The organism is Pseudomonas sp. 7P_10.2_Bac1, assembly GCF_025465935.1.
Classification (GTDB): domain Bacteria; phylum Pseudomonadota; class Gammaproteobacteria; order Pseudomonadales; family Pseudomonadaceae; genus Aquipseudomonas.
On sequence record NZ_JANLNV010000090.1, the window covers coordinates 230,685 to 288,355 of the forward strand.

At 58.2% G+C, this 57,671-nt stretch carries 47 protein-coding genes and 1 pseudogene (2 of these 48 cut by a window edge); 22 read left to right on the forward strand and 26 right to left on the reverse strand.

From position 1 onward, the window contains the following. Both NTD86_RS22280 and NTD86_RS22285 read left to right on the forward strand, forming a co-directional pair. Positions 1–36, forward strand: the 3' portion of a protein-coding gene (locus NTD86_RS22280) for a LysR family transcriptional regulator (protein WP_262205495.1). The gene continues 828 nt to the left of window position 1, outside the view; only the last 36 of its 864 coding nucleotides appear in the window; the start codon falls outside the window, past its left edge; the stop codon is at positions 34–36. Between the two features lie 109 nt (positions 37–145). Then, a complete protein-coding gene (locus tag NTD86_RS22285; protein ID WP_262205497.1) occupies positions 146–1,390 on the forward strand; it encodes an AGE family epimerase/isomerase in 1,245 nt (414 codons plus the stop codon). A 13-nt stretch (positions 1,391–1,403) separates the two neighbouring features. Here NTD86_RS22285 and NTD86_RS22290 read toward each other — a convergent pair whose 3' ends face one another. The 6 genes from NTD86_RS22290 to NTD86_RS22315 all read right to left on the reverse strand — a co-directional run bounded on the left by NTD86_RS22290 (position 1,404) and on the right by NTD86_RS22315 (position 9,594). Continuing rightward, a complete protein-coding gene (locus NTD86_RS22290; protein ID WP_262205498.1) occupies positions 1,404–3,836 on the reverse strand; it encodes a TonB-dependent siderophore receptor in 2,433 nt (810 codons plus the stop codon). Positions 3,837–3,936: 100 nt separating this feature from the next. Then, positions 3,937–4,914 (reverse strand): FecR family protein, encoded by a 978-nt coding sequence (locus NTD86_RS22295; RefSeq protein WP_262205500.1) that lies wholly within the window; start codon positions 4,912–4,914, stop codon positions 3,937–3,939. Positions 4,915–4,916: 2 nt separating this feature from the next. Beyond that, positions 4,917–5,423, reverse strand: coding sequence for a sigma-70 family RNA polymerase sigma factor (locus NTD86_RS22300; protein WP_262205501.1), 507 nt, complete (start codon positions 5,421–5,423; stop codon positions 4,917–4,919). A 145-nt stretch (positions 5,424–5,568) separates the two neighbouring features. Continuing rightward, positions 5,569–6,315, reverse strand: a complete 747-nt coding sequence (locus NTD86_RS22305; protein WP_262205502.1) for an SDR family oxidoreductase — start codon at positions 6,313–6,315, stop codon at positions 5,569–5,571. Positions 6,316–6,378: 63 nt separating this feature from the next. Then, entirely contained in the window at positions 6,379–8,475 is a 2,097-nt protein-coding gene (locus tag NTD86_RS22310) for a putative bifunctional diguanylate cyclase/phosphodiesterase (RefSeq protein WP_262205503.1), read from the reverse strand. 234 nt (positions 8,476–8,709) lie between these two features. Next, positions 8,710–9,594 (reverse strand): LysR family transcriptional regulator, encoded by an 885-nt coding sequence (locus NTD86_RS22315; RefSeq protein WP_262205505.1) that lies wholly within the window; start codon positions 9,592–9,594, stop codon positions 8,710–8,712. Between the two features lie 162 nt (positions 9,595–9,756). Between NTD86_RS22315 and NTD86_RS22320 the strand changes: the two genes are divergently transcribed. Continuing rightward, positions 9,757–11,283 carry an MFS transporter gene (locus NTD86_RS22320; protein WP_262205506.1) on the forward strand — a complete coding sequence of 509 codons (1,527 nt, stop codon included), beginning with the start codon at positions 9,757–9,759 and terminating at the stop codon, positions 11,281–11,283. Positions 11,284–11,352: 69 nt separating this feature from the next. Here NTD86_RS22320 and NTD86_RS22325 read toward each other — a convergent pair. From NTD86_RS22325 to NTD86_RS22335, 3 genes and pseudogenes are all read right to left on the reverse strand, one after another. Beyond that, positions 11,353–11,535 (reverse strand): annotated as a pseudogene (locus NTD86_RS22325) (PadR family transcriptional regulator); the annotation flags it as partial. A gap of 260 nt (positions 11,536–11,795) precedes the next feature. Next, the gene (locus NTD86_RS22330; protein ID WP_262205507.1) at positions 11,796–11,996 is read right to left on the reverse strand and encodes a hypothetical protein; all 201 of its coding nucleotides are present in this window, start codon (positions 11,994–11,996) and stop codon (positions 11,796–11,798) included. After that, entirely contained in the window at positions 11,993–12,463 is a 471-nt protein-coding gene (locus tag NTD86_RS22335; protein WP_262205508.1) for a hypothetical protein, read from the reverse strand. Before NTD86_RS22335 ends, NTD86_RS22330 begins: the two co-directional genes overlap by 4 nt. A gap of 464 nt (positions 12,464–12,927) precedes the next feature. Between NTD86_RS22335 and NTD86_RS22340 the strand changes: the two genes are divergently transcribed. Together NTD86_RS22340 and NTD86_RS22345 are read left to right on the forward strand one after the other, a co-directional pair. Then, on the forward strand, positions 12,928–13,158 hold the full coding sequence (locus tag NTD86_RS22340; RefSeq protein WP_262205509.1) for a hypothetical protein: 231 nt from the start codon (positions 12,928–12,930) through the stop codon (positions 13,156–13,158). A 224-nt stretch (positions 13,159–13,382) separates the two neighbouring features. Then, a complete protein-coding gene (locus NTD86_RS22345; RefSeq protein WP_262205511.1) occupies positions 13,383–13,622 on the forward strand; it encodes a DUF2789 domain-containing protein in 240 nt (79 codons plus the stop codon). Here NTD86_RS22345 and NTD86_RS22350 read toward each other — a convergent pair. The 3 genes from NTD86_RS22350 to NTD86_RS22360 all read right to left on the reverse strand — a co-directional run bounded on the left by NTD86_RS22350 (position 13,610) and on the right by NTD86_RS22360 (position 15,890). Continuing rightward, complete coding sequence (locus tag NTD86_RS22350; RefSeq protein ID WP_262205513.1) at positions 13,610–13,828, reverse strand: hypothetical protein; 219 nt, start codon at positions 13,826–13,828, stop codon at positions 13,610–13,612. The two genes, NTD86_RS22345 and NTD86_RS22350, sit on opposite strands and share 13 nt — an antisense overlap. Before the next feature lie 125 nt (positions 13,829–13,953). Next, positions 13,954–15,297 carry a DUF2235 domain-containing protein gene (locus NTD86_RS22355; protein WP_262205514.1) on the reverse strand — a complete coding sequence of 448 codons (1,344 nt, stop codon included), beginning with the start codon at positions 15,295–15,297 and terminating at the stop codon, positions 13,954–13,956. A 188-nt stretch (positions 15,298–15,485) separates the two neighbouring features. Then, positions 15,486–15,890, reverse strand: a complete 405-nt coding sequence (locus tag NTD86_RS22360) for a TraR/DksA family transcriptional regulator (RefSeq protein ID WP_262205515.1) — start codon at positions 15,888–15,890, stop codon at positions 15,486–15,488. Between the two features lie 663 nt (positions 15,891–16,553). On the opposite strand from NTD86_RS22360, the gene NTD86_RS22365 reads away from it, so the two are divergent. The 3 genes from NTD86_RS22365 (at position 16,554) to NTD86_RS22375 (ending at position 18,969) form a co-directional block, all read left to right on the forward strand. Further along, complete coding sequence (locus NTD86_RS22365; protein ID WP_262205516.1) at positions 16,554–16,820, forward strand: hypothetical protein; 267 nt, start codon at positions 16,554–16,556, stop codon at positions 16,818–16,820. Positions 16,821–17,030: 210 nt separating this feature from the next. Continuing rightward, the gene (locus NTD86_RS22370; protein ID WP_262205518.1) at positions 17,031–17,747 is read left to right on the forward strand and encodes an HPP family protein; all 717 of its coding nucleotides are present in this window, start codon (positions 17,031–17,033) and stop codon (positions 17,745–17,747) included. Positions 17,748–17,889: 142 nt separating this feature from the next. Then, a complete protein-coding gene (locus NTD86_RS22375) occupies positions 17,890–18,969 on the forward strand; it encodes a GGDEF domain-containing protein (protein WP_262205520.1) in 1,080 nt (359 codons plus the stop codon). A gap of 124 nt (positions 18,970–19,093) precedes the next feature. On the opposite strand, the gene NTD86_RS22380 is transcribed toward NTD86_RS22375, so the two are convergent. From NTD86_RS22380 to NTD86_RS22405, 6 genes are all read right to left on the reverse strand, one after another. Next, positions 19,094–20,584: an efflux transporter outer membrane subunit gene (locus NTD86_RS22380; RefSeq protein ID WP_262205522.1), complete on the reverse strand. Its 1,491-nt coding sequence runs from the start codon at positions 20,582–20,584 to the stop codon at positions 19,094–19,096. Beyond that, entirely contained in the window at positions 20,581–23,688 is a 3,108-nt protein-coding gene (locus tag NTD86_RS22385; protein ID WP_262205523.1) for an efflux RND transporter permease subunit, read from the reverse strand. The genes NTD86_RS22380 and NTD86_RS22385 overlap by 4 nt, the downstream gene beginning before the upstream one ends. Before the next feature lie 115 nt (positions 23,689–23,803). Then, entirely contained in the window at positions 23,804–26,899 is a 3,096-nt protein-coding gene (locus NTD86_RS22390) for an MdtB/MuxB family multidrug efflux RND transporter permease subunit (protein WP_262205524.1), read from the reverse strand. Then, positions 26,896–28,197, reverse strand: a complete 1,302-nt coding sequence (locus tag NTD86_RS22395) for an MdtA/MuxA family multidrug efflux RND transporter periplasmic adaptor subunit (RefSeq protein WP_262205525.1) — start codon at positions 28,195–28,197, stop codon at positions 26,896–26,898. The genes NTD86_RS22390 and NTD86_RS22395 overlap by 4 nt, the downstream gene beginning before the upstream one ends. A gap of 349 nt (positions 28,198–28,546) precedes the next feature. Beyond that, a complete protein-coding gene (gene tpx, locus NTD86_RS22400; protein ID WP_153327417.1) occupies positions 28,547–29,047 on the reverse strand; it encodes a thiol peroxidase in 501 nt (166 codons plus the stop codon). A gap of 152 nt (positions 29,048–29,199) precedes the next feature. After that, on the reverse strand, positions 29,200–29,868 hold the full coding sequence (locus NTD86_RS22405) for a DUF3313 domain-containing protein (protein WP_262205526.1): 669 nt from the start codon (positions 29,866–29,868) through the stop codon (positions 29,200–29,202). A 211-nt stretch (positions 29,869–30,079) separates the two neighbouring features. Between NTD86_RS22405 and tal the strand changes: the two genes are divergently transcribed. Continuing rightward, the gene (tal, locus tag NTD86_RS22410; protein ID WP_262205527.1) at positions 30,080–31,003 is read left to right on the forward strand and encodes a transaldolase; all 924 of its coding nucleotides are present in this window, start codon (positions 30,080–30,082) and stop codon (positions 31,001–31,003) included. A gap of 117 nt (positions 31,004–31,120) precedes the next feature. Here the strand turns inward: tal and NTD86_RS22415 are convergent, their stop codons facing one another. The 5 genes from NTD86_RS22415 to NTD86_RS22435 form a co-directional block, all read right to left on the reverse strand. Further along, entirely contained in the window at positions 31,121–31,897 is a 777-nt protein-coding gene (locus tag NTD86_RS22415) for a class I SAM-dependent methyltransferase (RefSeq protein WP_315974766.1), read from the reverse strand. Between the two features lie 69 nt (positions 31,898–31,966). Further along, the gene (locus NTD86_RS22420) at positions 31,967–34,420 is read right to left on the reverse strand and encodes a TonB-dependent siderophore receptor (RefSeq protein WP_262205531.1); all 2,454 of its coding nucleotides are present in this window, start codon (positions 34,418–34,420) and stop codon (positions 31,967–31,969) included. 105 nt (positions 34,421–34,525) lie between these two features. Further along, positions 34,526–35,518, reverse strand: a complete 993-nt coding sequence (locus NTD86_RS22425; RefSeq protein ID WP_262205532.1) for a FecR domain-containing protein — start codon at positions 35,516–35,518, stop codon at positions 34,526–34,528. Then, positions 35,515–36,039, reverse strand: coding sequence for a sigma-70 family RNA polymerase sigma factor (locus NTD86_RS22430; RefSeq protein WP_262205534.1), 525 nt, complete (start codon positions 36,037–36,039; stop codon positions 35,515–35,517). Before NTD86_RS22430 ends, NTD86_RS22425 begins: the two co-directional genes overlap by 4 nt. Positions 36,040–36,169: 130 nt before the next feature. Further along, positions 36,170–37,450 carry a serine/threonine transporter gene (locus NTD86_RS22435; protein WP_262205535.1) on the reverse strand — a complete coding sequence of 427 codons (1,281 nt, stop codon included), beginning with the start codon at positions 37,448–37,450 and terminating at the stop codon, positions 36,170–36,172. A gap of 227 nt (positions 37,451–37,677) precedes the next feature. Between NTD86_RS22435 and NTD86_RS22440 the strand changes: the two genes are divergently transcribed. Then, a complete protein-coding gene (locus tag NTD86_RS22440) occupies positions 37,678–38,217 on the forward strand; it encodes a DUF4946 domain-containing protein (RefSeq protein WP_262205537.1) in 540 nt (179 codons plus the stop codon). Positions 38,218–38,296: 79 nt separating this feature from the next. Here NTD86_RS22440 and NTD86_RS22445 read toward each other — a convergent pair whose 3' ends face one another. Continuing rightward, positions 38,297–39,256 (reverse strand): zinc-binding alcohol dehydrogenase family protein, encoded by a 960-nt coding sequence (locus NTD86_RS22445; protein ID WP_262205538.1) that lies wholly within the window; start codon positions 39,254–39,256, stop codon positions 38,297–38,299. Between the two features lie 84 nt (positions 39,257–39,340). Continuing rightward, positions 39,341–40,126 carry an AraC family transcriptional regulator gene (locus tag NTD86_RS22450; protein WP_262205540.1) on the reverse strand — a complete coding sequence of 262 codons (786 nt, stop codon included), beginning with the start codon at positions 40,124–40,126 and terminating at the stop codon, positions 39,341–39,343. A 148-nt stretch (positions 40,127–40,274) separates the two neighbouring features. On the opposite strand from NTD86_RS22450, the gene NTD86_RS22455 reads away from it, so the two are divergent. The 12 genes from NTD86_RS22455 (at position 40,275) to NTD86_RS22510 (ending at position 55,917) form a co-directional block, all read left to right on the forward strand. Next, positions 40,275–40,715, forward strand: a complete 441-nt coding sequence (locus NTD86_RS22455) for a DUF411 domain-containing protein (RefSeq protein ID WP_262205541.1) — start codon at positions 40,275–40,277, stop codon at positions 40,713–40,715. A gap of 443 nt (positions 40,716–41,158) precedes the next feature. Next, positions 41,159–42,724, forward strand: coding sequence for a glycogen synthase GlgA (gene glgA / locus NTD86_RS22460; RefSeq protein ID WP_262205542.1), 1,566 nt, complete (start codon positions 41,159–41,161; stop codon positions 42,722–42,724). 15 nt (positions 42,725–42,739) lie between these two features. Beyond that, on the forward strand, positions 42,740–44,524 hold the full coding sequence (gene treZ, locus NTD86_RS22465) for a malto-oligosyltrehalose trehalohydrolase (RefSeq protein WP_262205543.1): 1,785 nt from the start codon (positions 42,740–42,742) through the stop codon (positions 44,522–44,524). After that, positions 44,517–46,598, forward strand: coding sequence for a 4-alpha-glucanotransferase (malQ, locus tag NTD86_RS22470; protein ID WP_262205544.1), 2,082 nt, complete (start codon positions 44,517–44,519; stop codon positions 46,596–46,598). Before treZ ends, malQ begins: the two co-directional genes overlap by 8 nt. Then, positions 46,595–49,375: a malto-oligosyltrehalose synthase gene (locus tag NTD86_RS22475; protein WP_262205545.1), complete on the forward strand. Its 2,781-nt coding sequence runs from the start codon at positions 46,595–46,597 to the stop codon at positions 49,373–49,375. The genes malQ and NTD86_RS22475 overlap by 4 nt, the downstream gene beginning before the upstream one ends. Before the next feature lies 1 nt (position 49,376). Then, positions 49,377–49,616, forward strand: a complete 240-nt coding sequence (locus tag NTD86_RS22480; RefSeq protein ID WP_262205546.1) for a DUF2934 domain-containing protein — start codon at positions 49,377–49,379, stop codon at positions 49,614–49,616. A 199-nt stretch (positions 49,617–49,815) separates the two neighbouring features. After that, positions 49,816–51,978: a glycogen debranching protein GlgX gene (gene glgX / locus NTD86_RS22485; RefSeq protein WP_262205547.1), complete on the forward strand. Its 2,163-nt coding sequence runs from the start codon at positions 49,816–49,818 to the stop codon at positions 51,976–51,978. A gap of 2 nt (positions 51,979–51,980) precedes the next feature. After that, positions 51,981–52,982 (forward strand): acyl-CoA dehydrogenase family protein, encoded by a 1,002-nt coding sequence (locus tag NTD86_RS22490; protein ID WP_262205548.1) that lies wholly within the window; start codon positions 51,981–51,983, stop codon positions 52,980–52,982. Next, complete coding sequence (locus tag NTD86_RS22495; protein ID WP_262205549.1) at positions 52,979–53,743, forward strand: PIG-L deacetylase family protein; 765 nt, start codon at positions 52,979–52,981, stop codon at positions 53,741–53,743. Before NTD86_RS22490 ends, NTD86_RS22495 begins: the two co-directional genes overlap by 4 nt. A gap of 3 nt (positions 53,744–53,746) precedes the next feature. Beyond that, positions 53,747–54,346: a class I SAM-dependent DNA methyltransferase gene (locus NTD86_RS22500; RefSeq protein ID WP_262205550.1), complete on the forward strand. Its 600-nt coding sequence runs from the start codon at positions 53,747–53,749 to the stop codon at positions 54,344–54,346. Further along, positions 54,343–55,044: a glycosyltransferase gene (locus NTD86_RS22505; protein WP_262205552.1), complete on the forward strand. Its 702-nt coding sequence runs from the start codon at positions 54,343–54,345 to the stop codon at positions 55,042–55,044. The genes NTD86_RS22500 and NTD86_RS22505 overlap by 4 nt, the downstream gene beginning before the upstream one ends. A gap of 72 nt (positions 55,045–55,116) precedes the next feature. Beyond that, positions 55,117–55,917 (forward strand): endonuclease/exonuclease/phosphatase family protein, encoded by an 801-nt coding sequence (locus tag NTD86_RS22510; protein WP_262205554.1) that lies wholly within the window; start codon positions 55,117–55,119, stop codon positions 55,915–55,917. Positions 55,918–55,949: 32 nt separating this feature from the next. Here the strand turns inward: NTD86_RS22510 and glgB are convergent, their stop codons facing one another. Further along, a protein-coding gene (gene glgB / locus NTD86_RS22515; protein ID WP_262205555.1) for a 1,4-alpha-glucan branching protein GlgB crosses the window boundary here: on the reverse strand, positions 55,950–57,671 show its 3' portion. The gene runs 510 nt beyond the window's last position; the window shows 1,722 of its 2,232 coding nt (coding positions 511–2,232); its start codon lies beyond the right edge, outside the window; the stop codon is at positions 55,950–55,952.

Below are 57,671 nucleotides of genomic sequence, written 5' to 3' on the forward strand. Positions count from 1 at the left end.
GGTGACTGGTCACAGCGATGGGGCCCGGAGATTTAAAGCAGCCCACCAAACCCCGTTGCGCATCGTTAATAGATGAAAGCTTTCAGCTTTGCGCGCAATCCCTTAGTCTGCGAGCGCCGAATAACAAGAACCTCACAGGTGGCCCATGACCAATCTCACGCGGACCAACGAAAGCTGGCTGACTTCTGCCTCCCATCAACAATGGCTCCACGAGCAGGGCCAGGCGCTGGTGGATTTTGCCAAGGCGGCCCGTGTGCCCCAGGGTTTTGCCAGCCTCGACCGGTTTGGCAAACGCGCGGAGGATGCTCAGGTGGACACGGTGACCACTGCACGCATGGTTCACAGCTTTTCCCTCGCCCATATTCAGGGCCTGCCCGGATGCACACCGCTGATTGATCATGGCCTGTCAGCCTTGACGGGTGCACTGCGCGATACCAACCACGGCGGTTGGTTCTCCAGCCCGGATGCCCAGAATGGCAATCGACGCAAAGACGCTTATCTGCATGCGTTTGTCGCACTGGCCGCGAGCTCGGCTGTAGTCGCCGGGCGTTTGGGCGCTGCCGAATTGCTGGCCGAAGCCGTGGGGGTATTGGAGCGACACTTCTGGTCCGAAGACGAAGGCGCCTTGCTGGAAAGCTTTGCCGAGGACTGGAGTGATTGCGAGTCGTATCGCGGCGCCAACAGCAATATGCATGGCACCGAAACCTGCCTGGCGTTGGCCGACGTACTCGACGAAGACCTGTGGCTCGACCGCGCCTTGCGCATCGTCGAACGGGTCATTCATCAACACGCAGCCCAGTCCGGCTACCTGCCCATTGAACACTTCGATGCCCACTGGCAGCCGCTGCCCGACTACAACCGCGATAACCCGGCAGACCCTTTCCGGCCGTTTGGCAAGACACCCGGCCATGCGTTTGAATGGGCGCGCCTGTTGCTGCACCTTGAAGCAGCACGCAAACAGCGCGGTCTGCCAAACCCTGACTGGTTGCTGGACGATGCACGTCAACTGTTCCACAGCGCATGCCGGTACGGCTGGCAGGCCGATGGTCAGCCAGGCATTGTCTACACCCTGGACTTCGCGCATCAACCGGTCGTGCGCGAGCGCCTGCACTGGACACTCGCTGAGGCAGCCGCCGCTGCCACCGCGTTGATTCAGCGCACCGGCGAGCCTGTTTACGATGAGTGGTATCAGCGTTTCTGGGACTACATCGACCTGCACCTGATCGACCGTGAGCACGGCAGTTGGCACCACGAGCTGGGGCCCGACAACCTGCCTTCGGCCACCATCTGGCCGGGCAAAGGCGATCTGTATCACGCTTACCAGGCCACGTTGCTGCCCCGCTTGCCACTGGCAATCAGCCTGGCCAGTGCCCTCAAGCTACGACGTTGAGGGCAGGCGAGCATCACCAATCGTATTTGACTTCCAACGCTGCCGTGCGTTGTTGGCCGTAATAGCAACCAAAGCTGTAGTTACAGGATGACACGTACTCGCGGTCGAACAGGTTTTGCACGTTGAGGCTGGTGCTCACGCCTTTGAGACCAGGGTCCAGCGCAGCCAGGTCATAACTCACCGTGGCGTCATACACCACGAAAGAAGGGGTTTTGAAGGTGTTGGACGAATCCCCATTGTTTCTGCCGGTGTAGCGCGCACCGCCGCCCAGCGTCACGCCCTGCAGCGCTTTGCCCGTGAAGTGGTAATCGGCCCACACACTGGCCGCCCAGGGCGCCTGAGCTTCGTTGCGCTTGCCTTTGTTGTTGTAGTTGGTTTTTGTGTAGAAAGCATCCAGGTAGGACAACGAGCCAATCAGGTCGACATTGGCCAAACTGCTCTTGGCTTCCAGCTCTACACCACGCGAGCTTATCTCGGCGGCCTGCAACTGATACTCCTGATACTCCAGGTCGCCGGTCAGTACATTTTGCTGCTTGATATCAAACACCGAAGCCGTGAGCAGCGTGGTGTCATTGGGCTGGTATTTAACCCCCACTTCGTATTGCTTGCCGGTCACCGGCACAAACGCCTTGGCGCCCCGTTCCGGTGCCGTGGTGCCCACCGACGGCAGGAATGATTCGGTATAGCTGATGTACGGTGCCAGGCCGAACGAGGTGACGTAGGTCAGGCCCACGCGGCCGGTGAATTTGTTGTCGTTTTGCGGCTCTCGGATGTTGGCCAGCAGGTCGTTGTTTTCAACCTTGGCCCAGTCCTGACGACCACCAATGGTCAGGATGAAGTTGTCCAGCTTGATCTGGTCCTGCACATACAACCCCGTTTGCTTGATCCGGTTGTCCCATTTTGTGGTCAGGGTCGGCACACCCGTCGTGCGATAGTTTGTCGGGTTGTACAGGTCGATGACTTCGCTGCCATACAGGTTGTAGCCCTGATATTTACGGGTGAAAGAGCGGTAGTCGAGCCCCACCAGCAACGTGTGCTGCAATGCCCCGGTGGCAAAGTCGCTTTGCAGGTGGTTGTCGAACGTATACGAGCTGTTTTGCTGGCGCCAGTCCAGCTTGGTCCGCGTGGCGTGGGTGTCAGCCACCCCGTCTACCGTGACAAATCGGTTGAGGTAAAAGCCCTTGTAGCGATCATTGACGTCGACGTAGCTCAAACTTTGGCGATAGGTCATGACGTCATTGAAGGCATGGGAAAACTGATAGCCGAGCACGTATTGGTCGCGCTTGTAGTTGTTCCATTTCGAGTCGCCCAAAAAGGCATCACGATCAATCTTGTTGCCCTGGGAGTTGTGATACAGACTGCCCACTGCAGGCAGCGCCTGATAATCAGCCAAGCCGTCATCGCGCTGCACTTGCGCGTAAACGGTCAATTCGGTGCTGTCATTGGGCGTCCAGCGCACGCTCGGCGCCAGCAACTTGCGTGAATCCTTGGTGTGATCCACTTGCTCGCCGCCGGTGTTGCCGACACCGATCAGTCGGTAGCTCAGGGTCTGGTCTTCATCCAGCGGCCCGGTGAAATCAAAAGCCAGGTTATAGCGGTCAAAACTACCGGTGCCGACTTTGATCTGGTGCTTGGCTTCGGAGCTGGGACGCTTGGAGACAAGGTTGATCATGCCGCCCGGCTGGTTTTGCCCGTACAGCACCGAAGACGGGCCTTTGAGCACTTCGATGCGCTCCAGGGTGTAGGGGTCGATTTGCAGCGCCCCGCCCAGGCTGCCAGCCGCAGGCAAATAGGCGCCATCCAGATACAGAAATGTCGGAGCGAAGCCGCGACTGGTGATTTCGTCTGCGATGGTGTTGCGGTCGGTAAAACCATTGGTGCTCAGGCCCGGCGTATAACGCAAAGCCTGGGTCAGGTCGCGGGCACCCTGCACCTCCACTTGGTCAGCGGTGACCACGTTGATGGTTTGCGGGATCTCCAGAATCGGCGTATCGGTTTTGGTCGCGGTGGCTGAGCGAGTCGCCACAAAACCGTCCACCGGGCCACGAGCCTCTTCGACATGATGTGCAGAAACCGTCGTCGCGCCGAGGTTCAAGGCCCCCGTTTCCACCAGTGGATAAACGCTCAACGTGCCATTTTCAGTAACGTTCAAGCCCAATCCGGTGCCCGCCAAAGCCTGCTGAGCAGCTTGTTGCGAGGTGTATCTACCCTGCACCGGTGCCGACGTCTTGCCTTGCACCAAGCTCGCCGCAATGGACAGGGTCAGATTGTTGTCACGCGCAATCCGGCTCAAGGTCACGCCTAACGGCGCCGCTGGCAGATCATAAACCTGAAGGGCACTTTGCTCATTGGCCGGCGAGTCGGCCAGCGCACTCAACGGCTGGCCGATAGTGCTCAGGGTAATGGTCAGTGCCAACAGGCAAGGTCTTAGCGGGGCATGCGACATTGGGGATCCTTTCTCGTTGTGGTGTAGGCCGTTCTAACTTTGACCAACGAGCAGGATTTTCCCCTCACGCCATGTGTAAATAATTCGTATTCGGTTGTTTTTAGCGACGCACGTCAACCACCGTCAGCCAAGGCCCATAGCGCTTCACAGTGATCGGCAAGGTTTGCGCCACGGCATTCAGGGCGTGTGCCGGGTTATCCAACGGGAAAACGCCAAAGACTCGCACCCGCGCCGCTTCCGGGCTGATGCGTACAACGCCGGTCTGATAAGGGCGCAAGGCCTCGATCAAGGCCGACAACGGTTCATCCTGCAATTCGACCCGGCCTTGCAGCCAATCGGCCTGACTGCGTGACGACGGGGTTTGTGGATCAATCTGGAGGGTCGTGAACGACACCGCCTGACCCGTTTCAATCAGCCGTCGCAATCCGCCCGAGGTATCCAGTTGCACGCTGTGCTGCTGCACGCTGGCCAGGCTTTCATCGGTGCCTTGGCGCACCATGAAGCGTGTACCCAGGGCTTGGACCTGGCCTTGTCCGGTCGCCACGACAAACGGACGCCCGGGATCGGCGGCCACATCGACTTGCAGCTCACCTTCTCGCAACCGCACGCGGCGCTCCCCGGCACTGAATTCGATATCGACCGCGCTGCGCGCATTAAGGGTCAGGCGGCTGCCATCGGCCAACTCAATGGTTTTGCGTTCACCGGTCCCGGTGTGTTCATCGGCCATCAAGCCCGCCAGCGGTGTGACTCGATCAACAACACCAGCAGTCCCCAGACCCAGCAGCAACAGCAACAAACCGCCTTGCAGGGCTTTTTTACCTGAAGACGAGGTGGTGCCCAGAATGGCTTTGCTTGCGGCTTGCAATTGGCCAGGGCTACGACGATCAACTGATTGCAGGTCGCTCAGCGGCGACTTCAACAACCCGGCTACGCGCTGCCAGGCCGCCTTGTGTTCCGGGTTTTCAGCCAGCCAGGCTTTGAATACCTGCCGCTCCGAAGGGCACGCCTGGCCCGATTCCAGCCGCAGCACCCAGTCAATGGCTGCGCGGGTGATGGGGTCGACCTTGGTTTTGCTCATGTTCAGTCCGCCGTTTGTGACAAGCAATGAACAAAGGCACGACGCAAATCACGCTCTACGGTTGCCAGCGAAACACCCAACAGTTCAGCGATGGCCAGATGCGGCATGCCCTCGAGGCGGCTCAGCAAAAAGGCCCGTTTGACCCGCTGGGGCAGACCTTCCAACGCCCGATCGATGGCTTCGATGGCCTCGCGCACCAGGGCGATGTCTTCAGCCGATGGCGCATGGTCTTCCGGCAGTTCAGCCAGTTGTTCAAGATACGACTGCTCGAGTTTGCGGCGACGCCAGAGGGAGCACAGCAGCCGGCGGGCAACGGTACTGAGGTAGGCGCGAGGCTCCTGGATACGGTCCAGTTGTTGCGCGTCAAAAGCGCGCAAAAAAGTGTCTTGGGTCAAATCAGCCGCATCCTGCGGGCAACGCACCTGACGCCCCAGCCAGCCGCGCAACCACACATGATTGTCGTGATACAGGCTCGCCAGCAGGGCTTTGGGATCCAGATGAGTAGACACAATAGATAACCAGACTTAAATAGCAATAAGTCGCATTATCGGCAGATTGAACGCAATTGCAATCCGCTTGTTTAGAACAAATCGTGCGCCCCGCGATCTTTTGATTTTTTAAAAGATCGCGAGGCAAGCTCACTTCGACACTTTGCTAGCGCCCTCCGCCCAGGTCCAGGAAGGTGCCGGTGGTGTAGGAAGCCTTGTCCGAAAGCAGCCAGATGATAGCTTCGGCGACTTCTTCAGGGCGGCCACCGCGGCCCATGGGGATCAGCGGTTCAAGTTTACTGACCCGCCCGGGGTCGCCGCTCAGGGCGTGGAAGTCGGTGAAAATATAGCCTGGGCGCACGGCGTTTACCCGAATGCCCTCACCCGCCAGCTCTTTGGACAAGCCCAGGGTGAAGGTGTCGAGCGCGCCTTTGGAGGCGGCATAGTCGACGTACTCGCTGGGCGAGCCCAGCCGCGCGGCCACCGAGGAGACATTGACAATGTTGCCACCCTGCCCGCCATAACGCGGTGACATGCGCAACACCGCGTGCTTGGCGCACAGGATAGGGCCCAACACGTTGGTTTTAAGGGTGTGCAGGATACGCACCTCGGACATTTCGTCGACCCGGGACTTGTGCCCCACGGTGCCCGCATTGTTGACCAGCGCCGTGACCTGCCCCAGTTCAAGGTCAACCCGCGAGAACAGGCTGATGACTTCGTCCTCGTCGCTCACGTCTGCCCGAACGGCGATGGCCTGAGCTCCCAGCGCACGCACTTGGTCGAGCACTTCATGGGCCGCCGTGTCGTCAGACTGGTAGTTGATGCAAATCCGGTAACCCTGTTGCGCCGCCAGTACGGCAGTGGCTGCGCCAATGCCGCGACTACCACCGGTGATCACGATGACTCTATCCATAAATACGCGCTCCCCATTCAACCTGTGGATTTGCCACAGAGTAACCGCGAAGCAGCGGTTTTGTCAGGCTGGAGTCGGTTTGTCGGATACCGGGTGCTCGGCGCGATGAATGTCCATCATGAATTGCTCAGCCGGAAGCGGTTGCCCCAGCAGAAAACCTTGCAGGGAATCACACCCCAGGGTGGTCAGGAAGCTTTGCTGGGTGTCGGTCTCAACGCCTTCCGCGACGATCCGCAAACCCAACGCCTGGCCCAACGCAACAATCGCCGAGACAATTGCCGCATCGTCGCTGTCATGTTCCAGGTCACGCACAAACCCCCGGTCAATTTTCAGCTCGTTGGCGGGCAGGCGCTTGAGGTACATGAGGCTGGAATAGCCCGTGCCGAAGTCATCGATGGACAGGTCGACGCCCATGTGTGACAGCTTTTGCAGCACCGTCATGCTCGCATCGGCATCGCTCATGGCAGTGGTTTCGGTGATCTCCAGGGTCAGGCTGTTTGCCGGCAAGTGGTTGCGCTCCAGCGCAGCGACCACACTGTCGACCAGCCCCGAATAGCAAAACTGCAAGGCCGACAGATTGACCGCAATTCGCCAGTGGCTATAGCCCTCGTCGAACCAGATGCGCATTTGCCGACAGGCTTCGTTGAGCACCCACTCGCCAATGGGAATGATCAAGCCGGTTTTTTCAGCCAGCTCGATAAAGTCGTCTGGCTGCAGCAGGCCTTGTTGCGGATGCTCCCAGCGCAACAAGGCCTCGGCACCGACCGGCTTGCCGTTGCTGGCATCAAACTTGGGCTGGTAATGCAGGCGGAACTGATTGTCTTCCAGCGCGTGACGCAAGTCCTGCAGCAGTTGCAGCTGTTTACGCGCATTGGTGTTCATCGACACGTCAAAGAAACTGTAGCCGTTCTTGCCCCCGCCCTTGGCGTGGTACATCGCGGCGTCCGCGTTCATCAGCAATTCTTCGGCGGTCTGGCCATTGCCGGGGTATAGGGCAATACCGATACTCGCGGAAATCTGCAGATCATGCTCATCCACGCGAAAGCTCTTGGCTAACAGGCTGACTTGCCGGGTGGCCACTTGCGGTGCATCATCGGGCTCGCTCAAACGCACCAGCAAGACAAATTCATCGCCACCGATGCGCGCCAGGGTGTCCTGGCTACGCAACTGCTCGCGCAAACGCAAGGCCACTTCACGCAGCAAACGGTCGCCCACGTGATGGCCAAAAGCATCGTTGACCGGCTTGAAGCCGTCCAAGTCAATGAACATCAGCGAAAAGCACCCGCCCTGCTCCGTCACTTTGCCCATCGCCTGGCTGATCCGGTCAGCCAGCAGAATGCGATTGGGCAGCCCGGTCAAAGTGTCATGCAGGGCCAGTTGGGTGAGTTCCTCGTTGGCCAGGGTCAGCGAGTCGGCCAGGGCCCGTGTGCGGGCATCCAGGCGTGCGTCGAAGATCGAGGTCAGCAGCGCGATCACCAACACGGCCAGGCTGGACACCAGTACCAGATTGTCCAGGCCTTTGCCGCTCAAGCCGCCCACCAGCGCGCCGCAAAAACTGCCCACCGGGAAATTCGCCGCCGCCATGCCGGTGTAATGCATGCCGACAATTGCCAGCCCCATGATCACCGAGGCACCGGCGCGAATCAGGCGCACATAGGGGGTTTGCTTGCGCAGGCGAAAGGCAATGGACAGCGCCGCCGCCGAAGCGCCTACGGCGATCACCAGCGACAGGCCGAACAGGGCTGGGTCGTAATCAATGCCGGGCTGCATCTTCAGGGCGGCCATGCCGCTGTAGTGCATGGCGCTGATCCCCGCCCCCATGATCAAGGCGCCAAACAGCAATTGCAGGGCGGGCAGGCTCGGCTGGCTGACCAGCCACAAGGCAAAACCGCAGGACAGAATCGCCACCACCAGCGACCACAGGGTAAGCCCCACGTCGTAGCCCAGCTCCAATGGCAACTCCAGGGCCAGCATCCCTATAAAGTGCATGGACCAGACCCCGAAACCCATGGCCAGGGCGCCGCCGCCCATCCACAGATAGGCTGTGCGCCCACGTGCGGTGGCAATTCGTCCGGTCAGATCAAGCGCGGTATACGACGCAAGAATCGCGACGCAGACAGAAATAAAAACCAGGGCGGGTGAGTATGTTGCAGCGACCATGAGCCTTCTCTTGAACGATCCGGAACTGCATCCATGCCCGGTGGAAAATGCGCGATTGTACTGCTTCCTGAAACCAACGCACGTAAATGCTAGGGTCTGTTCCCGTTTCATTGCGGCCGCGAAGATAGCCCCCTTGCTACAGGGAAAGGCGCACGAAGCATGGTTGGGTTGTTCCCAATAAGCCTCAAGCAACTTCGCCCTGGAACGCGCCTTTCAGTGAAACGGTAACAGACCTCAAGGGATCTGGGCGCTCGCTTCACGCTTGACCTTGTTTATGTAACGCACGACCGCCGCTGACTTTTCAAATCGGCGATAGATCAACGACAACCACGAAGTCGCGTCACACCCCTCAATGGTGCGATACAGCACATTTGGCAAGCTGATGTGCCCTACCACGCAGGCCGGCACTACGGCTACGCCGCGGTTCAGCGACACCAGGGCGATTACCGCCACCAGGCCACCCGGCTGCGGCCCCAGCTTGGGGGCATAGCCCCCCTGGGCCGCCACCTGCAAAGTACCGCTGATCTGCTCCGGCAAAATGAACGTCTCATGCTGCAAGTGGCCAGCATTGATCTGTTTAAGCCGAGTGAGCCATGCATCGGCGGCGAACGCCAGCACAAAACCTTCACTGTTCAGACGAATGGCATCCAGTTCGGGAGGCAGTGCCATCGGTGAGCGCACATAACCCAGGTCAAAGCGCCCTTCAGCCACCATCGTTGGCAAACTGGCCATCGGCGCTTCGCGCACGCTCAGGCTGACCTCTGAAGAGGCCTCGGCGTATGCCTTCACCTGGCGCTGCAAGACACCCGAATACACCGCCGAGGCGACATAACCCAGTTCGATATGGCCGGTCTCACCACGACCGGCCCGCTGTGCATGGCGCTGGGCAAGTTCGAATTGGCGCACAGTGGCGTCGGCCTCAGGCAACAGCGCCTGCCCCGCTTCGGTCAGGCTGACATGGCGCTGTTCACGTACAAACAAACGCACTCCGAGGGCGTTTTCCAGGTCCTGGATCTGACGACTCAACGTCGGCGGCGCAATGCCCAGCACTTCGGCGGCACGGGTAAAGTTGCAGTGCTGGGCAACCGCCAGAAAGTAGCGGAAGTGACGTATTTCCATGGCAGCGTTAGCTCAAAGGTAATGAAGTTCAGGCGGCCAGCTAACGCAACTCGGCTGGCGCAGCGATACCCTGTTGGCACAGCCACACTAGAGAGACATGAACATGCTCGTCAACTTGATTACTCGCAAAGTAACGTCCTTGCTTGGCGCGAGGCAGCGCCCATGAAAACCGTCAGCCCACGACTGACCCTGCTCACCGCCAGCGGGGTGTGCTCATTGATCGTGCTCGACACCAACATCGTCGCGGTCACCCTGCCCACCATTGCCCGTGACTTGGGCGCCAACTTTGTCGACATCGAATGGGTGGTCAGCGCTTATATGCTGGCGTTTGCCGCTTTGCTGCTGCCGGCCGGAAGCATTGCCGACCGGATCGGTCGCAAGACCACCTTGATCTGGGGCTTGAGCATTTTCATCCTGGCATCCCTTGGATGCGCAGCGGCGCCCAACAGCCTGTTGCTGGAAATCGCCCGCGCGGTCAAAGGGGTCGGCGCCGCGCTGTTGCTGACCTCGGCACTGGCTTCCATCGGGCATGCCTTCCATGATGAGGTCGAACGAGCCAAAGCCTGGGCGTTCTGGGGTGCGTGCATGGGCGTGGCGATGACCGCCGCGCCGACATTGGGCGGCCTGATCACCGAGTACCTGGGTTGGCGCTGGATTTTCTACCTCAATCTGCCGGTTGGTTTGGTGCTGATGGCGCTGGTGCGTCATGCCATTGATGAATCTCGCGATCCGCAATCTTCACGGCTCGACCCTTGGGGTAGCCTGGCGTTCAGCGCCAGCTTGCTGTGCCTGATCTGGGGCTTGATCGAAGCCAACCGCATTGGCTGGGACAACTCGCTGACCTATATCCGGTTGTGTGGCGGCGGGCTGCTGTTGGCGCTGTTTGTGTGGATCGAGTCGGTGCAGCAGCGGCCGATGATCGACCTGCAACTGTTTCGTCACCCGCGGTTCATCGGTGCGCTGCTGGGCATGTTTGCCTATGCCGGGTGCGCTCAGGTGATGATGACCTTACTGCCGTTTTACCTGCAAAACGGCCTGGGCTTGAGCGCCATTCTCTCGGGGCTGGGCATGCTGCCTTTTGCCCTGACCATGTTGATCTGCCCGCGCATTGGCGCGCGTATGGCGTCACGTTTCAGCCCCGCGAACATGATGGCGCTGGGCTTGGCCCTGGTGGGCTGCGGCAATTTGCTCAGTGCCTGGGCAGTGGCTCATGGCGGGTACCTGAGTTTCGCGCTCACCACTGCCGTGACGGGCGCCGGAGCCGGACTGCTGAACGGCGATACACAAAAGAACATCATGGCGTGCGTACCGCGTGACCGGGTCGGGATGGGATCCGGCATGAGCACTACCATGCGTTTTAGCGCCATTGTCCTGGCCATCGGCGTATACGGCGCGTTGCTGGGCGGGCACACCGAACAGAATCTGCAAGCCAGCCTTGTGCACATCGCCTCGCCATGGCTGGAACACACTCACTTTATAGCTTCACGGGTAGTGGCCGGCGATCTGACAGGGGCTCTTGGCCAACTGCCGTTGGCGGCACAGGTACAGATACAGCCGCTAGCGACCCAGGCGTTTGTAGAAGGTTTCAGCACCGTGCTGTGGGTGGCCGGATTGCTGTCATTGCTGGGCGCACTGCTGGTGGGCACGTTGATGCGCAAGCCCATTCCTCGGTTTGCGGTTGCGGTTTAAAACACATCTTCAGCCTCTGCTATCAAGACTCACCAAAAGGGCCTGCAGCCGTAGCCACAGGCTACGGCTTTACTCTTTTACGGGGCCATCCACGATGGCCTTGGCGGTGTTGTTCAGCAGGGTGTGCACACGCGCAATCTCTGCCGGGCTCCAGTGGCCACGGTGCAGCTGCAACGCATGACGCAGGTTATGGACGGCCTCATGTATTTCTGCGGGCCGTTCCAGGCTGCGCAATGAGCGTCTGCTCACATCTTTTGCCTAATGGCAGAGACAACATCGGCCTGAAAGTGATGTTTAATCACTACACAATAGGGCTGCACAGTTCACAGGTGGTCAGTGAAAAAGATGCGTGGACTGGAGCACGCTTGCCACTGCATATAGAGGCAGTTGTACCAGTAGAAGGTTTTCGCCAGGGCGAGTATTACGCTAGCGTACACATCATTTTCGAAAGCCTGCTGCCAGGAGAACACTCCCCTGCGGACTTGTCTCTCTGAATGCACAGGTACTGCTTCTCAACAGCTCGCAGCCTGCAAACGCTGCAGCTCGCGGCGGACCATGCTGGCGTATTCGGCGGGGCGCAAGGTGTAAAGTTGCCCCGCCACCCAAGTCAACCATGCCCCCTTGAGTACCGGACGCTGGGCAAACAATTCAGCAGCCTTGGCCTTGGCCTGCTCAAGATGCTGCTGATGAAACTCACTGCGGGCAATCGTCACTCTTTACTGGCCTTGAAGGTCAACTCACCCTTGCGCCATTTGGCTGCCTTGGCCGTCACGGCCTTCAAGGTTTTGCTCAAGCCTGCTTCAAGTTGTTCGGTGGCCGCAAACACCAGCATGACGGTTTGACCTTCTTTGAACACAATCCCTTCACCCAGAGGTGAACTGACGTAGGCATAGTCACCAATGCCGTAGACCGTCATTTTGATTTCACGAAACTTGATATCTAGCTTGCCACCCTCACGACTGGGCATGACTGCGGCACTGAAATGGTCACCTACCTTGAGCTTCAGGCCTGGCTTGTCGTCTACAACCAACGCTGTTTCGGTATCGATTTCAGCGATGTAAATACCTTCTGCAGTTTGCTCGGTGACGTAAACAAAGCGCGAGTGAAACATTTTTACCAAACGGGCCCGCAAGTCACCCAACACAAATAAAGCATGCATCTCCAAATTGCTGACTGCCAACGAAAAGCCCTCAATACAAAAAAATGAAACCGCCCGCTGAAAACAGGCAGCAAAAAGGCCTCATCCACCCATGGAAAACCGAATACGAGAAGTTGACCTGACTGCTGGAGTCAGGGGTGGCATGTGACGTAAATAATAATGGATTACCGCCTGGATTACGCCGGCAAACAAGCACCAGAGCATGAAGGAAAATAGCCAGGTTATGTGCTCGCACACATCGGTTTGTACTCAGTTGGGACGCTATTCTACCGACTCATGAGCGAGAATGGGTATACACATACTGTTCACGATTAAGCCAGCACCTTATTTTCTGCCTGATTGGCCCTCTATTCAACAGGGCTTTCGTCGCACGCACGCGTTAACTGCGCCACAACCTGCCAACTGCTGCCATACTGGCTCAAAAATTGGCCTGGCCCATGCCGCCAGACTCTCTGCACACCCTTATTTGCAAGGAATCATGACACGTGACGGAATTTGATATTGGCGAGTATTTCATCCGGGGTGACGTTAAAGATGTCGATGGGGAGTTCCAGGCCGTCATCGTAATGCGACCCAAAACCTCCCCGAACAAAATCCTTTACCACCAGGTGGAAAAAGACCGCTGGTTCAAAACCGCCGAACTGGCAAAAATTGCTGGCATGGAGTCCGCCAGGCAATTGAAAGAAGCCGTCGATACGGGTGCTTTAAACGCTTAAACGCTTAAACGCATTTTAAACGCCCGTCAGCCTGTCTCGGATCCGTTCCCGTTTCTTAGCAGCCGCGACGAAAGTCCACATAGTGCAGGGCAAGGCGCCAGAAGCGTGGTTGGGTACTTCCCAGCAACGCGTCTTGCAATGAAACCGGAACAAACCCTAATGGCTTCGAACTCTTTGCGTTCACAGGCCTCAGATAAAGTGGCCATTCACTTAAGGAGATGACAATGGACGATACACCTATCACCCTGCAAGCCCTGTTTGAGCAACTGGGACTGGACGCCGACGAGCAATCGATCAATAACTTTTTTCGCGACACGCCCACACTCGCTGAAGACGTCAAACTGGCCGATGCACCCTTCTGGACACCTGCTCAATCCCAGTTTCTGAAAGAGAAGATTGGCGCTGACGATAATTGGGCGCTGGTGATCGACGAACTGAACGAGCGTCTGCATCAAGCACGCTGAGCGTGCCCTCGCTCTGTGCGAAGGTTGGCGCCCAGTTGCGCCAACCAGGCAGCGCGGCACTCTTGGGCTTCATCCCGACTGGAAAAGGCCGTACCTCGCTGCTCCCCATTCACCAACACGACCCAACAGACCTTTTGGCCCAAGGCACGCAAGCTTTGAGGCACACCGCTGCCGATCATCACGGCTACATCGACCTTATTGATCATGAGGTTCACTCCACCAATTAGTTAGTCACCTAACGATGTTGGCTATCTTAGTGCTTCATTGCTCACTGAAAAAGCTATGTACCGAATAGATGCATTGCATGGCTTGTAACAATCGGATTGCCCACTTACACGTAATCCGTTGTCTTTTGCTCGTGCACCAGGCGTCCGCCCGCTTGAGGCCGATTGAAAAAAGCCTGATCCACAATCCCTTGCCCCGAACCAACCGAAGCATTCCAGTTAGCTGATTGATGGATATAACGTTGGCGCAACATACGCTCCTGCGCCTCGGTCAGGCCAACACGCCCCTGACGTACCTGCACCTGCAGTGCGGCCTCAATGGGCATCAGTTCATCCGGTAACGCGCAAGCGGCCTCGCTCAACGCCTTGAACGGCACACCGCGCTCGCACGCCAGGCTGTGCATGATGCGCAAATACACTCGCGACAAATCGCCAAACACCCGACGCTGCATGAACACCGCGGCCATTACCTGTTGCATCGGGTCTTCGCGACTGCCCTCGCGGCGTGTATCGGTGCGTACGTCCAGCAAGCGATCCGGGTCGCTGGGGTCCAGTAAATCCCTGGCCTGCCACTGCGCCAGTTCGGCAGTCGCCCTCTGCCAGGCCTGTGTCAGCTTGATCGGCGTGGATGGGCTGACCAGGTTGGTCTGCCAGCGCGTCAGGAACACGTGCTCGATCATCAGCGCCGGATAGCCGCCGCCGACGTCGGCATGCACGCCAGGGACAGCTATCTGCATTGGCCACTGCGGGGTAATGCTGTTCAGCGAAAAGTTGCGCCGCTGCTCATCACGGGCCGCCAATTGCACGACGTACTGCGCACAGTCAGGGCTCAGATACAGATCGAGGCCGGGATTAATGTCGTCGCTGATATCGCCTTTATCGGCAAGCCCCCCCATAGCAGCGACGGTATCGAACAAGCCGATAAAGTCGATCACGCACTCAAAATCGGTGGCGGTAGTGAACGGCCATGGACGTGAGTGGCTTTTGATCAGGTTGGCAAAATGCCGAGCTGCCGCGGCGCCGCGACTGAACCCGAAAATGTCCAGTCGCAGTCGGCCCAGGGCCGGAGATGCCGGGTCCTGAAGGAAACGCGTCAGACACTCAAACAGTTGCGCGCAAGCCTCCTCGGCCTTGCCCACAACCCCACTGCCGCCGCGGCCATAACTCTGCGCTGGAAAGCGCGTGTCCACAGCGCCAGTGGTGGTGCCGATACCACTGATATACAGGGAAGTTATGGCACGGCCGTCAGCGCCGAACACCTGTTGCACCGGGTAATGCTGGTGCAACGCGGCGATATTGGTCGTTGCATTGGCGTAGCTGCTGCCTGCCTCAACGCTTAAGCCTTGCGCTAGACGCTCCAGGCCGGTGGCGCTGTTGAATTGGTTATTGGCCGTTCCGTCAAAAAACAAACCCACACGCAACTCGCGCCTGCTGTTGCTTGAATCACCCATGAATTTCACCCTCGATCAGATCCGTCACGCGTATAAAAGCCGCGCAACCAGAAGGTGCCTGACGGGAGGGGCCTGCTCAACGTGCGGAGGTTGTGGTGCAAGGTTTTACAGTGCAGGACGGGCAGCCAGGTGAATACCGGCAGAGCCCAAAGCGACCGGGGCCATAAGGCCCCGGCAAGGTCAGGCACTCAGGCTTGACGCTGATGCTTGTCGATTTGCTCATGACGCTCTTGAGCTTCGATGCAGTACTTGGTGGTCGGGCTGATCAGCAGGCGTTTCAGGCCAATGGCCTCGCCGCTGTCATCGCACCAGCCGAAGCTGTCATCTTTGATACGTTCCAGAGCTTGTTCAAGCTGAGGTAGCATGCGCTGATCACGATCGATCGAGTTCACCAACCAGGTGCGCTCTTCTTCAACCGACGCGGCATCTGCAGGATCGGCCGGAGTGTCCAGGCTCTCGATCGCGATGCGGTTCTGCTCGATACGTTCGTGGGTTTCAACCTTCATGCTTTGCAACAGCTCAGTGAAAAAAGTGTGTTGCTCGGCATTCATGTAGTCATCCGCCGGCATGGCCAGCAACTTATCCTTTGTCATTGATTTCTCTATAAAAAATACGTGCATTAAGGCGAATTAGGGAGCGTTATGACCGTTCTTCATCCAACCCCGTTAGGTGCCATCTATCTCAAGCGCCACCCGGCACTCAATTTACGAGGGGCGGCAGTCTAAGGCCGACTTATCGAGTCAGCAACTGAAATGACAGCTATTTGTCCAGCCAAACGTGGAAAGCGACGAAAAAAGCGTTCACAGGGGCTAATGGAGTGCGTTTATAGCAAGAAATTCAGTCACGCGGCTGAAAATGATCACCCAAGGTGGCAAGCCTCGAAGCGGTGGACGAACCCTGCCATCTTCAAGGTCGCTTGAAAATACTTCGACTTATTACAGCGTTGTAAAAATAAGTAAGAACCTGATTCGACTGAGGTACGTCTCTAGCCCTAGCCGCGTAGGATTTGGCCGCTACAAGACTCCCTTCACAGGCAATGAAAAATCCCACGAAATTCTGCGCAAATCTTATGAGTAGTTACGCTCTGCCTGACAATACTGCGCCCTGGACGCGCTTTACAATCGCTCGACCCAATCCCATATCCCAAGCCAAGTAAATGATCGATATGTCACTGCTTGTATCGACACGTGCAGAAAGCTTTTGCGGGCCGACGGCACTACCAGATATTCAATAGCTTTCTATAGGGGCGCGACGTGATGACTTACTCCTTGTTTGCCGACAATCAACCCGCACCTGAGCCAAGCCTGGCTGTAACGTCCCCGGCAGAGGGCGCTGTGAGCATGCCTGAACTGGGACGACTGATCACTCTGCGCGATGCCCTGCTCCTGCTGAAGGTGCCGCTGGCCAACAGTTGTGGTTTGCAAGGTATGGTTGAAAGTCAGTTGCTCAGCAATGACGTGCATGACCGCGTGCTCGGCAAGTTGAAGGCGAACACAACGGACCCCGCATTGACTTCCGCCTAGCGGCCACATCAGCCCATGACGTAGGCAATACCCGCGAATAACTCAAATAAATTGCAGTTAATCATCATTATTATGAATTTGCGGACTGATAACAGGACGAGCACACTGCGCACGTTCCTCCCCCAATAAGGAACACCTTTAAGGGCTTGCCGGGAAACCCGCACAGCCCTTTTTTTATCTCTTCGTTGCCAAATACCGGATTTGCCCACCATGCAAAACAGCTGGATCAGCCGCCTGTTGCCTGCGGCCACGAATACCCGCCCCACCGAATGGAGCCGCGCTGCAATAGGCGTCTCACTGGGCACGTTGTTGTGTGTCTGGATCTGTAGCCTGTTCTTTGGCCTGCCCGTGGCGATGCACTTGATAGGCCCTCTGGGAGCGTCGGCCATTCTGCTGTTTGCTGTGTCCTCAGGGGCATTGGCGCAACCCTGGTCGATTGTCGGTGGCTATCTATGTGCAACGGTGGTGTCGTTGTGCGTGGTGCACTTTTTCGGCCGCAACCTGGACAGCGCGTGCCTGGCCGTAGGCTTGGCGCTGGTCATCATGTGCCTGCTGCGCTGTCTGCATCCGCCGGCAGGAGCGTTGGCCCTGCTGGTCGTACTGGCAGACCCGGACAGCGCCCGCCTGGGCTGGGGCATGCTCGCCCCGGTAATGCTCAGCGCCGTGTGCATGTTGTTGACGGCGATGCTCTACAACAACCTCACGCGTGTGCGCTACCCAAAAATAAACGCCGATCCGCCCCCTGCAGTTCTGGCCCCGACCGAGCCTGGAGACACCGGCATTACCGCCGCAGACCTGCAAAAAGCCATGGAGCAGATGGACGCGTTTATTGACGTGACGCCGGAAGACCTGGAGGCTCTGGTCCGCGCCAGCGAGCACAATGCGCGTCGTCGCAGCGTGCGCGAAGTCTTTGCTGAAAATCCATAACCAGACGGCGTTCACATACTCTGTAAAGGCGTGCATCAATAACCTGCAAACTCCTGCTAGGGTTATTGCTGTGACGCCTGGACGGCCAGTGTTCATAAACACATGATCAACCGGGCAAGACTCCCCATGATCAAGGCCAGAAATGCTCAAAACCATCGAGAGTGAAGTATCCCGGCAAGCCGCCCCGCCCGCCTTGCAAGCTGAATTTGCCCAACACGACTTTGAAAGGCTGCGAACTTTTTGCAGCCTCACCTACATCGTCAGCGTCGTCATCTGGCTGATGTTTGACGTGATCGTCAGCACCAAGGGCGGTCAGGGTTTCACCGGTTTGTCCCTGCTGATTGTCGGCACACTGATCATCCTCACCATCCCTATCAGCTTCTTGCGCACAGCCCAGCAATTCAACGTGCTGAACGTGTTCTTTGTGTTGGTGATCAGCATTGGCATACGTCTGCTGATTGAAGGCTTGCCAGAAGTCGCACAAGCCGTCTGGTTGACATTGGCGACCTCAAGCATCCTCTACAGCGCTTCGATCCTGCCTTTGAGTCGCTGGGGCTTTATCGCCACGGCAGCGGTTACAGGCGTGGTCCTGAGCCCGTTTTTGATGACTGAGATGACGATCATGGACCTGCGCGGCAGCATGGTCGCCTGCTATTACGTCTTTTTGGCGAGCCTGACCACTTATTGCTTCTTCAAATTGCGCCATGTGAAGCTGCTCAACTACACCTTGTCCAAACTGTTGGTCGAACAAGCCTATGTTGACGCCTTGACCGAAATTCCAAACCGCCGCTCCTTCATGACCCGCGCAGGCAATCAGTTAGGCATCCAGCCACGGGTACACGACCATTACCTGGCGATGATCGACATTGATAATTTCAAGAAAGTTAACGACCAATTCGGCCATGACATTGGCGATGAAGTTCTCAAGCGCACGGCCGCGAATATCAAAGCCGTCATGCAAGACCATGAATATGCCCGCCTGGGGGGCGAAGAGTTTGCGGTGTACGTGTCGGGCGTTCGCCGCGAGGACGTTGAAGTACTGATGGATGCCTTGTGCCGCCAGGTACGCGAAGACCCGTATGAATACTCGGTCACCATCAGCATTGGCCTGGCCAGGGTGGCAGATAACGACACCCTCAACCAAAGCCTGGCCAAGGCAGACAAGGCACTGTACGTATCCAAAAACAGCGGCAAGGACCGGTTCACGTTTCATGCTGATTGAAGCCAAAACCGAACAGTCGCTGCGCAGTGACCGCGCCCCCCATGCTTGCTCAGTCGCGACAGAGCGCGCTGTGACAGCAGGCGCGAGCCAGCCTCGCGATCGTTTGATTACAATCCAGGAGGCTCTAGCGCTCGCTCACTTCCATCTTCCCGTCCCAGCCGCCACCCAGTGCGGCGATCAACTGCACGCTGGCGATCAAGCGGCTTTGCAGCAAGTTCAGGACGCTGCGCTCGGTGCTCAGGGCGGTGGTCTGCACAGTGACCACATCCAGATAAGCGATCAGACCCGCCTTGTACTGGTTAGTCGTGAGACGTAATGATTCGCGGGCCGATTCCAATGCCTGCTCTTGCACCGCTGTTTCATCCCCCAGCACTTTCAACTGCACCATGTAGTTTTCCACTTCACGGAAGCCATCGAGCACAGTCTGGCGGTACTTGGCCACGGTCTGGTCATACACCGCTTCGTTACGGTCCACCTCGGCCGAACGCTGACCACCATCGAACAGCGGCAATGAGATTTTCGGCCCTACCGACCAAAAGCGGTTCGGCACGCTGATCCAGTCCTGATACTGGCTGCTGCTGTAGCCGCCCGACAGGCTCAGGCTGAAATCGGGGTAGTAAGCCGCCTTGGCTACGCCAATGTTGGCGTTGGCAGCAATGATCGAACGCTCCGCCGAGGCAATGTCCGGGCGGCGCTCCAGCAGCTGTGACGGCAAGCTGACCGGAATCGCTGGCAGCTTGGGAATGTCGTTGACTTCTGCCAGTTTGAAACCTGCCGGCGCCTGGCCCGTCAGCACGGCGATCGCGTTTTCAAACTGCGCTCGCTGCCAGATCAGGTCGATCAGGCTGGCCTGGGTATTGCGCAATTGAGTTTGCGCCTGTGCCACCGCATCTTTGCCCGAGATCCCGGCACGGTACTGGTTTTCGCTCATTTTCAACGAGCGCTGATACGCCTCGACGGTGGCTTCCAGCAAACGCTTTTGCTCATCGATAACCCGCAATTGCAGGTAGTTCTGCACCAATTCCGACTGTTGGCTCAAGCGCATCGCTGCCAGGTCCGCATAGCTGGCTTGGGCACTGGCTTCGTTGGCTTCCAGGCCGCGGCGCAATTTGCCCCAGACATCGGCCTCCCAACTGACCCCAACCTGTGCGTTCAACGTGTCACGGATACCGCTGTTGGTACTGGTCAGGCTGGAGTTGGAGCTGCCGGTGCCCTGGCTGGAGCGGGTTTTGCCCACGCTCAGGTCAGCACTCGGGAAGAACGCCGCGCGGGCATTGCGCACCAAGGCCTGAGCCTGGCGAAACTGCGCTTCAGACTGCGCAACCGTCTGGTTATTGCTGTTGAGCTTTGCCACCAGCGCGTTGAGTTGCGGGTCCCTGTACAGCTCCCACCAGGCGCCCCGCTCCAGCGCATCGCTGGGGTTGGCCTGGGTCCAGCCTTCAGCCTCTTTGAACTGCGGCGGTGCTGTCAGCTCCGGGCGTTGGTAGTCCGGCCCCACGGCGCAGGCGCTGAGCAATACGCCAGTCAACGCCAGGCCCAGCAGGCGCGAGCCACGGGCAAGCGCCCAGCGTTGGGGCGACAAGGCCGGCGCAAGATTTAGCAAACGAGAGGTCATAGCGCAGTTTCCAGAGCAGCATCAGTACGCACGCCGCGCCATTTGTTGAAGCGATGGCGCGCACGGTCGAGATAGAGGTAAACCACCGGGGTGGTGTAAAGGGTCAGGATCTGGCTGAAGACCAGCCCGCCGATGATCGTCAGGCCCAAGGGCTGACGCATTTCGGCACCTTCGGCATGGCTGAGCATCAACGGCAAGGCCCCAAGGATGGCCGCCAGCGTGGTCATCAGAATCGGCCGCAAACGTTGCAGGCAGGCGCTGCGAATCGACGCTTGCGGATCAAGCCCGGCATGTCGTTCCAGCTGCAAGGCCAGATCGATCATCAGGATCGCGTTTTTCTTCACCACGCCGATCAGCAGGAAAATCCCGAGCAATGAAATCAGGCTAAATTCGCCCCCCGTGAGGTAGATACTCAGCAACGCGCCGACACCCGCCGACGGCAAGGTCGAGAGGATGGTGAGCGGGTGAATATAGCTTTCGTACAGGATGCCCAGCACCAGATACACCGCCACCAGCGCCCCCAGGATCATGAAGGGCTGGCTTTTTTGCGTGGCCGCAAAGGCATCGCCAGTACCGGCCATTTTCACGATCACTTCTTCAGGCAGGCCCAGCTTGGCGACTTCCCTCTCGATCGCCGCGGTGCCCTGCTCCAGCGACACGCCCGGGGCCATGTCAAAAGAGATGCTCTGGGACGCGAACTGGCCTTCGTGTTCGACCCGGTCGTCCTGCAGGCTGTTCTCGTAGTGCGCGATGGTCGACAGTGGAATCCGTGAACCATCGGCGGTGATGACCTTGACCTGATTCAGGGTTTCCGGGTCTTGGGCGTATTTGGGATTGACCTCCATCACCACTTGGTACTGGTTCAGGCTGTCATAGATGGTCGAGATTTGCCGTTGGCTGTAAGCGTTGTTCAGCACTGTGGTGACCATGCTCATGTCGACCCCCAGGCGCTTGGCCTGATCACGGTCTACCACCAGCGTGACCTGCTGCGCGCCTCGCCCTTCCCGGGCATCAATGGCGGTCAGTTCGGGCATCGCCTTGAAGGCGGCTACCACTTTCGGATACCAGGTGCGTAGAGCACCCAGGTCGCCACTTTGCAGGATGTAGGAATACTGCGAGCTGGTTTGCTCGCGGCCACCGCCAAACTGCAAGTCCTGGTCTGCCATGAGCATCAGACGCCCGCCCGGGACCTTGGGCATGTTGTCACGCAGCCGCTCAATGACCTTTTGCGCAGAAATCTTGCGCTCGGTAATGGGCTTTAGACGGACCAGCATCAACGCGTTGTTGGTGCCGTTGTTGCCGCCTATAAAGCCCGCGACACTGTCCACGGCCGGATCGTCCATCACCGCCTTGCGGAAGATTTCCATCTTCGGCTGCATGACGCTGAACGACAGGCCGTCATCGCCGCGCACAAAGCCAATCAGTTGCCCGGTGTCCTGTTGCGGCATAAAGGTCTTGGGCACCACCACGTATAACGCCACATTGACCCCGATGGTCACCAGCAGGCTCAGCAACGTCAGGCGCTTGTGCCGCAAGACCCAATCCAGGCTACGGGCATAGCCGAGCACCATGCGGTCATTGATCCGGATGCTCCAGCGCTGCATGGCGTTCTCGGTGCCCGGCACATGGGGTTTGAGCCAGCGCGCGCAGAGCATCGGCGTCAAGGTCAGCGAAACCACCAGCGACACCACAATGGCAGCTGCCAGGGTGATCGAAAACTCCCGGAACAGGCTTTCGATAATCCCGCCCATAAACAGGATCGACAAGAACACCGCCACCAGCGAGACGTTCATCGAGAGCAAGGTAAACCCGACTTCCTTGGCCCCCAGGTACGCAGCCTTGAGGGGTGAAATCCCGGAGTCGATGTGCCTCGAGATGTTTTCCAGCACCACGATGGCATCGTCCACCACAAGCCCGGTGGCCAGGATCAGCGCCATCAACGACAGGTTGTTCAGTGAGAACCCGTACAGGTACATGATGGCGAACGTGCCCACCAATGACACCGGCACCGCCAGGGTCGGGATCAGCGAAGCACGCAAGTTACCCAGAAACAGGAACACCACCACGATCACCAGCGCCACGGCAATCAGCAAGGTCATTTCCGCTTCGTGCAAGGTGGCCTTGATCACCGGCGAACGGTCCATGGCGATGTTCAGTTTGACGCTGGACGGCAGCACCGCCTCCAGCGCCGGCAACTGGGCCTTGATCGTGTTCACGGTCTCGATGATGTTAGCCCCGGCCTGGCGGTTGACCACCAGCAAGACCGCGGCATCGTTGTTGAAGAAGCCATTGTTGTAGCGGTCCTCAACGCTGTCGCTGACCTTGGCCACATCGCCCAGGCGCAAGGCGGCGCCGTCCTGGTAGCGAATCACCAGCGGCTCATAATCCTTGGCTTTTTCCAGTTGGTCATTGCCGCGAATCTGCCAGTTGCGCTCCTCGTCCGATACCGCACCCTTGGGGCGGCGCACGTTGGCGTTGGCAATGGTGTTGCGCACGTCATCCAGCGCCACGCCGTACTGATTAAGCAGTTGCGGTTCTAGCTCGATACGCACAGCTGGCAACGAACTGCCGCCAATCTGCACCTCGCCCACACCCGGCACCTGCGACAAGCTTTGCGAGAGGATGGTCGACGCCAGGTCGTAAAGCTCACCCTTGGGCAGCACATCGGAGGTCAGGGACAGCACCATGATCGGTGCTTGCGACGGGTTGACCTTTTTGTAGGTCGGCATGCTGCGCATACCGCTGGGCAGCAAGTTGCGCGAAGCGTTGATCGCCGCTTGCACCTCACGGGCCGCACCATTGATGTCGCGGTCCTGATCGAACTGCAGAATCACCCGTGTCGAACCCTGGCTCGAACGGCTGCTCATGGTATTGATCCCGGCAATCGCACCAAAGGATCGCTCCAGCGGCGTGGCCACGCTCGAAGCCATGACCTCGGGGCTGGCGCCCGGCAAACTGGCGGACACCACGATTACCGGAAAATCGATCTGTGGCAGCGGCGACACCGGCAACAAACCAAAACTCACACCGCCCAGCAACATGATTGCCAGGCTCAGCAGCATGGTCGCCACCGGGCGTTTGATAAACGGGCCGGAGAGGTTCATGACGCCAGCCTCAAGTTGCACGCTTCAAGCCGCAAGCGAGAAGCCAGTAACTCGCTCGTCATCTGCTTGTGCTTGTGTCTTGCCGCTTGCAGCTTGCCGCCTGTAGCTCCCGCCCTCATGCCACCACCTCTTTGGAAGCGGACTTCCCAAAGCGCCGTCCCATCCGATCAAACGCCAGATAAATAACGGGGGTAGTAAACAACGTCAGCACCTGGCTCAACAGCAAACCGCCCACCATCACCAGCCCCAGCGGCTGGCGCAGTTCAGCGCCGGAGCCGGTGGCCAGCATCAGCGGTACCGCACCGAACAACGCCGCCAGGGTGGTCATCAAGATCGGCCTGAAACGCAACAGGGCCGCCTGGTAAATCGCCTCCTGCGGGGCCATGCCCTGGTTGCGTTCGGCATCAAGTGCGAAGTCGATCATCATGATCGCGTTTTTCTTCACGATACCGATCAGCAAGATAATGCCGATGATCGCGATCATGCCCAGGTCGTTGCCGCTGAGAATCAGCGCCAACAAGGCACCGACCGCGGCAGAGGGCAAGGTCGAGAGGATGGTGATCGGGTGAATGTAGCTCTCGTAGAGCACCCCCAGCACGATGTACATGGTCACCACCGCTGCGAGGATCAGCAGCAAGGTACTTGACAACGACGCCTGGAAGGCTTGCGCAGCGCCCTGGAACTCGGTCTGCACGCCAATCGGCATGTCGATGTCTTTTTGCACCTGATCAATCAGCTCAACCGCCTGCCCAAGCGCCACACCGGGAGCCAAGTTGAACGAGACCATGACCGAGGGGAATTGGCCGATGTGAGAGATGGACAACTGCGATTGGCGCTCTTCAACCTTGGCCAGACTGGACAGTCGCACCTGCCCGCCGTCAGTGGTCTTGACGTGAATCTGCTCCAGCGATTGCGGACCGATCTTTTCGCCATCCTTGGCCTGCAACACCACGCGGTACTGGCTGGCCTGGGTGTAGATGGTCGAAATCTGCCGCTGCCCGAACGCGTCGTACAGTGCATCAGTAATATTGGCCACCGACACTCCAAGACGGGAAGCCGCATCGCGGTCGATCACCAGGTACACCTGCAAGCCTTTGTCTTGCAGATCGCTGGCAACGTCGGTCAATTCAGGCTGCTCGCTCAAGGCCGTTACCAGCTTTTGGGTCCAGGTGCTGAGCAACTCCGCATCCGGCGACGACAAGCTGAACTGATACTGGGTACGGCTGACGCGGTCTTCGATGGTCAAGTCCTGCACCGGCTGCATGAACAGTCGAATGCCCACCAACTTGTCCACTTGGGGTTGCAAACGGGCGATCACCTCAGTGGCACTGTCGCTGCGTTGACTGTGGGGCTTGAGGTTGATCAGCATGCGCCCGCTGTTGAGCGTGGCGTTATCACCGTCCACACCGATGTAAGAAGACAGGCTTTCAACATCCGGATCCTGCAGGATGATCTTGCCCAGCTCTTGCTGACGCTGGCTCATGGCACTGAACGAAATCGACTGCGGCGCTTCGGAAATCCCCTGGATCACCCCCGTGTCCTGCACCGGGAAAAAGCCCTTGGGCACCACCATGTACAGGAAGACCGTGAGCGCCAAGGTGCCAATGGCCACCAGCAAGGTCAGCGGCTGGTGCCTGAGCACCCACTGCAACATGCGCCCGTACTCGGCGATCATCCAGTCAATGAACGCACCGCTGGCCCGGTAGAAACGCCCCTGCTCTTCAGGCTTGGGTTCGGCCTTGAGCAAGCGCGCGCACATCATCGGCGTCAACGTGAGCGATACCACCAGCGAGATCAGAATGGCCACCGCCAAGGTGATGGCAAATTCGCGGAACAACCGCCCGACCACATCGGCCATGAACAACAGCGGAATCAACACGGCAATCAGCGACAGGGTCAACGAGATCAGGGTAAAGCCGATCTGCTTGGCCCCTTTGAGCGCCGCCTGCATCGGTGTTTCGCCTTCTTCAATGTAGCGCGAAATGTTTTCCAGCATGACGATGGCGTCATCGACCACAAAACCGGTGGCGATGGTCAGGGCCATCAGCGTCAGGTTATTGACCGAAAAACCGGCCAGGTACATCACCCCGAAGGTACCGATCAGCGACAACGGCACGGCAATCGAGGGGATGATCGTGGCGCTGGCGCGGCGCAAAAACAGGAAGGTCACCATCACCACCAACGCGATGGCGATCAGCAATTCATGCTGCACGTCGCGCACCGAGGCGCGGATGGTTTGCGTGCGGTCGGTCAGCACCGTGACGTCGATACCGGCCGGCAGGTTGTTGGTGATGCTCGGCAACAGCGCCTTGATCCGGTCTACCACCTCGATCACGTTGGCACCGGGTTGGCGCTGGATATTGAGCAGCACCGCATGGTTTTCATTGGCCCAGGCGGCCAGACGTTCGTTCTCGGCACCGTCGACGATTTCTGCCACGTCCTTGAGCCGCAACGGCGCGCCATTGTTGTAGGCCAGAATCAGTTCGGCGTATTCCTGCGGGGTTTTCAACTGGTCGTTGGCGTCCAGCATTGACACCCGGGTGGGGCCGTCAAAGTTACCCTTGGGCTGGTTGACGTTAGAAGCACCAATCAACGTGCGCACATCCGACAGGTTCAAGCCATTGGCGGCTAGCGCTTCGGGGTTGACCTTGATCCGCACAGCCTGGCGCTGACCGCCGGCGATGCTGACCATGCCTACGCCACTGATCTGGGCAATCTTTTGCGCCATACGCGTATCGACCAAGTTATTGAGCTTGGGCAACAGCATGGTTTTAGAGGTAATCGCCAGGGTCAGCACCGGGGTGTCGGCCGGGTTGACCTTGTTGTAGACCGGCGGCGCGGGCAAGTCCTTGGGCAGCAGGTTGGTCGCGGCATTGATGGCCGCCTGCACCTGCTGCTCGGCGACATCCATATTCATTTCCAGGTTGAAGCGCAGGGTCAACACCGATGCGCCGCCCGAACTGGTCGAAGCCATTTGCGTGAGGCCGGGCATCTGCCCGAACTGACGTTCAAGTGGCGCCGTCACGGCACTGGTCATGACATCCGGGCTGGCACCGGGGTACAGCGTCATCACCCTAATGGTCGGGTAGTCGACCTGGGGTAAGGCCGACACCGGCAGCAAGCGATAGGCAATGATCCCGGACAGCACGATGGCGATCATGCACAGCGTGGTTGCGACCGGACGCAGGATAAACAGCCGCGACAGATTCATTCGTGCGCCTTGCCCTTGCCCATACCCTTGGCTTTGGCGGCGCTTGGGTCGGCATCCGCGTCCGAACCGCCTTGCAGTTGTTCGGCGGCAGAAGTCGGCACTTCGCTGCTGTCGTTGACCACTTCTACGTGGCTACCGTCACGCAGGCGATCGGTGCCTTCAAGCACTACCCGGTCACCCGGCTCCAGACCTTCCTCGACCACCGTCAGGTCACCATCGGTGGCCCCCAGCTTGATAGTGCGGATCGTGACCTTTTTATCACCGTCCATTGCATAGACGAACGAGCCATTGGTGCCGTATTGCAGCGCTGCCGTCGGGGCCAGCACCACGTTCTTGAGGGTGTCGGCCAGCAGGTGGACGTTGACGAACTGGTTGGGGAACAGCGCCTGATCGCGGTTCTCGAACAGCGCCTTGAACTTCAAGGTGCCGGTGGTGACATCAATCTGGTTATCGATACTGCTCAACACGCCATTGGCCAACGCTTTGGTGTCGCCACGGTCCCAGGCCTGCACCGGCAGTTTTGCACCGCTGCGATAGCGCTCCAGCACCAATGACAAGTTGTTTTCCGGCAAGGTAAAGCTGACCACAATCGGTTCGGTCTGGGTAATCACCACCAGCGCGGTGGTGTCATTGGCGGCGACCAGGTTGCCGACGTCCAGTTGGCGCAAGCCCACACGGCCGCTGATCGGCGCGCGAATCTTGGTGAACTCCAGGTTGAGCTTGGCATCATTGACCGCTGCCTGATTGGTCTTGACCGTGCCCTGATATTGGCTGACCAACGCTTCGGCGGTGTCCAGGGTTTGCTTGGCGATGCTGTCTTCGGCGTACAGACCGCGGTAGCGCTGCACATCCACCTGGGCATTTTTGAGCTGGGCCTGGTTCTGCAGCAGCGTGCCTTCGGCTTGCAACAACGCATTCTGATAGCTGCGCGGGTCGATTTCGGCCAGCAACTCACCGGCTTTAACCATCTGGCCTTCTTTGAAGTAGACCTTGACCAACTCGCCCGCCACACGGCTGCGCACATTGATGGTGTTCAGCGCAGTGACCGTGCCCAAGGCCTTGTAGTAGATCGGGAAATCCCCTCGCGTCACATCAGCGACCAACACCGGCACCGGCAATGTTGAACCACCAAAGCCGGGGCGCATCGCCCCCGTGCGGCTGGTGTGTCCGGACGCCTGGGCATTCGGGGCTTTTTTTGCCGCCGACGGCCACAGCCACCAGCTCACGCCAACAACGATCAGCAAAATCAACAGGCCAACCAGCCAGCGACGAGATTTGTGGGAAACAGAGGATTGCATTGAGTGATCAACCAGTTGGGCGCGAGCGCTTAATTTCAGGAGCCTGAAAGATAAGCAGTGCAGACAGTTATGAAAAGTCTCTTTACCGGCTATTTACGTTATAGCGCGTCAAAGACCAGCTTTACATTCACGACAAGAGCTTGCTCAGACTTTGATCTGTTTGGATTTCAACACCAACACTCAACATCAAACGATCCAAACCTGTGACAGCCCTTACCTCAATTGTGCCGCGCAGAGTCTCTAGCGCCTGTGTGACATTATGTGTACCGGTTTGGTTATTTGAAGTTTACGCACAATAAAAAACGGCCTGGCATTCAATGCCAGGCCGTTTTCGGTGTTGCTGTACGACTTACTTCAAAACAGCCAGGGCTGCTTCGTAGTTAGGCTCTTCAGCGATTTCTTTAACCAATTCGCTGTGCAGCACAGTATCGTTTTCGTCCAGAACAACCACTGCGCGAGCAGTCAGGCCTTTGAGCGGGCCATCAGCGATTGCCACGCCGTAGTTCTTGATGAACTCGGCACCGCGCAGAGTCGACAGGTTCTGTACGTTTTCCAGACCTTCAGCGCCGCAGAAACGCGCTTGAGCGAATGGCAGGTCAGCCGAAATGCACAGCACCACGGTGTTGGCAACGTCGTTGGCTTGTTTGTTGAAAGTACGTACCGACGTTGCACACGTCGGGGTGTCAACGCTTGGGAAGATATTCAGCACTTTGCGCTTACCGGCAAAATCGGCCAGCGTTACATCGGACAAATTACCGGCAACCAGCGAAAACGCTGGCGCTTTGGAACCTACTGCAGGCAGCACGCCGTCGACTTGAACAGGGTTGCCTTTAAGCGTCACTTGAGCCATGAACGATGTCCTTTTAAACAGTTTTTGAAGAGCCGGAAGTTAAACACGAAACGCGCAGACGACCTACGCCCGGAACATAAAATGTCATGCCTGATATGACAATTTATGTTCCCGGGACTGCCGACGGGATCAGGCCACGCACGAGCGCCCTGCTAATGCTTGACCTTCTGAAATGACTGGCGCATATCAGACGCCCAACCATCGATCACCGCCTTGACATCATCCGCCTTCATCACCTGGTCGGCGTTGCTCAGCGGTTTGCCAGTGCCTTTGCGCACCACCTGCGCGATGACATTCTGATTTTTCCCGTCGATAAAAACCGCTTCGGTTGATAGCTGGGTCTCTTGGTCGCGGATCCCCGAGGCCGTTGTCACCGCAGCCGCTACCAGAGCGACCGGAATGTATTCATAAGGCGCCAGGCTTTCAGTTTGACTGCTGACGGCCGTGATCGCCGGGCGTACCACAATGACACCAGGGCCTGGCGCACTGGCCAACGGCAGCACTTGACTGATCTCACGCTTGAGCGCTTCGTCGTAATAGTGAGTGATCGCGTTCAAGGTGCTCTGCGGGATTTTCTCAGTGGGCTTTGGCGCCGGGTAGAGCTGGCTCGGCTCTATATACACGCTGGTGTATTGGTTGACGTTAATGTTGGGGTCAACCCAGCGCATGACCTCAGCCCCCGAAGGCGAGCGCGCGTCCTTAAGCCGACTGTAATCTTTCAGAAATCCGGAGTATTCATCCGGTTGCTGAACCTTGCTGGCACACCCGGCCACTACCAGCGAAGCGAGGCATAACGTACCGATCATCAACGCAGGTTTCATGATGAAACTCCTGTATGAGGCACAACCGTTGGAACATGGAGTTGTAGGTATAGCCAATCCTCCACAGATTGCTTTTATAGCGATTAAATCGCCTGATCGGTTGCACAACGACCTTGTTCGGCGGCATTCTGCCACTTACTCTTCAACGAACTTTTGATCGACGACGTACTCCATCTGTACAGCCATTAATACCTTTGAGACAGAGACGCTCATGACTTCCAAGCTGGAACAACTCAAGCAGTTCACCACCGTGGTCGCAGACACCGGCGACCTCGACGCGATTACTCGCCTCAAACCGGTTGATGCCACCACCAACCCTTCCCTGCTGCTCAAGGCCGCAGCCCTGCCGGGTTATGCCGAACTGCTGAAAAACGCCATCACCCACGCCAAAGGCGATGTCGGCCTGGCCTGCGACCATTTCGCGGTGTCGGTGGGTAGCGGTATCTTGAAGGTCATTCCGGGGCGTATTTCGACCGAAGTCGATGCCCGCTTGTCGTTCGACGAACCGGCCCTGCTGCAAAAAGCCAATCAGTTGATCGAGCTGTACGACAAGGCCGGTGTAGGCCGTGACCGCGTGTTGATCAAGCTGGCCTCTACCTGGGAAGGCATTCGTGCCGCCGAGAAGCTGGAAAAAGCCGGTATCCAGACCAACCTGACGCTGTTGTTCTCGTTTGCCCAGGCTGCAGCCTGTGCTGATGCCGGGGTGTTCCTGATCTCGCCGTTCGTGGGTCGCATCTACGACTGGTACAAGAAGTCCACCGGCACCGACTACACCGGTTCCGATGATCCGGGCGTACAGTCTGTGACCCGCATCTACAACTACTACAAGGCCAATGACTACAAGACCGTGGTCATGGGCGCGAGCTTCCGCAACATCAGCCAGATCGAGCAATTGGCGGGCTGCGACCGCCTGACCATCAGCCCGGACCTGTTGGAAAAACTGGCCCAGGACGACGGCAAGCTGGAGCGCAAACTGAGCCCGGGCAACACCGGTGAGCCTCGTTTGACGCTTAACGAAGCGCAATTCCGCTGGGCGTCGAACGAAGACGCCATGGCCACTGAAAAGCTGGCAGAAGGCATCCGCCAATTCGCACGTGACCAAGAGAAACTCGAAGCATTGCTGACAGGCAAGTAACTGCGCATAGCGTGTAGACACCCGTCTCGCGATCTTTAAAAAGATCGCGTGACAAGCTTGCGCCTACACCCTCCGCGCCGTTTTCAAACGACGCAAAGCAATGCCCGCTGTTAGCGATCAGCCCTGTTTCTGTGTCACAAAGGCTGAAGTGATGTACGGCACGCTGATTTCCCCGCCATGATTCAACACGCTTTGAGACGCAACGAACTCGCGCAATTGCTGCTCGACCTTTTCGCGCTCTGCCGGCGCCAGCGCCGAGATAAAACTGGTAGATCGCACACGATTGAAAATCACGTCCTCGACCGGCCCGACATGCGGCTGAACGAATTGTTGCTCTTGTAACGGACCAAAGCCGTCAAACGGGAACGCCTGACGCCAGGCGCCGGTGTAAAAGCGCGGCGCATCGCCTTCCCATTGATTGACCAACGCATCGAGCTGGGCCACCCACGGCACACTGGCATCGCGCAGGTTCCAGATCAGCCCCAACCGCCCACCTGGCTTCAGCACACGATGGATCTCGCTCAGAGCTTCATGATTGGCAAACCAATGAAAGGCTTGTGCACACACCACCACATCAACACTGGCATCGGGTAATGGAATGGCTTGTGCGGTGCCTTGATGGGTTTCGACCTGCGCGAGTGCACTCGACAGTTTGTCCAGCATGGCCTGCACCGGTTCGACCACGATCACACGTGCCCCGGTCTGCACTAGCCGCGGGGTGAACTTGCCAGTACCCGCGCCTAATTCCAGCACCGTCTTAGCGCTCTCAAGGCCCAGAGTCTCAGCCAGCCAGGTACTGACTTGTGGCGGATAATCGGGGCGCCCACGCACATAAGTGTCGGCGCCCTGGGCATAACCTTCGGCTGCGGAATGATGAATTTTTGAGTGGCTCATCGTCTGGCTCCGATTCAAATGGTGGTTCAACCATAGTCGAATCGCTGCCGATACGAAATAAACTCAGCGTCAGAAACTGTACTTCAGCCCCAGCATCAGGTTGCGCGGATCACCGTAGTAATAGGTCGAATACAGACCGTAACCGCTGAGGTATTCACGGTCAAAAACGTTATTTAGGTTAACCGTGGCACTGAGGTGTTGGCTGATGTCATAACGCGCCATCAACCCCACCACAGCAAAGCTGCCTTCTTTGGCGTCCGCCTTGATCGATGAGTCGAGTTCACTGTAGGTCGAGCCCTGCCAGGCCACGTTACCGCCAACGGTCAGGTCTTTGAGCTTGCCGTCCAATTGGTAGCTGGTAGACAGTTTGAACAACTGCTCGGGGTGGTTGCTGTTAATGCGCTTGCCGTCCTTGTCCCGTGGCTGGGCGTAGGTATAGCCCGCCAGCAACTGCCAGCCACGAGCAATCTCGCCGGAAATTTCAGCCTCGAAGCCCTTGGTTTTCGTTCCATCGATAGCCTTGTAGGCCTCTTCGCCGTTGTCGCGTTCGCCATCATATTCGGCGTAATTGTTCTGTTTGATCAGGAACACCGCAAAACTGGTGTTCAGGGCGCCCTCGAAGTACTCCGACTTGAAGCCCGCTTCGTAGCTCTTGCCGGTCATTGGAGCGAGTACTTTGTCGTTGCGATCGAAGTAACTTTGCGGGGTGAAAATCTCGGTGTAACTGGCATACACCGAGTGTTGCTCGCTCAGGTCATAAACGATACCCGCGTAAGGAATCGGCTTGCCGGTCTTTTTCGAATTGTCGAGGGTGGGCGTGGTTTGATCGGCGTTATAGGTCATCGTCCCTTTGCGGTCGTAGTCCACCACACGAGTGCCCAGAATGATCGATAAGTCGTCTGTCGGCTTGAGACGCAAGGCCCCATACAGTGCTGACTCCTTGGTCTTATAGCGCTGCTTCAGACCTTCGCTCAGGTCCGTAGGGCGCGGCGCGTCATTGTTCCAGTTCTGATAGTTGATGGTCAGGTCGTCGGCGTTCTCCGCCAGGTAGTCGGTGCGACGGTTACTGATATTGGCCCCCACCACCAGTTCATGGCTGCGCCCCAGAAACTCGAAGGGCCCGGTGGCATAGGCGTCCAGCGTATCCGTGTTGATGTCGAAGGTTTTGGTCCCGCTCATGAACTGCGCTTCACCCGTGGTTTTGTCCGGGAACGGTCCCCAGCCCACGAGGTTGCCCTGCAACTGGTCGGTGTTGCCCTTCCAGTGGCTGGCTTCTACTTTCAGCAACCACTCGTTGTCGAAACGTTGCTCGACCCCGGCGAAATATTTGGTGCTTTTACTGTCGGCAAACGCCCATTTGGCTGCCGGGTTCATCGAACGCCGAAAGTGGGTTCGACTCCCATCACTGTAATACAGCGGCAACTGGCCAAAGCTTGAGCCATTGGAGTTGATCTTCTGGTAGTCGATACCGGCGTACAGCGTGGTGTCATCTGTCAGGTCGGCCTCGCCGATGCCATAGAACACATCCTTGATCGACGAATAGCGGTCGATAAAGGAACGACCGTCTTCATGAGCCGCCACCACCCGGCCACGGACGGCGCCGTTTTCCGAGAGTGGGCCGGACAGGTCCAGCTCACTGCGATAGCGATCCCACGACCCGCCACTGCCCGACACGTAGCCTTGGAAATCTTTGGTCGGGCGCTTGCGTACCAGGTTCACGGCACCGGACGGACTGCCCACGCCACTCATCAGGCCGGTCGAGCCACGCACCACTTCAACCCGGTCGTAAATGGCCATGTCGCGCATGCCCAAACCATTGGTATTGGTGGTGAAGTCAGACGTCGGGACCCCGTCGTACTGGAAGTTATCCAAGGTAAAGCCGCGGGAATAGAAGTTGTAACGCTCGCTGTCATCGTGCATCACCGTTATGCCCGGTGTTTGGCCCATCACTTGGGCGATGCTGCCCAGCCCCTGATCGGTCATTTGCTGGCGGGTCATGACCGTGACCGACTGCGGTGTTTCTCGCAGCGAAAGCGGCAATTTGGTGGCCGTACGGGTTTCGCCCGTGGTGTAGGACTGGCTGCCCTCGGTCGTCTCGCCCAACCCCACTGCGGTCACACTGGTCGCTTGCAGCTGCAATTGGCCATCACCGCCAGCAGCCAGCGGGTACAGCGTCCACACACCATTGGCCCCTTCGGTGGCAGTCAACCCGCTGCCTTTAAGCAAGTGCTGCAAGGCTTGAGAGACCTCAAAACGCCCCTTGAGCGCTGGTGCCTGTTTGTTTCTTACCAGTGCCGGGTCGTAAGGCAGAGTGATATTGGCTTGTTGAGCGAAACGATTGAGTGAATCTTCCAGATCACTGGCCGGCACATCGAAGCTTCGCTGAGCGCTGACCGGCGCGGCAACCGTCATCGAAAACGGCTGCGCAGCCACCAGCATCGCGCCACCCAGCAACACCGCCTGTAAGGCAATCGCCAGATGGCTGCGCGCAGGCAAGGAAAGAGGTTGAACGGCACCGGACATGAGGGTTTTGCTCCTGCAATTAAAAGGTCTTATGCCTTGTTGTCGAAGGACGCCGCAAAACCCGCAAAAGAATTTGATAACTATTCGTATAAAAAATACCCAGGATCAAACGCCCACAATTCGAGTCCAAAACCGCGTTCTGCGCTCAATACGCACCGGGAGTGATTGACTCAAACCTTGTAGCGCCTGGTCGATCTGTTCCAACTGGAACACCCCCGACACGCGCAAATCTGCAACCGCGGAGTCGCACACCAACCAACCATGGCGATAGCGCGACAACTCGGCCGCCAGGTCTTGCAGGCGCATATTTTTAGCCACCAGCGCCCCGCGCGCCCAACTGCTGGCAGACAGCGCCGGGTTGGGCTGCAAGCGCGCCGATTGCGCATCGATCAAATATTCATTGCCCGCCTGGACCAACTCCGGCTGTGCCGTGGGCCGATGGATTGCCACCACGCCCTCTTCGACCATCAGCCGGGTGCGACCAGCCTCCTGGCGCACATCGAATGCCGTGCCGATGGCCTGTAAGCGTGCCTCGCGGGTGTGAACCCAGAATGGGCGGCGCCCGGCAGCGGAAATCGGGTCGCTACCCGTCCGGATAAAAATTTCACCGTCACGCAACACGATCAAGCGCTGGTGATCATTGAACACCACGTCCGCCGCACTGCTGGTATTGAGTTGCAGGCGCGTGCCGTCGGCCAGATTAAACAGCCGCCGCTCGCCCACGGCGGTGGCATAGTCGGCACCCATCGTGCCCCAAGGTTGCTGCCACACCAGAGTGCCCGCCCCGGCCCCCAGCACACCCAAGCCCAAAACCTTGAGTGTGTGGCGCCGTGAGCGCAGGCGAGCACTGCTGGTCAGGGTATCCAGCGCCACACGACCCGATAGCGCAGAAGCCTGGCGAAAGGTCGATTCATTCACTTGCAACGCTTGCCAGGCTGCTTCGTGGCTGGCGTGGGCAGCACGCCATTGCTGGCAGGCCGCCTGCAGATGGGGATCGGCGCTGCCGGACTGGGTTTTCACCAACCAGTTGATCGCAGCATCAAGTACGTCCGACGAAAACTCGGTTGAACCCGGCAGACCGTTATTCACCTCGCTCACAGGGCTTTTGGCGCCAGCAAGCAATGACGAATGGCCGTCGCCATGTATTTCTCAATCGAACTCACACTCACCCCCAACCGTTGGGCAATGGCCTGATAACCCAGGCCTTCCAGGCGTGATAGCAAAAAAGCCGTGCGAACGACGGGTTTCAAGCCGTCGAGCAAGGCATCGATACGGGTCAGGGTTTCAAGCAGGATCAAGCGCTCTTCGGGCGAAGGCATTTCCAGCTCTGGCAAGTGTGCAATAGCCTGCAGATAGGCCTGCTCGACCTGTTGGCGGCGATAACGGTCAATCATCAAGCCCTTGGCGATACTGCTCAGCCAGGCACGTGGCTCACGCAACTGCGCCACCTGTTCCGGCTTGCCAAGCACATAAAGGAAAGTGTCCTGCGCCATATCAGCCGCATTCTCGGTATTGTGCAGGCGCCGGCGCAACCAATTCACCAGCCACAGATGATGGTCGCTATAAAGGTTACGGACGTCGGCGTGCAGCAGCGATGAGTTGGACGGTGATGACGACACAAGAGCCCTCGGTGCACACTGGAAATAAAATGCGAATAGGAATTTGTCGCAATATTATTCAGAGTGTTCGCCAGACTCAAGCCTTGTCACCGACCTGTCGCTGCCAATAACGGCAGCGACAGGCCCTGCATCAAGGAATCAGCGAATAGACCAGCGACGAAATCGCCACCAGGCCGACCACCGTGACAAACACGTTGGAGATCAGGCCCGAATGCTGACGCATGCTGGGCACGCGACGGATCGCGTACATCGGCATCAGGAACAGGATGGCGGCAATCACCGGGCCGCCGAAGCTTTCGATCATGCCCAGGATGCTTGGGTTGAGCGTAGCCACCAACCAGCACACCACGAGCATGAACGCTGCCGTCAGACGCTCCAGGGTTTTGCTGGCCGGACGCCGACCGGTTTTCAGAATCAGCCCTTTAAGGCCTTCATTGGCACCGATGTAGTGACCGAGGAACGACTTGGCAATGGCCACAAATGCGATCAGCGGCGCGGCAAAGGCAATGGTCGGGTTACTGAAGTGGTTGGCCAAGTACGACAGGATCGACAGGTTCTGTGCCTTGGCTTCGGCCAACTGCTCTGGCGAGAGCGTGAGCACGCAACTGAACACGAAGAACAGCACCATCACCACCATCAGTAAATGCGCGCGTGACAGGATCTGCGAGCTGCGCTCGTCGGCGTTGGCACCATAACGGCGTTTTTGATCCACGGCGAATGCCGAGATGATCGGTGAATGGTTAAACGAGAACACCATCACCGGAATCGCCAGCCATACGGTGTGCAGCAAGGCCGAGGGCTCGGGCAATGAACTGGCCGTGGTCAGAATGCCGCCGCTCCAGTGCGGGATCAGAAACACGGCCAGAAACAGCAACGCGGCAATAAATGGATAGACCATCATGCTCATGGCCTTGACGATCACTTGCTCGCCGCAACGCACCACGGTCAGCAGGCCAAGAATCAGCACCAGCGACAGAAGGGCTCGAGGCGGTGGAGTGATGTGTAACTGATTGAGCATGAAACTGCCGACCGTGTTGGTCAGTGCCACGCTGTAGATCAGCAGAATCGGAAAAATCGCCAGAAAGTACAGCAGCGTGATCAATGCCCCGGCGGTCAAACCGAAATGTTCTTCAACCACGTCGGTGATGTCTGAACCTTCACGCCCGGACAGCACGAAGCGGGTCAAGCCGCGATGCGCATAAAAGGTCATCGGGAACGCCAGCAGCGCCAGAATCAGCAGCGGCCAAAAGCCACCAATGCCCGCATTGATAGGCAAAAACAAGGTACCTGCACCAATGGCTGTGCCAAACAGGCCCAGCATCCAGGTAGTGTCGTGGCGGTTCCAGCGACCGAGGGTCGCAGGTGTCGCGTCGTCAAAGCGTTCATCGACGCTGTTAGCCTGGTCATTCATCCGGTCAAATCTCCGCTAGCCGGTCGTTACCACGCGGCCGGGGCGGACAAAACACACTTTACTGACCACGCCCCAGCCATAAGAGGGGCGCGATTGTCCGGGATTAGACATAAGAAGCAAAGGTTTAGCTGAGGAATGGTGAAAATGATTACCCGGATTAAAGCAAGACTTTGACACCTATTGATACACTATAGCCTTTCGAACACTGCGCTCAAGGCCTGCTGCCCATGACTGTTTGCCACCGTTACACCGCATTTGCCGGGCTGCTGCTCGCCCTTTCGCTGCCTGTGGCCAACGCCGCAGATGTGATGATCACCTGGCCAGGCGGCTGGGAAGTCCAGGCCGTACCGGCAGAGGCCGACAGCCACATCATGCGCCAGCGGGCAGTTAAAAACGACGCCAATGGCGACCCGCAGATGGTCATGGAACTGACCCAGTCGACCCTCGCGCCAGAGCACCAGGTCAACATGGAGGCGGTGTTGCTGGAGATGCGCAAGACCTTGCAGAAAAACTTCGCTCAAGGCGGATACCAGAGCGCCTGCAATAAAATTCACGACAGCACCCTGGGTGGCCTGAAAGCCCTGGAAACCACCTGCAAAATCACCCAGAACGGCAACCACGTCATCACCCAAACCCTGGTTGCGGCTACTCAAGAGCAAAGTGCTTACGCCCTCTCCTACGCGGGACCGGCCGACGGTTATAAAGCCAATGAGGCGCAAGTACAGGGGATTCGGGCGAGCTTACGGTTGGGCCAGACACAACCGTAAACAGTGTAGGAGCGAGCTTGCCTCGCGATCTTTTTAAAAGATCAAAAGATCGCAAGGCACGCTCCTACAGGCGGGATGCTTAAGGAATCAACACCACTTTGGCACTTGCCCCTGCATTGACCTCGGCATAACTGGCCAACCCTTCTACCAGCGGCGCTTCTTCGAGGTCCTTGGGCAGTGGCAGCAAGCCCTGATCAAAGTACTGACCAAATTGTTCGAGCATGCGCGCGCACTCTGTGCTGTTGTACAGCAGGCTGTTGACGCCTATCAGTGAGCCGCCCTTGCGATACAGCGCCAGGGCCGGCAGTTGCACATGACCGTCCAGCGGCGCTGCAATGATGGCCAGCCGGCCAAACACAGCCAGTGCAGGTACTGCCGCAGGTACCCAATGGCCGGTGGTGTCGAAAATCACTTCAGCGCCCCCCGCAAAGACCGTATTGACCTGGCTCGCCAACGCGTCGGGCTGCTCCAGCACAATCACCTCATGGCCCTGCTCTCGCAACAGGTGCGCCTGCTCCGGGCGACGAACCGCCGCCAATACGTGGGCACCCAGCACTTTGGCCAGACCCAGCGTGGCCGAGCCGACCGCGCCATTGGCGCCGATCACCAGCAAACGCGTTCCGGCCACCACACCACTGCGCTGCAAGGCATCCCACGCGGTGGTATACGGCACGCCCATGCTCGCGGCCTGCACAAAGTTCAAAGCTTGGGGTTTGCGCGCGACGCCACTGGCAGGCAGGGTCAAGAACTGCGCGTGGGAACCGTCCCGATAAAACCCCAGATCCTTGCCTGTGCCCCACACCGCTTGCCCGACAAGCGCATCGGGTCCCTCGACCACTACCCCGGCAAAATCCCGGCCTGGAATCCGCGGTAACGTGGTGTAGGGAAAACGTCCTAGCACGTTTTTCACGTCGCTGGGGTTCAAGCCCGCGGCCTTGACCTGCACCAGCACTTCGCCTGCTGACAGCGACGGCGCGGGCACATCGACCACTGCCAAGGCAGCCAGATCACCGGTTTTGGAAAATTGCAGAGCCTTCATGTTTCAACCCTCTGGGTGAGTGAGATGGCTGTGAGTCTATGGCCGGGAAAGAGGGAACATCGGTCAAACCCTTCTGTTTGTCGGTCAGATTGCGCCGGTGTGGCGCTGATCCTGACCATACAAAGAAGGCGCAACGCCCAACTCACGGCGGAACATGTCACTGAAACTGCTGGGCGAATAACCGAGCGAGCGGGCGATCTGACTCACTGACACCCCTTGAATCAACTCGGCTGCGGCCGTTGCCAACTGCACTTGGCGCCGCCACTGCGCGAAGCCCATGCCCAACGCCGCCTGTATCAGCCGCGCCAGAGTTCGCACACTGGCTCCGGCGTTCTCGGCATGCTGTTCAAAGGCGATGTCCAATGTCGGATTGGCCATCACGGATTGACACAGGTTGAGCAAGCGTCGATCCGGCGAGTCAGGCATCGGCACTTTGAGCAAGGTACGCCGGGCGCGCTGCAACTCAAGTAACGTCAGATTAAGCAACGCCTCAGTGTAGGCCGGTTGCGCATCGGGCAGGTCCACCAGATGAATAATCAGCTCGCGCAGCAACCGACCGACTTCAATGACCTGCACGGTGCTGTCCAGCGTGCTCGCCGTGGTGTGTGGCAGGTAGATGTTGCGCATCTGCAGATCGCTGACCACACGAATTCCGTGGGGCACGCCCGGTGGCAACCAGACCGCCCGTTGCGGTGGCACGGCCAAGGCTTCATCCGGTGTGTCGACCCACATCACCCCGCTCATGGCATATAGCAACTGGCCCCACTCATGCTGGTGCGGTTCAATGTACAAACCACGCGGATAAGTACGCGCCAGCGGCTGTACCGACACGGCAGGGTCAGATAAATCAGGCGGGGCAGCGAGCGCCATAAGCAGTTCACGTCATAAAAGTGAGTGCACATGTTACCTGAGCTTGTTTGCCCTTAATGAGTCCCCACCTGACAAAACTGTCATCTGAGCATCAGTTGTCTGTCAGGCTATGCCGCCCAGGCTGAGTTATTTCTACAAGAGGTCATCAATGAAAAACCCGTTACGTATTTTTGCGCTGTCTGCCTTGCTGGTGACGTCATTCGCCCACGCGGCTGACCAACTGACCATGGACGTGCACCGCGACGCCAACTGTGGCTGCTGCAAAGCCTGGATCTCGCACCTGCAAGCCAATGGCATCCAGGTCATCGATCATGTCGAAGACGATATGAGCCGTGTCAAACAAGAGCTCGGCGTTCAGCCGCGCCTGGCTTCGTGCCACACCGGGGTGATCAACGGTAAATTCGTCGAAGGCCACGTGCCTGCTGAGCAGGTCATCGCCCTGAGCAAGCGCAATGACTTGAAAGGCATTGCCGTTCCAGGCATGCCGATAGGCTCTCCGGGCATGGAAATGGGCGACCGCAAAGACGCCTACCAAGTGATTGGCTTGCGCAATGATGGCCGCGATGAAGTGGTCGCCGACTATCCATAAGCCCTCCTGAACCTGCATGAGCTGCCCGGTATTGCTTATGCTTTAACCTTAACGACGAACCTGTGGCCGCTGCCGCAGGCTGCGATCGGTCGGGTGCGTTACAGCGTTACGCACCCAAACACACCGCACAAATCCCTCCCTGCTGTTGGTCTGAAAAGCGCGTCAAAAACCCTACAACTTGTCGGGTCTGCCAACAGCCTTACACCTTCTCTCCTACACTCAGCCCTGTCGCGCAAACGACGGTCAGTGTCGTTTTAAATAAACCGAACCTTCTGCCCTTCCGACAGGTCAACCGGATAGAGGGGCGGTCTTCGTAGTGCATTCCTAACCGCATCTGGCTCTATGCCCGAAGATGTTGTCCGGGTGATTTTTATCAATCAGAAAGTGGAGGCTGACAGGTCACAAGGCCGATAGCAGCTCAATACGTACAACGGGAGAGAGTCATGATCAGTTTTGCTCCGCAACAAGACGGACGGTTAAACCCAACTGTTTCGTCCTCGATCACGCTCTCCGGGTTGGCGCCTGCCAGTAAGGCAACGCAGCCAGTGGTGAATACAAATCCCAACAAGAAGAAAATTCTGTTCGTCACGTCCGAGCTGGCAGACCTGGTCAAAACCGGCGGTCTGGGCGACGTATCGGCCGCCCTGCCCCGGGCCATGCGTCATCTGCATGACGTACGGGTGTTGATTCCCGGCTATCGGCAAGTACTTCAGAGCGACAACCCGATTCATATCATTGGCGAACTCGGCGGCCATGCGGCCCTGCCGCCGTGCAAAATCGGGCGCATGGACCTTGCAGACGGCCTGGTCATTTATGTGCTGATTTGCCCGGAACTGTACGAGCGCGAAGGCACGCCCTATGGCGCCAACAATGGTCGCGACTGGCCCGACAACCATATCCGCTTCGCCCGCCTGGGCCTGGCCGCCGCCGATATTGCTGCCAACCTGGCGCAGATCTATTGGCAGCCGGATCTGGTGCACGCTCACGATTGGCCCGCCGGCCTGACTCCGGCCTATATGCACTGGCGTGGCCAACGCACGCCGACCCTGTTCACCATTCATAATCTGGCCTATCAGGGCGTCTTCAGCCGCGCGTGCTGCCCGGAATTGGGCATCCCTCATCATGCGCTGCAGCAAGATGGCATGGAGTTCTACGGCAAACTGTCATTTCTCAAGGCAGGCATGGCTTATTCAAGCCATATCACCACAGTAAGCGCCACTTACGCCCAGGAAATCACCACACCAGAGTTTGGCTGCGGGCTAGAGGGTTTTCTGTCGAGCAAAACTCAACAGGGTCTGCTCAGCGGCATCCCTAACGGTATCGATGAAAGCTGGGAGGCCTCAACCGACCCGCATTTGATCGCGCCTTACGCCCCCGGCGACTGGTCGGGCAAAGCCATTAACAGCGACCATATCCGCGAGCTGTTTGAATTGAAAAAATCTTCCGGCCCGTTGTTCGCCGTGGTGTCTCGCCTCGTGTATCAAAAAGGCCTGGACCTGACCGAAGCAGTCGCCGATTTCATCGTGGCGTCGGGAGGGCAAATCTGCATCATCGGCCGTGGCGAGCCGGAAGAAGAACAAGCCATGCGTGACCTGGCCTTACGTTTTCCAGGCCAGGTCAGTGCTCGTATCGGGTTTAACGAAACCGATGCCCGACGCATGTTTGCCGGCAGTGACTTTTTATTGATGCCTTCTCGTTACGAACCCTGCGGCCTGAGCCAAATGTATGCGCAGCGTTTCGGTTCGCTGCCCGTGGCACGCAACACTGGTGGCCTGGCCGATACGATCGAGGACGGGTTGACCGGGTTTCTGTTCAATGAATCGACACCTGAGAGTTACATCCAGGCCTTGCGCCGGGCATTCAAAGTGTTTGCCTATCCAGACTTGTTCAATGCCATGCGCTGCCGTGCCATGTCGGCGCCCTTCAACTGGTGCAAGGCAGTAGAACCTTATGCCGAGTTGTATGAACAACTGGTCGCCCAATCGCTGAGCAGACCTGCAAATACCTGAGGAGGCCATTTATCAATGACTTCCCTAACCGTACCAACGCAGCATCATGGCGCCCACCTGCTGGCCACAGAACACACCCGTTTCAGCCTGTGGGCGCCAGATGCAAAGCGGGTCAGTGTGGTATTAAAAACGGGCCAGCGGCTGCCCATGTGCCCTGAGGCCAATGGCTGGTTTGTGTGCGAAGCACCCGCTCCCAAGGGAACCCGCTATCGCTACCGTATCAATGACGAGTTAGATGTGCCGGACCCCGCCTCGCGTGCTCAGGACGGGGGCATTGACGGTTTTAGCGTGGTGATCGACCCCAACGATTACCCGTGGCAACACCCGCACTGGAAGGGCCGCCCCTGGCATGAAGCGGTTATCTATGAGCTGCATGTGGGCGTGCTGGGGGGGTATGCCCAAGTGGCCAAGCAATTGCCACGCTTGGCCGAACTCGGCATAACGGCCATTGAACTGATGCCGCTGGCTCAATACAGCGGCGAACGTAATTGGGGGTATGACGGTGCACTGTTGTACGCACCCCATGACACTTATGGCTCGCCCCAGGCGCTCAAACAACTGATCGACACGGCCCATGGCTTGGGGCTGATGGTCATTATTGACGTGGTCTACAACCACTTCGGGCCACAGGGTAATTTCCTGCCGTCCTATGCCTCGGCTTTTTTCGAGGAAGAGCGTCATACCCCATGGGGCGCCGGGATTGATCATGGCCGCCCTGAAGTGGGGGATTTCTTTATCGACAATGCCCTGATGTGGCTATTGGAATATCGGGCCGACGGGCTGCGCCTGGACGCCGTCCATGCCATCGACAATCGAGGGTTCCTGCAGACGCTGGCGACGCGAGTCAAACAACACACAGCCCCGGATCGGCATGTCTGGCTAACCGTTGAAAATGAATTTAATCAGGCGCAGTTGCTGACAAATGACTTCGACGCTCAATGGAATGATGATGGCCACAACATACTGCATGCGTTGCTAACCGGCGAAAAAGAGGCTTATTACGCCGATTTTGCCGAAAACAGCAGCGAAAAATTGGCACGCTGCCTGAGCCAGGGCTTTATTTTTCAAGGGCAGACAGACCGGCGCGGCAACGCACGCGGCGAACCCAGCGATTATCTGCCGGCCAGCGCCTTCGTACTGTTTTTGCAAAACCACGATCAAATTGGCAATCGTGCCCTGGGCGAGAGGCTCCACCAGCTTTGCCCTGCGCCCGCGTTACATGCCGCAACCGCCTTGCTGTTGTTGTCACCCATGATTCCGTTGCTGTTCATGGGCGAAGAAAGTGCGGCCCCGGAGCCCTTCCTGTATTTCACCGACTACACAGGAGAACTGGCGACAGCCGTCTGCGAAGGGCGGCGAAAAGAGTTTGCCGAGTTCACAACCTTTGCCTCAAACCACCCGGCCGAAGTCACTCCAGATCCCAACCGGCGGTCAACCTTCGACAGGTCTCGGCCCTCGTTGACACCGGCGCACGATGACGCTGCACGCCTGAACACGCTCGCGCTTTATCAACACTTACTGGATTTACGTCATCAATGGATTATTCCGCGCCTGCAGGGAGCTTATTCCCTAGGCGCGCAGGTGTTATCCGCGGGGGCTGTGGCCGCACGGTGGCAAATGGCAGACGAACGCGTGCTGCATATCGCCGTTAATTTGAGTGACCGGCCCGCGCCTTACACAGCCCCCGCCCACAGTGAGCTGTTGTTTCAAAGCGAGCCGCAACTGGCCTTTTACCTGCAGAACAATCACGAATTGAAACCTTACAGCGCATTAGTCAGCCTGGAGAGGGCCCATGGGTGAATCGCAACTGGAAATACTCGCCAGCCGCGCAGGCTTGGCTGTGGACTGGGTGGATGCCAATGGCAACCCTCAACGCGTCGCACCAGCGGTGTTGCAAGCCATATTGGCGGGCCTGGGTTTACCTGCCGACAGCGCCGAGGCCATTGAGACCAGCCTGCTGAACTTGCAACTCGAGCAACAGAACAAACGCCTCCCCCCGTTACTGACTGCCGATGTGGGCCGCAGTTTGAACCTGGCGCGCTATTTCAATCCTCATAGCCAGTGCGTGGTGTATCTGGAAACCGGTGGCACGCTGGACATTCAGCTGGATGCGGATGCTTTTCTGCCCGGCATGATCGGGATCGGCTATCACCGAGTGAACATCGAAGACCAATATTTCACCCTGGCTGTTGCGCCGCCCCGGTGCTACAGCATGGCCGATGCGCTGGACAGCCAGCCGCCCCGAGCCTGGGGCTTGAGTGTGCAACTGTATTCATTGAGACGAGAAGGTGATGGCGGCTTTGGCGATACCTTGGCACTTGAGCGGCTTGCCAAGGCAGCCGGTGAACGCGGTGCCGATGCGCTGGCTATCAGCCCCATACACGCGATGTTCAGTTGCGATCCCCAGCGCTATAGCCCGTATTCACCGTCCAGTCGTTTATTCCTCAACAGCCTGTATGCAGCCCCCTCCTGTGTCCTGGGTGAGGTGGCCGTGCAGCGCGCCATTGACGCCTGCGCGCTGGGTGATGAACTACGTCGGCTGGAACAGCTGCCATTGATCGACTGGCCTGCTGCAACCGTCGCCAAGCAAACGCTGCTACGCCAGTTGTATGAGGATTTTCTGCTCGGTGAGCAACCGTTGCGGGCAGACTTCAACCAGTTTCGGGACAGCGGTGGCGAGGCGCTGGAAAACCATTGCCGTTTCGAAGCCCTGCAAGCGCAGCAAATGGCCGATCAACAAAGCCTGGATTGGCGGCTCTGGCCTGAACAATGGCGCGATCCCAACAGTCCGGCACTGCTAATTTTTGCCGAAGAACATGCCCATGACATCGGTTACTACGCCTTCTGCCAATGGCTGATTGACCGCTGTCTGGCGCGCGCTCAGCAATCAGCCCGTGACAATGGCATGCCTATCGGCCTGATTGCCGACCTGGCGGTAGGCGCCGATGGCGGCGGCAGTCAAGCCTGGTGCAGGCAGGATGAGCTGCTGGCCCACCTCACCGTCGGCGCCCCGCCCGACATGCTCAACCGCCAGGGGCAAGGATGGGGGATTTCGGCGTTTTCACCGGATGGGCTGAAACGCAGTGGTTTCAGGGCCTTTATTGAAATGTTGCGCGCCAACTTTGCTCACGCAGGTGGCCTGCGCATCGACCACGTCATGGGTCTGCAACGCCTATGGGTCATCCCGTTGGGCGCCGCGCCGACTGAAGGGGCGTACTTGTATTACCCGGTCGAAGATATGTTGCGCCTGCTCAGCCTGGAGTCTGTCCGTCATCAAGCCATCGTGCTGGGCGAAGACCTGGGCACGGTAGCGGAAGGCTTGCGCGAAAAACTCAGTGAGCGCGCCATTCTGGGCATGCGCGTATTGCAGTTTGAACAGGACTATGGCGCTCGCTTCAAGCCCATTCTCGACTGGCCCGATAACGCGCTCGCCACCACCAGCACCCATGATTTGCCAACCCTCAATGGTTGGTGGCATGAGCGTGACATCGACTGGAATGCCCGGTTGGGCATGGTCGATGCGCAAACCGAAGCCCACTGGCGGGAACGCCGCGAGCAAGAACGTAACGGCTTGCATATGGCCTTGAGTCAGGACCCACAAAACTTCCAGGAAGAATCGACCGGTGCCGATCAAGTCCTGGATGCCAGTGTGCGGTTTCTGGGGCATACCCGGGCCCCGTTGGTGTTGCTGCCCATTGAAGATGCGCTGGGGCTTGAAGAGCAGCCCAATCTGCCGGGAACGATCAGCAGCCACCCCAACTGGCGGAGGCGCCTGCCGATTGACAGCGACACGGTACTCGACTCTGCCGGGGCCGCCCGGCGCCTGGAACTACTGGCCTGTGCACGTCTCCAGGCCCAGGAACGTGACCGATGAGCGCTGTTACTGCACCCGTGATGCGGGCAACGATGCGCCTGCAATTTCATGCCGGATTCACCCTGGAAGATGCACGCCTGCAAGTGCCCTACCTGGCCCGGCTGGGCATCAGCCATCTGTACGCTTCACCGCTGCTTACCGCCCGTGCAGGCTCCATGCATGGCTACGATGTGGTTGATCCGACCCAGGTCAGCCCAGCCCTCGGCGGCGAAGACGCACTGCGCCGACTGGTCGAGGCCTTGCGCGCGCATGGCATGGGGCTGATCCTGGACATCGTGTCCAACCATATGGCCGTCGGGGGCAACGACAACCCTTGGTGGCTGGATCTGCTGACCTGGGGTCGTGCCAGCCCCTATGCCGGTTTTTTTGACGTTCACTGGCACTCGGGCGATCCACTGCTCGAAGGTGTACTGCTACTGCCGTACCTGAGTGGCGGGTACGGCGTCTGCCTGCAAAAAGGAGAGATCCGCCTGCGCTTCAACGCCGAAGAGGGCAGCTTTCGCGCGGAGCATGGCAATCATCATTTCCCCATTTGCCCCCTCGACTACCCTGCCCTGCTCAGCACCGGCACGGAGCCCTTGCAACAACTGGCCAATGACTTTGCTGCCCTTCACACCTCAGGCAGCCCACGTGAGCAAGCCCAGCCGCTGCACCGGGCACTGAGCGAGTTGAGCCGTTCACCGACGATTACCGAAGCGATTGAGGTGTCGTTGGCGCGCTACGATGCTCGCCATGTCGAAGGCTTTGCACGCCTGCATCAGCTCCTGGAACGACAGTCTTATCGACTGGCCAGTTGGCGCACGGCCGCTGACGACATCAATTGGCGGCGCTTTTTTGATGTCAACGAACTGGCCGGCTTACGGGTAGAACGCCCACAGGTCTTTGAGGCCACCCACGGCAAAGTATTCGAATTGATCAGCCAAGGTCTTGTCGACGGCTTACGCATCGACCATATCGACGGCCTGGCTAATCCGGCCGGCTATTGCCGTACCTTGCGTCGCCGTATCGATAGCCTGCAACCAGACCGGCATATACCGATCTATGTCGAAAAAATACTCGGCGCAAACGAGCAACTGCCCGAAGACTGGGGCGTGGATGGCACCACGGGCTATGAGTTCATGGATCAGGTGTCACTGCTCCAGCACCATCGCGAAGGTGAACACACACTGGAACGCTTGTGGGCTGAACACAGCCAGCGGCCCGCCGATTTCAAATCAGAAGCCTTGCTGGCGCGCCAACAGATTTTACAGGGCTCCTTGGCAGGCGATTTCGAAAGCGTGGCCCAGGCGCTGCTCAACGTTGCCCGTAATGACATCATGACCCGCGACCTGACCCTCGGGGCCATACGCCGCGCCTTGCAAGCGCTGGTGATGCACTTTCCGGTGTATCGCACCTATATCAGCGCCACCGGGCGCAGCAACGCAGATGAACGTGTGTTCCAGCAAGCCCTGGCTGGCGCGCGCACGGCATTGAACGAAGCAGACTGGCCTGTGCTGGACAACCTGGAACAATGGCTGGGCGGAGCCCCCTGGGGCGACTTGCCGGTAGGACGTTCGCGCAAAATGCTCAAGCATGCCTGCATCCGCTTTCAGCAACTCACCTCGCCCACCGCTGCCAAAGCCGTTGAAGACACCGCCTTCTATCGCTATGCCCGTTTACTGTCGCGTAACGATGTGGGTTTTAGTGCCGAGCGTTTCGACGCCCCTGTTGAAGCGTTTCACCAGGCTTGCCAGACACGCTTGGAGCGTTTCCCTGACAACCTGCTGGCCACCGCGACCCACGACCACAAACGAGGCGAAGACAGTCGCGCGCGTCTGGCCGTGCTCAGTGAACGCAGCGCCTGGTACGCCCGCTGTGTTGCTGATTGGCAGCCACTGGCCCAGGCCCTGCGGGCAGGCCGGACGGGCCCTACGATCGGCGATGAATTGATCGCCTATCAAATCATCCTCGGTGCCTGGCCACTGGACTTACAGCCCAATGGCCCGGCCGGTTTGCAACGCTTCAACGACAGGATCTGGCAGTGGCAGCTCAAGGCCTTGCGCGAAAGCAAGTTGCAAAGCCAATGGGCAGCGCCCAATGAATCTTACGAAAACGATGTCCGGTTTTTTCTGGAACAACTGTTCCTGCACCCCGCAGGGCTGGCATTGCGAAGTGCCCTTTATGAGGCCTGCGAAGAAATCGCCAGTGCCGGAGCTGCCAACGGGCTTGCTCAGACCTTGCTGAAACTGACCTCACCCGGCGTGCCCGATATTTACCAGGGCACTGAACTCTGGGATTTCAGCCTCGTCGACCCCGACAACCGGCGGGCGGTGGATTTTACCTTGCGCCAACAACTGCTCCAGAGCACCGCAAACCCTACCCTGCTCGCGCAAAAGTGGCGCGACGGTGCCTGCAAACAGGCGCTGATTGCTCACACCCTGAGGATTCGAGCCGACCATCCGCAACTGTTTGGCCGGGGCCGTTATATCCCGCTCACCGTGAGCGGCAAAAAGGCACAGCACGTAGTCGCCTTTGCCCGCCAGTGGAATGATCAACTGGCGCTTATCGTCGTTGCACGGGCGAGTGCAAATTCTATTCAAAAGAATGCACCTTTATTCAATAAAACATCCATTTGGGAAGATACAAATATCGAATTACCGTTTGACGGATTAACGCTCACTTTTAAGGGACTTTTTGAAACACCCGTAGTCATTACTAATAGGCGACTACGGGTCAGCGACGTTCTGGATACTTTCCCCGTCAACCTTCTGGTCAATACATCAGCCAAGGAGCTTTGAGATGAGTCATAACGAAAAGCGCATTCGTGAATTTGCTTACCAAATCTGGGAATCCGAAGGACGTCCACAAGGGCAGGAAGCAAGGCATTGGGAAATGGCTCATAAACTGGCAGAGGCCGAAGCCTTGGCCGGTAAGCCTGCTCCCTTGGCCAAGGCGCGGGCCAAGCCGAGCAAACCGCCTGCCGCCAAGGAGCCCACGGCCAAGAAACCCAGGGCAACGCGCAAGCCCACGACGCCTTGACCTAGGCAGACACACGCGCCAGACACTGCTTATTTAAATCAATACCGCTTTAAAACAGGACAGTGATGCCTGAGGGAAACGTGCGCCCTGAAAAACGCCTCTTTAACCTCACTCATTAACACCTGATACAGGCTTTTAATGCCTGCCAATAACTTCTGATTTGATTGCACAGTGTTCGACTTATTACCCAGGAGCAACCATGAACCAGCGCAAGTCGGCCCCATCTGAAACACCGGACGTTGAACCCTCGCGCATTCGTGAAGGGCTGCCCTTTCCGCTTGGCGCGACATGGGACGGGCTTGGCGTTAACTTTGCGTTGTTTTCAGCCAATGCCACAAAAGTGGAATTGTGTCTGTTCGACTCCACTGGCGAAACCGAACTGGAACGCATCGAGCTGCCTGAATACACCGATGAGACTTATCACGGCTATTTACCCGATGCTCATCCGGGGCAAGTCTATGGTTATCGCGTGTACGGCCCCTACGACCCGGAAAACGGCCATCGTTTCAACCACAACAAACTGTTGATCGACCCCTATGCCAAGCAATTGGTCGGTGAGTTGAAATGGTCCGAGGCTTTGTTTGGCTACACGATCGGGCATCCCGACGCTGACCTGAGCTTCGATGAACGTGACAGCGCGCCGTTTGTTCCCAAGTGCAAGGTCATCGACCCCGCACACACCTGGGGCCACGACCACCCACTGGTCGTACCTTGGGAGCGCACGATTTTTTATGAAACCCATGTACGCGGCATCAGCATGCGGCATCCCGCGGTGCCTGAAAATGTCCGTGGCACGTTTGCCGGCCTGATGAACGATGAAGTCATCGAGCACATTCGCAAACTGGGCGTGACCAGTGTCGAACTACTGCCCGTACATGCCTTTGTGAACGATCAGCACTTGCTGCAAAAAGGCATGACCAACTATTGGGGCTACAACAGCATTGCTTTTTTTGCCCCGGACCCGCGCTACCTGGCCAGCGGCAAAATTGCCGAATTCAAGGAAATGGTCGCGCATCTGCACGAGGCCGGGCTGGAGGTGATTCTCGACGTGGTTTACAACCACACCGCCGAAGGCAATGAGCAAGGCCCCACCCTGTCGATGCGCGGAATCGACAACGCGTCCTACTACCGCCTGATGCCCGATGACAATCGCTATTACATCAATGATTCCGGCACCGGTAACACATTGGATTTAAGCCATCCGTGCGTCTTGCAGATGGTCACGGACTCGTTGCGCTACTGGGCGCTGGAAATGCACGTCGATGGCTTCCGCTTTGACCTGGCCACCATTCTTGGGCGTTACCACGATGGCTTCGATGAACGTCATAGCTTCCTGGTGGCCTGCCGACAAGACCCATTGCTACGCCAGGTAAAAATGATTGCCGAACCCTGGGACTGCGGCCCCGGCGGTTATCAGGTGGGGGGCTTTCCACCCGGCTGGGCGGAATGGAACGACCGTTTTCGCGATACCGTGCGCGCGTTCTGGAAAGGCGACGAGGGCCAGTTGGCCGACTTTGCTGCGCGCATGACCGCCTCGGGTGATCTGTTCAACCAGCGGGGTCGACGTCCTTACACCTCAGTCAATTTTATTACCGCCCATGATGGCTTCACGTTGCATGACCTGGTGTCGTACAACGACAAACACAACGAAGCCAACGACGAAAATAATCAGGACGGCAGCAACAACAACCTGTCCTGGAACCACGGGGTCGAAGGCCCCACAGAAGACGTAGAAATCAATCGTTTGCGCCTGCGCCAGATGCGCAACTTTTTCGCCACCCTCCTGCTCGCGCAAGGCACCCCGATGATCGTCGCCGGTGACGAGTTTGCCCGCACGCAACATGGCAATAACAACGCGTATTGCCAAGACAGCGACATTGGCTGGGTCAATTGGGAACTGGACGACGATGGAAAATCACTGCTCAAGTTCGTCAAGCGCCTGATCAAATTGCGCCTGAGCTACCCCATCCTGCGGCGCGGATTGTTCCTGGTGGGTCATTTCAATGAAGAGTTAGGCGTCAAGGATGTCACCTGGCTTGCTCCCGAAGGCACAGAGATGACCATCGAACAATGGGAGGATGCCAATGGCCGCAGCCTCGGCATATTGCTCGACGGTCGTGCGCAAGTGTCTGGAGTGCAGCGGGCCGGGGCTGATGCCACGCTCCTGATCACCTTCAACGCCCATCACGACAGCGTGGACTTTACCCTGCCGCAAGTCCCGGAAGGTACGGGCTGGATCGTCAAGTTCGACACCTTCGACCCGGACAGCAAAAGCCGTGAGCCGCTCGCCTTCAATAGTGTTTATGCCCTCAACGGCCGCTCAATGGCGTTGTTCGAGTTGGTCAAGGATCAAGAGGCCTGAAGATGGATCTGCAACGGTTTTTTGAAAACGCCGCACCGCCCCTGCACACCGCACAAGACCTGGGCGCGTGCCTGCAAAAAATGGTCGACAACGGGCTGGATCAATTGCCGATGCCTGGCCGCGGGCACACGCTTGAGCGCTGGCAACACCTGGCCTATGTCGCGGGGCAAAACCTGGGGCTGTGCAAGCTCTATGAAGGCCATACCGATGCCTTGGCCACACTCAATGAATTGAGCGCTGCCCCTGCGCCGCAAGGCAGTACGTGGGGGTTGTGGGCAGCGGAACCGCCCAATGCACGTGTCCAAGTGCACCAAGAGGACGGGCAGACGCTGCTCAATGGTCGCAAGGCGTGGTGTTCAGGCGCAGCCGTGGTCAGCCATGGGTTGATCACCGCCTGGAATGAACAAGGCAAGGTGCAATTGGTGGCCGTCGACTTGCAGCAACCGGGCATCCGTGTCGAAAACAGCGGCTGGGAAGCCGTGGGGATGAGCGCGACAGCCAGCGTCGACATCACCTTTGAGCACGCCAGGGCCACGTGTATCGGTCAGCCCGGTGATTATTTGCAACGTCCTGGTTTCTGGCAGGGTGCAATCGGTATTGCCGCGTGCTGGTACGGCGCCGCCAACCGGCTGGGCGAGTATCTCCAGCAGCATTGTCAGCAACGGGCTGAACCTCATGCGTTGGCCCATTTGGGTGCCATTGACGCGGCTTTATTCAGTGCCCGCTGCATCCTTGCCGAAGCTGCTCGACGCGTAGACTCAGCTCCAACAGCCGATGTTCAACGGTTGGCTCGTCAGGCGCGGGCTCACATTGAAATCTGTGCCGAGCAGGTCATTGGCCATGTCGGCCATGCACTGGGCGCGGGGCCGTATTGCAAAAACCCGCATTTTGCCCGGTTAAATGCTGATTTACCGGTGTATCTGCGCCAAAGCCATGCCGAACGTGACCTCGAGGCGCTTGGCGCGTTAGTGGCTGCGCAGGTCCAAACGGCAGAATCACCATGAAGCCCAACTTGATTGTCGGCGCAGGGACCGCACTGCAACACTGGCAAGACGCTCAATGCCTGGCACACATGCCGCAAACGACCTTGACGCAGTTGGTGCCCGAGGGCGCACGCGCAGTGGTGATTGCCCCTCACCCGGATGATGAAGTCCTGGGCTTTGCCGGTTTGCTCCAGCAACTCAACGCAGCCCGTTACCCGCTGCTGCTGATTTCAATCACCGATGGCACCGCCAGCCATCCGGGCTCAACCTTCTGGCCTGTCGAGCAACTGGCGGAACAACGCGCCCAGGAATCAAAAGAAGCACTTCGCCGTCTGGGCATCGCTCGTGAGCACATGAGCTGGCTTCGCGCTGGGTTTGAAGACAGCCACGTTGCTGATCGCGAACATGCCGTGGCCGCCTTCGTCGAACGCCACTTACAGCCGGGCGATGTCGTGTTTGCCACCTGGCGCGAAGACGGCCACAGCGATCACGACGCAGTAGGCCGTGCAGTCGGCCATGCCGCTATCGCCGCAGGCGCCACACTCTATGAAGTGCCCATCTGGACGTGGCACTGGGCGCACGATCAAGACCCCCGCGTGCCTTGGCACAGGGCGCGCAAACTGAACCTGAGCCCCGACGCAGTGGCACGCAAGCGTCACGCCGCGCAGGCCTTCACCAGCCAGTTGCAAGCCGACCCAAGCACCGGTCAAGGGCCGGTTCTGTCCCCCTTGGTACTGGAGCGCTTGCTTCAACCCTTTGAAGTGTTTCTTGTGCCGGAGTAAACAATGAGCGTTCCCACCACTTTTTTTGACCAGCTGTACCAAGACAGTCCAGACCCTTGGGCCTTTCGCGAGCGCTGGTACGAACAGCGCAAGCGCGCCCTGACACTGGCCTGTTTGCCGCGCCAGCAGTATCGATCGACCTATGAATTGGGTTGTGCCAATGGCGAGTTGAGCGCTGGCCTGGCCCTGCGCACCGAACAACTGCTGTGCTGCGACGCATCGGCCAAGGCCGTTGAACTTGCTCGCCAACGGTTGCGTGCCTGCCAGAACACCCATGTGCAACAAAGCCGCTCCCCGGCAGATTGGCCGATGGGCAGCTTTGACCTGATTGTGCTTAGCGAAATGGGTTATTACCTGGACGCTGCCGACTTGCGCGAGCTGATTGCGCGGACCCTGAACAGCCTGGCCCCGGATGGCCATTTTTTGGCCTGCCATTGGCGCCCGGCCATTGAAGGGTGCGCACTGACCGGCGATCAGGTCCACAACATGTTGGATGAGCTGCTTGGGCTTGAGCGACTCGCCCATCACAGTGAGGATGATTTTGTACTTGACGTCTGGGGCCGTGACCCCGGCTCAGTGGCCAGCCAGGAGGGCCTGCGATGATCGGCATTCTGATACCCGCACACAACGAAGAGGCTCTGCTGGCCAACTGTTTGCAATCGACGCTGATGGCGGCCGCACATCCCCAACTTGAGGGTGAGGCTGTCAGGGTGATCGTGATACTCGACAGTTGCAGTGACCGCTCTGCCGAGATTGCCGCCTGTTTCGACGTCAGCGTCTTGCAGATCGAGGCGCAGAATGTCGGGGCTGCACGCGCGCTCGGTGCGCAATGGTTGCTGGAACGCGGTGCACGCTGGATCTCCTGCACAGACGCAGACAGCCTCGTCGCAGACGACTGGCTGGTGGCCCAATTGGCGCTGAAAGTGGATGCGGTGTGCGGCACGGTAAGGGTAGATGACTGGGGCGAGCTGATTGATGCAGCGACCCAAAGCCGCTACCTCAACGCCTACGAGGCACGCGACGGCCACCGGCACATCCATGGCGCCAATCTGGGCTTCAGTGCCAAGGCCTACCTGCAGGCTGGAGGCTTTCTGCCCCTCACGTGCCATGAAGATGTCCATCTGGTCAAACAGCTGCAAGCAAGCGGTGCAACCATCGCCTGGAGTCATCGACCCAAGGTCATCACCAGCGCCCGTCTGGACTGTCGTGCCCAAGGCGGCTTTGGTGACTATTTGAAGTCACTGCTAAGGTCACCTATACCTGATCAACATCAATCGAACCCGCGTAACGGTACGCTATAAATTGCCTGTGCACTCAGCACTCGGGCGCAAGCGGAGCCCGACCGACGTGAGCCATTCAGCACAGGAACACGCATGAGCCTTGATATTGCCGGCAACCTTATTGATTCGCCCGCCCCTGATGCAGTGCCTGATGTCCACCGGATGAAGGTCGTCACGGTCAACACCCACAAAGGCTTCACGGCCTTCAATCGACGTTTTATCTTGCCCGAATTGCGCGAGGCTGTACGCGAGACCGATGCCGACCTGGTGTTTTTGCAAGAAGTGCTCGGCGAGCATGGCAAGCACTCTTCCCGCTACGACCAATGGCCTGAGGTTTCGCAATACGAGTTTCTGGCCGACAGCATGTGGAGCGACTTTGCCTATGGCCGCAACGCGGTTTACCCCGATGGCCATCATGGCAACGCGGTGTTGTCCAAGTACCCGATCAAGTCCTATCGCAACCTCGACGTGTCGATCACCGGTCCCGAGCGGCGTGGTTTGCTGCACTGCGTACTGCAAGTGCCGGGGCACGAGCAGGTGCATGCCATTTGCGTGCATTTGAGTTTGCTGGAGAGCCATCGTCAGTTACAAATCGTGCTGTTGAACCAGTTGCTTAAATCCTTGCCATCTGCAGACCCGGTGATTATTGCCGGCGACTTCAATGACTGGAAACTGCAAGGCAACGCAGCCCTGTCGCAACGTAACGACTTGCACGAAGTCTTTGAGCGCCACCATGGAAAGCTCGCCAAAACCTATCCTGCACGCTGGCCACTGCTGCGTCTGGATCGCATCTATCTACGCAATGCCATCAGCCGGAATCCGATCATTCTCACCGGTAAACCGTGGTCGCATTTATCCGATCATTTGCCATTAATGGTCGAGGTGCACCTGTAAACGGCAGGGCGCGATCGCCCCTGCCTGGATGCCTATTCGCTTGTAGGCTGCAAAATCAACACACTAAGCGGTGGCAAGTTCAACGCCACCGATACCGGCTGCCCGTGACTGCTGACGTCGTCAGTGATCACACCCCCACCGTTACCATAGTTGGAACCGGCGTAGACCTCGGCGTCGCTGTTGAGCACCTCATGCCATCCTCCGGCAAACGGCACGCCAACGCGATAAGCCTCACGCGGTACCGGGGTAAAGTTGGCGACCACCAGCAGCGGCTTGCCTTCTTGGCTCCAGCGCAACCAGGCAAAAACACTGTTGGCCGCATCATCGCCAATCAACCATTGAAAACCGGTCGGGACATCATCCTGGTCGTGCAACTCTGGGTACTCGCGGTACAAGCGATTCAAATCCGTCACCAGCTTCTGCACGCCTTGGTGTTCCGGGTATTGCAACAGGTACCAGTCCAGTTGCTGGTCATGGTCCCACTCGCGCCACTGGCCGAATTCACAGCCCATAAACAGAAGTTTCTTACCCGGATGCGCCCACATAAAACTTAAATAAGCCCGCAAATTGGCAAATTTCTGCCAACGGTCTCCGGGCATCTTGTCGATCAGCGAGTGTTTGCCGTGCACCACTTCATCGTGGGAAATCGGCAAAATGAAACGTTCGCTCCAGGCGTACACCAGGCCAAAACTCAACTCGTTGTGATGATGAGCGCGATACAGCGGGTCTTGCTGGATGTAATGCAACGAGTCATGCATCCAGCCCATGTTCCACTTGTAGGAAAACCCCAGACCGCCCTGAGCGGTGTCCTGGCTCACACCAGGCCACGCTGTTGACTCCTCTGCAATCATCAATGCCCCGGGCGCTTCGATGGCCACTACGTCGTTCAAATGGCGTAGAAAGTCGATGGCCTCAAGGTTCTCCCGACCGCCCAGGCGGTTCGGCACCCACTCTCCCGGCTTGCGCGAGTAGTCGCGGTACAGCATCGAGGCCACCGCATCCACACGCAAACCGTCGATATGAAAATGCTTGAGCCAATGCAAAGCCGAAGCCAGCATAAAGCCGTGCACCTCGGTGCGGCCAAGGTTGTAAATCAGGGTGTTCCAATCGGGGTGAAAACCTTCCAGCGGGTTGGCGTATTCATATAACGCCGTGCCATCAAAATTCGCCAGCCCATGGGCATCATTGGGAAAATGCCCGGGCACCCAATCGAGGATGACCCCAATACCGGCCACATGGCAGGCGTTGACGAAGGCTGAAAATTCATCGGGTGATCCGTAACGCGCGCTCGGGGCAAATTGGGACAGCGGCTGGTAACCCCATGACCCTCCGAACGGATGCTCCATGATGGGCATCAGTTCTATGTGCGTAAAACCCAGTTGCTGCACATAGGGAATCAGCCTTTGCGCCAACTCTGGCCAGCTGTATTGGCGACCCACCTCGCCGGTCTCATCAAGCTCGCATTGCCATGAACCGGCATGCAACTCATAGATAGACAGCGCCGCCGCGGGACGTTGATGGTGAGCGCGCTCCTGCATCCAGGTGCAATCTTGCCACTCCACTGACAGCGGCGAGGCGACGATGGAGCCAGTAAGCGGCGGCAGTTGCGTCGCCAGCGCCATCGGGTCGGCCTTGAGCAATAACGCATCGTCAGCGCTCAGTACTTCGTACTTGTAAACCTCACCGGCGCCCAACCGCGGAATGAACAACTCCCAGACACCGCTTGGGTGGCGCAGACGCATCGGATGACGGCG

What these genes read in the sequence shown, in the direction of transcription:
- NTD86_RS22285 (WP_262205497.1), top strand. Translation starts at nt 146, where the DNA reads ATGACCAATCTCACGCGGACCAACGAAAGCTGGCTGACTTCTGCCTCC.
- NTD86_RS22290 (WP_262205498.1), bottom strand. Translation starts at nt 3,836, where the DNA reads ATGTCGCATGCCCCGCTAAGACCTTGCCTGTTGGCACTGACCATTACC.
- NTD86_RS22295 (WP_262205500.1), bottom strand. Translation starts at nt 4,914, where the DNA reads ATGAGCAAAACCAAGGTCGACCCCATCACCCGCGCAGCCATTGACTGG.
- NTD86_RS22305 (WP_262205502.1), bottom strand. Translation starts at nt 6,315, where the DNA reads ATGGATAGAGTCATCGTGATCACCGGTGGTAGTCGCGGCATTGGCGCA.
- NTD86_RS22310 (WP_262205503.1), bottom strand. Translation starts at nt 8,475, where the DNA reads ATGGTCGCTGCAACATACTCACCCGCCCTGGTTTTTATTTCTGTCTGC.
- NTD86_RS22315 (WP_262205505.1), bottom strand. Translation starts at nt 9,594, where the DNA reads ATGGAAATACGTCACTTCCGCTACTTTCTGGCGGTTGCCCAGCACTGC.
- NTD86_RS22320 (WP_262205506.1), top strand. Translation starts at nt 9,757, where the DNA reads ATGAAAACCGTCAGCCCACGACTGACCCTGCTCACCGCCAGCGGGGTG.
- NTD86_RS22345 (WP_262205511.1), top strand. Translation starts at nt 13,383, where the DNA reads ATGGACGATACACCTATCACCCTGCAAGCCCTGTTTGAGCAACTGGGA.
- NTD86_RS22350 (WP_262205513.1), bottom strand. Translation starts at nt 13,828, where the DNA reads ATGATCAATAAGGTCGATGTAGCCGTGATGATCGGCAGCGGTGTGCCT.
- NTD86_RS22355 (WP_262205514.1), bottom strand. Translation starts at nt 15,297, where the DNA reads ATGGGTGATTCAAGCAACAGCAGGCGCGAGTTGCGTGTGGGTTTGTTT.
- NTD86_RS22360 (WP_262205515.1), bottom strand. Translation starts at nt 15,890, where the DNA reads ATGACAAAGGATAAGTTGCTGGCCATGCCGGCGGATGACTACATGAAT.
- NTD86_RS22365 (WP_262205516.1), top strand. Translation starts at nt 16,554, where the DNA reads ATGACTTACTCCTTGTTTGCCGACAATCAACCCGCACCTGAGCCAAGC.
- NTD86_RS22370 (WP_262205518.1), top strand. Translation starts at nt 17,031, where the DNA reads ATGCAAAACAGCTGGATCAGCCGCCTGTTGCCTGCGGCCACGAATACC.
- NTD86_RS22375 (WP_262205520.1), top strand. Translation starts at nt 17,890, where the DNA reads ATGCTCAAAACCATCGAGAGTGAAGTATCCCGGCAAGCCGCCCCGCCC.
- NTD86_RS22380 (WP_262205522.1), bottom strand. Translation starts at nt 20,584, where the DNA reads ATGACCTCTCGTTTGCTAAATCTTGCGCCGGCCTTGTCGCCCCAACGC.
- NTD86_RS22385 (WP_262205523.1), bottom strand. Translation starts at nt 23,688, where the DNA reads ATGAACCTCTCCGGCCCGTTTATCAAACGCCCGGTGGCGACCATGCTG.
- NTD86_RS22390 (WP_262205524.1), bottom strand. Translation starts at nt 26,899, where the DNA reads ATGAATCTGTCGCGGCTGTTTATCCTGCGTCCGGTCGCAACCACGCTG.
- NTD86_RS22395 (WP_262205525.1), bottom strand. Translation starts at nt 28,197, where the DNA reads ATGCAATCCTCTGTTTCCCACAAATCTCGTCGCTGGCTGGTTGGCCTG.
- tpx (WP_153327417.1), bottom strand. Translation starts at nt 29,047, where the DNA reads ATGGCTCAAGTGACGCTTAAAGGCAACCCTGTTCAAGTCGACGGCGTG.
- NTD86_RS22405 (WP_262205526.1), bottom strand. Translation starts at nt 29,868, where the DNA reads ATGAAACCTGCGTTGATGATCGGTACGTTATGCCTCGCTTCGCTGGTA.
- tal (WP_262205527.1), top strand. Translation starts at nt 30,080, where the DNA reads ATGACTTCCAAGCTGGAACAACTCAAGCAGTTCACCACCGTGGTCGCA.
- NTD86_RS22415 (WP_315974766.1), bottom strand. Translation starts at nt 31,897, where the DNA reads ATGAGCCACTCAAAAATTCATCATTCCGCAGCCGAAGGTTATGCCCAG.
- NTD86_RS22420 (WP_262205531.1), bottom strand. Translation starts at nt 34,420, where the DNA reads ATGTCCGGTGCCGTTCAACCTCTTTCCTTGCCTGCGCGCAGCCATCTG.
- NTD86_RS22435 (WP_262205535.1), bottom strand. Translation starts at nt 37,450, where the DNA reads ATGAATGACCAGGCTAACAGCGTCGATGAACGCTTTGACGACGCGACA.
- NTD86_RS22440 (WP_262205537.1), top strand. Translation starts at nt 37,678, where the DNA reads ATGACTGTTTGCCACCGTTACACCGCATTTGCCGGGCTGCTGCTCGCC.
- NTD86_RS22445 (WP_262205538.1), bottom strand. Translation starts at nt 39,256, where the DNA reads ATGAAGGCTCTGCAATTTTCCAAAACCGGTGATCTGGCTGCCTTGGCA.
- NTD86_RS22450 (WP_262205540.1), bottom strand. Translation starts at nt 40,126, where the DNA reads ATGGCGCTCGCTGCCCCGCCTGATTTATCTGACCCTGCCGTGTCGGTA.
- NTD86_RS22455 (WP_262205541.1), top strand. Translation starts at nt 40,275, where the DNA reads ATGAAAAACCCGTTACGTATTTTTGCGCTGTCTGCCTTGCTGGTGACG.
- glgA (WP_262205542.1), top strand. Translation starts at nt 41,159, where the DNA reads ATGATCAGTTTTGCTCCGCAACAAGACGGACGGTTAAACCCAACTGTT.
- treZ (WP_262205543.1), top strand. Translation starts at nt 42,740, where the DNA reads ATGACTTCCCTAACCGTACCAACGCAGCATCATGGCGCCCACCTGCTG.
- malQ (WP_262205544.1), top strand. Translation starts at nt 44,517, where the DNA reads ATGGGTGAATCGCAACTGGAAATACTCGCCAGCCGCGCAGGCTTGGCT.
- NTD86_RS22475 (WP_262205545.1), top strand. Translation starts at nt 46,595, where the DNA reads ATGAGCGCTGTTACTGCACCCGTGATGCGGGCAACGATGCGCCTGCAA.
- NTD86_RS22480 (WP_262205546.1), top strand. Translation starts at nt 49,377, where the DNA reads ATGAGTCATAACGAAAAGCGCATTCGTGAATTTGCTTACCAAATCTGG.
- glgX (WP_262205547.1), top strand. Translation starts at nt 49,816, where the DNA reads ATGAACCAGCGCAAGTCGGCCCCATCTGAAACACCGGACGTTGAACCC.
- NTD86_RS22490 (WP_262205548.1), top strand. Translation starts at nt 51,981, where the DNA reads ATGGATCTGCAACGGTTTTTTGAAAACGCCGCACCGCCCCTGCACACC.
- NTD86_RS22495 (WP_262205549.1), top strand. Translation starts at nt 52,979, where the DNA reads ATGAAGCCCAACTTGATTGTCGGCGCAGGGACCGCACTGCAACACTGG.
- NTD86_RS22500 (WP_262205550.1), top strand. Translation starts at nt 53,747, where the DNA reads ATGAGCGTTCCCACCACTTTTTTTGACCAGCTGTACCAAGACAGTCCA.
- NTD86_RS22505 (WP_262205552.1), top strand. Translation starts at nt 54,343, where the DNA reads ATGATCGGCATTCTGATACCCGCACACAACGAAGAGGCTCTGCTGGCC.
- NTD86_RS22510 (WP_262205554.1), top strand. Translation starts at nt 55,117, where the DNA reads ATGAGCCTTGATATTGCCGGCAACCTTATTGATTCGCCCGCCCCTGAT.